Source organism: Parerythrobacter jejuensis, from assembly GCF_039536765.1.
Taxonomy (GTDB): Bacteria; Pseudomonadota; Alphaproteobacteria; order Sphingomonadales; family Sphingomonadaceae; genus Parerythrobacter; species Parerythrobacter jejuensis.
Window position 1 is genome coordinate 343883 of the sequence record NZ_BAAAZF010000001.1, and the last position, 55978, is coordinate 399860.

Consider the following 55978-nt stretch of genomic DNA (forward strand, 5'->3'; position numbering starts at 1 on the left):
ACCAGCTACGGCTATACTCCCGTTGCCGATGCAGATGGTTGTGATACCAATATCACCAACTTCCGCGTCAGCCCGTCGGGCGAACTGGAAGAGGGCACATCTTTCTCGTTGCGCGCACGCTTCATGATTGAGTGATGCTGCCGGGGTTGCGTTGCTAAATTGGTCGGGGAGAGAGGATTCGAACCTCCGGCCCCTGCCTCCCGAAGACAGTGCTCTACCAGGCTGAGCTACTCCCCGACCGTGTCGGTCCCGCGGGAAGAAAACTCCCTGCGGGTCGAGGCAAGGCGCGCGCTATAGGTGTGGATGGCCGGGGTGGCAAGCGGGCAATTGCGCCGCTAGGAAAATGCCATGGCCAGTGCCCTGAACCCGACCGATTCTGCGCCCGGCGCGCATCCAGAGCAGCAATATCTCGATCTGATGCGGCACATCTGGGACCATGGCAGCGAGCGGGTCGATCGCACCGGGATCGGCACACGTTCGGTCTTTGGCGCAACCCTGCGCTTCGATCTGGCGGATGGCGCCATGCCTCTGCTCACGACAAAGCGGGTCTACTGGAAAACGGCAACGCGCGAGATGCTTTGGTTTCTGACAGGTGAGACCAACATCCGGCCCTTGGTTCTTCAAGGTGTGAAGATCTGGAATGAGTGGCCTCACGCGCGCTACGTTGAGGAGACGGGCGACGAACTGGCGCTGGATGATTTCGTCCAGCGGATCGCAGATGATGAGGCCTTCGCGAAACAGTGGGGCGATCTTGGCCCGGTCTATGGCAAGCAATGGGTGGACTGGCCGACCTATCGCTATCGCAAGGACGGCCTGTTCGAACAGGGCGAGGGCATCAACCAGGTGGCGCAAGTGGTGGATTCCCTGCGCAACAATCCGGGCAGCCGCCGCCATATCATCGAAGGCTGGAATGTGGCTGAAGTGGACCGGATGGCATTGCCCCCATGCCACAAGACCTACCAATTTCATGTTGCTGATGGTCGGCTGAATTGTGCGTTGTACCAACGAAGCTGTGATGTCGCTTTGGGGCTTCCGTTTAACCTGTGGTCTGCGGCGTTGTTGCAGCGGATGCTGGCCCAGCAAACCGACCTGGAGCCGGGCGAACTGGTGTGGATGGGAGGCGACACGCACCTCTACCTCAATCACGAGCATTTGATCACGCAGCAGCTGTCGCGGGAACCACAAGGCAGCCCGACGCTTGAGATACTACGTCGCCCGGACAGTATTTTCGGGTACCGTATCGAAGATTTTGTGGTGCATAATTATACCCCGCAGGCTCCGATCAAGGCACCTGTTGCGGTTTAGCCGATTTGGCGTCCGCTTGCTTGACCGAAGCGGCTCTGCGCAATAAAAGTGCGCTACAGAGTAAGATTGCGTCTGACCAAATCAGCCGCCTGGGAGAGCATCTATGGCCGACCGGCCCGAAGGGCAGAACAAGCCTCGCCTTGCGCTGCATGTGCCCGAACCAAAATTCCGCCCTGGCGACAAGGCGGACTTCTCACATATCGATATTGGCGAACCCGGCAAAATGCCGCGGCCGGACGAAGCCTGTGAAGCCAAGGACACGTTGCCGCTCTGCTATGACCTGATCCGGGTCCTGGGTGATGACGACAAGGCGCACGGCCCTTGGAATCCGAAACTCGATCCCGACACCTTGCGCACCATGCTCCAGCACTTTTCCACTGTGCGCGCTTTCGATGAGCGCATGTTTCGCGGGCAACGGCAGGGCAAGACCAGCTTCTATATGAAGTGCACGGGGGAAGAGGCGACCAGCATCTCTGCCGCGATGGCTCTTGCCAGTGATGACATGGTCTTCCCCAGCTATCGCCAGCAAGGCGTGCTGATTGCCCGCGGCTATCCCCTTTTGGAAATGATCAACCAGATCTATTCGAACAAGGGTGACAAGCTGAAGGGCCGCCAGCTCCCGATTATGTATTCGAGCAGGGATCACAGCTTCTTCTCGATTTCGGGCAACCTCGCGACACAGACCCCGCAAGCGGTGGGCTGGGCGATGGCCAGCGCGATCAAGGGCGACAGCAGGATCGCGGCAACCTGGGTCGGCGAAGGCAGTACGGCAGAAGGCGATTTTCACTCTGCCTGCACCTTTGCAACAGTCTATAACGCGCCCGTAATCCTCAACGTGATCAACAACCAATGGGCGATATCGAGTTTCTCCGGCTTTGCCGGCGCCGAGCGGACTACCTTTGCGGCGCGCGCACTGGGCTATGGCCTTGCCGGGCTTCGCGTCGATGGCAACGATCCGCTGGCAGTTTATGCTGCCGAACAATGGGCCGCCAATCGCGCGCGCGCCAATGCCGGGCCGACACTGATCGAGCATTTCACCTATCGCGCAGAAGGGCATTCAACGTCGGACGATCCGTCAGGATATCGCAGCGCGCAGGAGCGTGAGGAGTGGCCTCTCGGTGACCCGGTGACCCGCCTCAAGGATCATTTGATCGCGCTGGGTGAATGGGACGAAGACCGGCAGGCCGCGATGGACAAGGAAGCTGCCGAACATGTGAAGGCAACCACCAAGGAGGCCGAGAAGAACGGCATTCTCGGCCATGGCCTGCACCATCCATTCCGCACCATGTTCCAGGACGTCTACGAAGATCTGCCGTGGCATCTCGAAGAGCAAGCGGCGCAGGCCAAACGGGAACGAGAGATCAAGTGGCCCGGAGAGGAGCCATGGTCGTGAGCACTCAAGTGAAAGAACAGCCGGCCACCGCGGGCCAGGATACAGAACGTCGCCTCAACATGATCGAAGCGATCAACGAGGCGCTCGACGTGATGATGGCGCGCGATCCCGATGTGATCGTGATGGGCGAAGATGTCGGCTATTTCGGGGGCGTGTTCCGCTGCACCGCAGGCCTGCAGGAAAAGCACGGCAAGACTCGGGTTTTCGACACTCCGATTTCGGAATGCGGAATTATTGGCGTGGCAGTGGGGATGGGGGCCTATGGCTTGCGACCGGTCCCCGAAATCCAATTCGCAGACTATATCTATCCCGGTCTTGACCAGCTGATTTCGGAAGCTGCCCGGCTGCGCTATCGTTCCGCCTGCGATTACATCGCCCCGATGACGGTGCGCTCCCCCTTCGGGGGCGGCATCTTCGGTGGCCAAACCCACAGCCAGAGCCCAGAAGCTATCTTTACCCATGTTGCGGGCTTGAAGACTGTTATCCCGGCGACGCCTTATGATGCAAAGGGCCTGCTGATCAGCGCGATCGAGGACAATGATCCCGTCATCTTCTTCGAGCCTAAACGTATCTATAATGGCCCGTTCTCGGGCTATTATGACAAGCCGGTCGAGCCTTGGAAGAAGCATCGCGATAGTGTCGTGCCCGAGGGCTATTACAAGATTCCGCTGGGCAAGGCGCGCACGGTAACAGAGGGCGAGCAGATCACAGTGCTCGCCTATGGCACGATGGTACATGTGGCAGAGGCGGTTTGTGCAGAAAAGGGAGTCGAGGCCGACATTCTCGATCTGCGCACCATGATGCCGCTGGATATCGAAGCGATCGAAGCCTCGGTAAAGAAGACCGGCAAATGCATGATCGTGCACGAAGCGACGCGCACCTCCGGCTTTGGGGCGGAATTGTCTGCACTGGTGCAGGAACGGTGCTTCTATCATCTGGAAGCGCCGATCGAACGGGTCACGGGCTTCGACACACCCTATCCCCACAGCCTTGAATGGGCTTATTTTCCAGGCCCCGTCCGCCTCGGCGAGGCGATTGACCGACTTTTGAGCGAGTAAGACCTATGGCGAAATTCACGTTCAACATGCCCGATGTGGGCGAAGGCGTTGCCGAGGCAGAGATTGTCGAATGGCACGTGAAGGTTGGCGACACGGTCTCCGAAGACCAGCACCTGGTCGACGTGATGACCGACAAGGCCACAATCGATATCGAGAGCCCGGTGGATGGCACGGTGGTCGAGCTGGCAGGCGAGATCGGTGACGTGACGGCGGTTGGTGCGATGCTGCTGGTTATCGAAGTGGAAGGCGACGCTTCGGATGAGGCCCCACCGGCTGAAGCGACACCTGCCGAAGCGACACCGGCTGAAGCAACTCCTGCACCTGAGCCTGCACCACCAAGCGCCCCTGAACCCGCTCCGGCTCCAACGCCAGCTCCTGAGCCTGCTCTGGAGCCGGTGGCTGTCGCTCTGGACTCAAAAGTGCTCGCCACCCCTGCGGTGCGCAAGCGTGCGAAGGATCTGGGGATTGATCTGGGTGAAGTGAAACCCGCAGAAGACGGTCGCATTCGTCACGGTGATCTAGATGCTTTCCTGTCCTATAGTGGCGGATTTTCAGCTGCTGCGCCGACGCGCGCGGATGAAGAGAAGAAAGTTATCGGAATGCGCCGTCGCATCGCCGAGAATATGGCAGCGTCCAAGCGCAACATCCCGCATTTCTCCTATGTTGAAGAGATGGATGTCACCGATCTGGAAGTTATGCGGGCACAGCTGAATGCCAATCGCGGCAGCAAGCCGAAGTTGACGATCCTGCCGCTGTTGATCACGGCGATTTGCAAGACCCTGCCCGAATTCCCGATGATCAATGCCCGCTATGACGACGAGGCGGGCGTGGTAACGCGCCATGGCGCAGTCCATCTGGGCATGGCCGCGCAGACCGATGCCGGTTTGATGGTCCCCGTTATCCAGAATGCGCAGTCCAAGAATCTCTGGCAGCTGGCCAATGAGATCGGCCGGTTGGCCGAGGCCGCGCGCACCGGCAAGGCAAAATCTGAAGAGCTTTCCGGCGGTACACTGACGGTTACATCACTCGGACCGCTAGGAGGGGTTGCAACAACCCCGGTTATCAACCGGCCGGAAGTGGCGATCATAGGGCCTAACCGGATTATCGAGCGACCGATGTACGTCTCGGATGGCCAGGGCGGCGAACGGATCGAGAAGCGCAAGCTGATGAATATCTCGATCAGCTGCGATCACCGCGTGGTCGATGGCTATGATGCGGCGAGCTTTGTCCAGGCGCTCAAAAAGCTGGTCGAAACGCCGGTTCTGCTTCTTTCCGACTGAACGGACCCACTCAGCGAACGATCGCGCTGTAGCTCATCACTCCGCGCCCGATGGCGGCATCGGCTTCGCTGACTTTCCAGCGTAGATGCGTCACGTCTTCCGGAGAGGCGCGGCGCGTGCCGACAACCATTGTGCCAAGCGCGCCCCAGTTGCGGCCGCCGTCGATGGATACTTGTGGCGAATGTCCACCGCTGCGTTGGAATGCGAGATCGCGCGGGACCCTGCTTGAAACGACAAAGCTTTCGTCACGGCCAGGGGCATCCCATTGCAGCATCAGGACGACAGTGTCGCCCTTGCGCAGGTTTGAAGCTGGCTCAAGTGCGCGAACGGTCTGCCCGTTCCGAACTTCTTCGCGCTGGAGATAGACCGAGCGTTCGATGGCAATGCCGGATTGAGCAGCAACTCCCCCCGCAGCAAGGCTTACAAGGCTTCCGAAAAACAGCAGGCTTCGCATCGCCGGTTCCCCAAATTGTCCAGCATGGATCAGGGTTGGGGAGGTGCCTGAAAGACCCGAAAATATGGTTAACGCGCAGTAATCTGGCGTAGCTGCACAATATTGCAATTTGCGTTGTTGACAGGAATCAGGACCTGTCTTAGTGGCGCTGCTCCCAAGCGGTGCAAACCCTATACGCGGGTGTAGCTCAGTTGGTTAGAGCGCCGGCCTGTCACGCCGGAGGTCGCGAGTTCAAGTCTCGTCACTCGCGCCACTTGGGACCTTCCTGAAATCGATGCCTGCTCTGATACAACGCCCGTTGTTCTGCTGCTCTGCGCCTGCAGAGCCACGCTATCATGCGCCTATGGCTTTTATTGATTGAGCTTTGCCGCCACTCGCGCAAAGGTCCGCCCAACACCATCTAGGGAGGACTCGATCTATGAAGACAGCGATCACCGAAATGTTCGGCATCAAGCACCCGATCATCCAGGGCGGCATGCACTTTGTCGGCTTCGCAGAAATGGCAGCTGCCGTTTCGAATGCGGGCGGGCTGGGCATCATCACTGGACTGACGCTTGGCACACCGGAAAAGCTTGCTGCTGAAATCGACCGCTGCAAGGATATGACGGACAAGCCTTTTGGTGTGAACCTGACTTTCCTGCCCAGCCTTAATCCGCCGGATTATCCTGGATTGGTCGAAGTGATTATCAAGGGCGGGGTCAAAGTCGTCGAGACCGCTGGACGCAATCCGGCGCAAGTATTGCCCGCGCTCAAAGACGCCGGGATCAAGGTCATCCATAAGTGCACCAGTGTCCGGCACAGCCTCAAGGCTCAGGATATCGGTTGCGATGCAGTGAGCGTGGACGGCTTCGAATGCGGCGGACACCCGGGCGAAGACGACATTCCGAACTTTATTCTGCTGCCACGTGCTGCCGACGAGTTGGATATTCCTTTTGTGTCGTCAGGCGGTATGGCTGATGGCCGTAGCCTTGTGGCCTCGCTTGCCATGGGCGCACAGGGCATGAACATGGGCACGCGCTTCATCGCGACACAGGAAGCGCCCGTCCATGAAAATGTGAAGAAGGCCATCGTAGCCGCAAGCGAGTTGGACACGCGTCTGGTTATGCGTCCGCTCCGCAATACAGAGCGCGTGATGACGAACGAAGCTGTCGAGCGTCTGCTCGAGAAAGAAAAGCGCCTTGGTGACGATCTCAAGTTCGAAGATATCATTGAGGAAGTCGCTGGCGTTTACCCCAAGATCATGTCGGATGGTGACATGGACTCCGGTGCATGGAGCTGCGGGATGGTGGCAGGCCTGATCAACGATATTCCGACCTGTCAGGAACTGGTCGACAGTATCATGGCCGAAGCGGATGCGATCATCAGTCGCATGGACGGCCTTCGCGGCTGACCGGCTTCAGGTTTGAAGAAAAGAGACGGCCGGGGCTGATGCTCCGGCCATTTTTCGTTCGGGTAATTCCAATCTAGCTTGGTGAGCCGGGCGCCTCTGCAAGCTTGCGCAAGTTCTCCGCATGCTCTTCCTTGGTGATCTTGTAGCGGCTGATAGCGAAGATCATGGCCATCCACAGTGCAAGCAGGGTGGGGGCGTAGAGCGCGCCGAGCATCCAAAGCGTTTCACTTGAAACCTGGGTCCGGTCGGCTCCTTGCGGGAATGCAACAACGGATAGAATGATGCCTCCGGCAAAGGACCCAAGGCCGACAGTGCATTTGCGGGTAAACGTCACAGCTGCGTAGAATACACCCTCTGATCGACGTCCGGTCCGCACTTCACTGCTTTCGACAAGATCTGCGATCATCGAATAGAGCACAGCTTGCAGTGCGATGATCAGCGACAGATCGAGCGTATTGATCGTCGCCACAAGCGGGAACAGGATCGGGTCACCGTTCTCTGGCATAAGTCCGAAGAGCCGGAGGATGACCGGCATAGGCGCAACCGTGAAGGCGGTAAGGCCCAGAACGACCACTGCGCGTTTCTTGCCGAGACGCTTTACCGCGAGCGGAGCGATCAAGAAGCCAAGCAGTGCTGAAAAGAAGACGAGTGCCGTCCAGATGAATTGCTGCTCGCTGGAGAAACCCCAGAAGTAGGTCAGCATGATAAAGGCAAGCGAGGCAGAAAAGCCTGTAGCGACCGACCCCAGCAACGTTGCCCAGAACAACGCCAGAAAGCTCTTTTCCCGTAGTGTATCGAGCATTTCACCAAACAGTTTCTTGGTAGAGAATACCTCTTTGGGCGGGGGCTGGCGTAGCGTTGGTATTTGGCTGTGGGTTCCGATCGAAGAAATCAGGATGGCAGCGAACATCAGGAGGGAGGCAATCACACCATAGGTGGCATATCCATCCCGATTCAGCGTACCGGTCGTGTATTCAGACGTCTCGACCAGCAACACGCCGAACATCAGAACAGACATCGCATTCCCACCGCTCCATCCGAAAAACAGGCGATAGGCCTGCAGCTTGGTACGCTCTTCGTAGTCGGGAGTCAGTTCTGGAAGCAGGGCCGAGCTGGGTGTTTCGTAGAATGTCAGGAAGGTTCGGATCAGAACCGATAGACTCAGGAGATATGCAAACAGTTGGCCCTGGCTCCAGTCAGGCGGGTTCCACAGCAGGTAGTAACTGGCAGCTACAGGAATAGCGGCCGCATACATGAAAGGATGTCGCCGGCCCCAGCGGGAGCGGAAATTGTCGGACCAATAACCGACTAGCGGATCACTGATTGCATCGAGCACCAGCGCAATAAGGATGGCGAGGCCGACCAATCCAGGCTCCAGCCCGACGACCGTGCCATAAAACAGCAAGAGGAAGTAATTGAAGCCCCCGTCTTTCACCCCGAAGGCGACGGAGCCGAACCCATAGGCCAACTTGGTGGGCAACGAAGGGCGAACTGAATCCGGCTCAGTTGGAGCATCGCCGGTTGACTGCGCTGCGCTCATCGAGCGCGCATCCGATAGATCAAGTCTGCTCTCCCACTTATGGGAGTAGGATAGGGCAAGAGGGCACTACGTCAATTGGCGGTTTGCCGGGAGTGGTCCCGGACCGACGCGTTGGCTAGTCCGAGCGGCCGGCTTCCATCCAGATCATAAATCTGCGGAGGGGGAGTAACCACACGACGCCAAAGAAGAGATACACCACCGTTTGCAACAGAGCGTGCCAATCGCCGATAACATCCGGGACGTAGCGCGCGATGACAATTGCATAGATCGTAAGCCCGATAATCATAGCCAACATGCCCACGGGTATGCGCCAGGTTGGTTCGTCTCTCATGCAAATGGTCCGTACAGTCTGGTCGGGGTGACGATAAAATCGAGTTGCTGATCATGGGCTTCGATAGGAAGGCCTTCGACCACCTGGACATCCCACGCAAGACCGACCTTGGTCTTGCCTGTATGCGCTGCGAACCATCGATCATAATGTCCGCCCCCTTGGCCGAGACGATCGCCCTTCGCTGTGCACCCGATCAAAGGGACAAACAAAACGTCCGGTTCGATCACCGGCAAGCTTGCATCAGGCTGCTCCAATCCAAACGGGCCGGGAACAAGGTCGCTTTTGTCGAATGGATCCTGGAACGCAGCGAATTCCATCTGCGCATTCTCATCGGCAAAGCGCGGCAAGGCAATCACATGGCCACGTTCGAGGAAGAATTTCGCATAGCTAGATGTCGGCGCCTCGCTACCTATTGCAGGGTAGAGGGCGATCGTTGCGTTCTCTGCCAGCAAGTCCAGCAATGGGGCGGGAGGCCGGTTGAACAGCAGCGCTTTGATGGCTGCAGGCTGGGCGGCGACATGATCCTTGCGCACACGCCGAAGCTCTTTCCTGAGGTCCGACTTGCTTTTCACATGCTGCCTTTCATGGGTGTGGCGGAACCACCATGGGTCGGTGCCGGGGAAATCCTCTGACGCCTAAACGTCAGGTGGGCGCCGTTTACTCCGGTCCCTAGGTTCCATTCCGAAGAACGCAGTGGCCCATTAACCAGAGCAGGGACAGCTCCCTAGGAATGCTTATAGCCTCAGGGATATTCGGTCGGCTCGTGCCGGGCAGTCCCGCCACCCATCTATCTAGGATGCGGGGCCCGTGCCCTCAAGCTTGTCGGCACAATTTTCCAGCAATTCGGCAAATCGTTCCAATGCCGGGGCCAGTTCGGGATCGTTGGTGGACATTCCCGGTTCGATGAAGCTGCCCTGGGTGGCAGGGCGGGCCGAGAGCTCTTCTCGCGCTGCGGCCAACTGTGCTGCCAGTTGATCTCGTTCCTGCGTGAGGGCGTTCAATTCCGCGCCGTTTGCATCCGCACTCTCTGACGCGGCCTTCATGGCGACAATGGCTTCCTCGGAAGAGGCCTTGATCCGCTCTACCTCGGCCCGCATCGTTTCAGCCGATTCATTGGCAGACGTCTTGATCGACTCGATCTCGGTTTGGAGCGCCTGCACCTCGTCCGCTTGCTGGGCATGGGTCGTCTTGAGTTGCTCCAGCTCCTGTTCCCTATCTGCTATCGTCTGGCGCAATTGGTCGCGCTGGCCGGTAGCAGTCTCTGCATCCCGCCGGACGTGCTCGATTTCCTTCGCCATAGCGAGCCGCTCTGCAACAGCAGTCTCGGCAGTCGACCTGGTAGAGTGAAGATCGTCCGTTAGCATCAGCGTCGCGAACAGGAGGTTTTGTTCATAGCGAGGCGCAAGTTCTTGAAACTTCTCATCGATCAAGGCGCCAAGGTTGCGCACATGATCTTCTTCGCCAGGCTCGCAAGCAATCTGGAATGTACGGCCGCCAATGGTGAGGTCGAGCTGGTTCATGATTCCAGTTTCCCGATCAGGTCATCGAGCCGCTTGAGCTCGCCCGTCACCGCTTCTCGCAATTCTTCGTGGCGCACCACCAGTTGTGAGACATTGGGCGGCACAGCGGCCTCGCCTGAATTGCTGCCACGCTCGGCATCGGCCTGCGCGGCAATTCTTGCCAATGCCTGCTCGATCCGCTGGACAGCGCTTTCGATCCGTTCCCCATCCATGCACTGCAATTTACCGCCTTTATCGTTGATAGGCAAAGCCTTGCTGTTGCCTGTTGATAAGTTGCGTGAGCGCAAACGTTGTTGAGAGCGGATCGTGGAGGGGAGGGGGACTGTTCTTGACCTGATGGTGCGCCTCCGCGATGGCTTGCCTCGCAGCGAATCGTGCCACTCTCCAAGCGCAGGAGCCACCCCGAATATGAGCCTCGATCCCGCCCGTCTTGCACCGATGGCCAATGCCATTCGTGCGCTCTCCATGGATGCGGTCCAGGCGGCCAATTCGGGTCATCCCGGAATGCCGATGGGAATGGCCGATGTCGCCACGGTTCTGTGGTCGAAATTTCTCAAATTTGACCCATCCGCCCCTGACTGGGCCGATCGGGATCGCTTTGTATTGAGCGCCGGTCACGGCTCTATGCTGATCTACAGCTTGCTTCATCTGTCCGGCTATGCGCAGCCGACCATGGACGACATCCGCAATTTCCGTCAGCTGGGCAGCCCGTGCGCCGGCCACCCGGAGAACTTCCTGCTGCCCGGCGTCGAATGCACGACGGGGCCATTGGGTCAGGGCCTGGCGATGGCCGTGGGTATGGCCATTGCCGAACGGCATCTGAATGCGAGCTTCGGAGATGACCTTGTCGACCACAAGACATGGGTGATTGCCGGTGACGGCTGCCTGATGGAAGGCATCAACCACGAGGCGATCGGGATTGCCGGGCATCTTAAGCTCGGCCGCATGAATGTGCTGTGGGATGATAACAACATTACCATCGATGGCGGCACCGACCTTTCAACCAGCGAAGATATCAAGGCGCGCTACGCAGCAACAGGTTGGCATGTCGTCGAATGCGACGGGCATGATTTCGCCGATATTGAGCGAGCCATGCACGAAGCGGTCGCCGATACCCGGCCATCGCTCGTTGCTTGCAAGACGGTGATCGGTAAGGGAGCGCCGAACAAGCAGGGCACCAGTGCAACGCATGGCGCGCCACTGGGCCCCGAGGAAATCTCGGCAGCGCGCGATGTCTTGGGTTGGGATGCGGCGCCGTTTGAGGTGCCCGAAGGCATTCTGGCAGCCTGGCGGTCGACTGGCGCTGCGGGCAGCGAAGCTCACGGCGCTTGGGCGTCGCGCCTCCAAAACAGCGTGCAGAAAACTGAATTCGAACGGCGCATGGCAGGCGATTTGCCAGAGAGTAACGCCACCCAGGCATACATCTCCGCACTGATTGCGGATCCCGTGAAAGTGGCGACCCGCAAGGCGAGCGAAATGGCACTGGCGGACATCAATCCGCGCTTGCCCGATACTATAGGTGGTAGCGCCGATTTGACCGGCTCGAACAACACCAAGGCCGGCGGAATTGAAGCGCTGACCGCCGACAATTACGGCGAGCGCTACATCTATTATGGCATCCGTGAATTCGGCATGGCAGCAGCGATGAACGGGATGGCGTTGCATGGAGGTGTGATCCCCTATGGTGGCACGTTCCTGGTTTTCACCGACTATGCCCGGGGCGCGGTCCGCCTTTCGGCCTTGCAGCAGGCACGCGTAATCTATGTGATGACGCATGATAGCATCGGGCTCGGCGAAGACGGGCCGACGCACCAACCGGTCGAGCATGTCGCTTCGCTGCGCGCGATGCCGAACTTGCTGGTGATGCGCCCCGCGGATGCGGTCGAGACAGCTGAATGCTGGGAAATCGCGCTGCAGAACAAGACGCGCCCGACAGTGCTGGCCCTGACACGCCAGGGATTGCCACAAATGCGGCTCGAAGAAGCTGACGAGATGTTGTCGGCGAAGGGCGGGTATCGGATCGCCAGCGCCAAGGCAAAGCGCAAGGTTGTGCTCGTCGCGACCGGCTCCGAACTGCATGTCGCCGCTGAATGCGCGGCGAAACTGGAAGAGCAGGGCATTGGCGCCGACGTCGTGTCGATGGTCTGTGCCGAACTGTTTGAAGAGCAAGACGACGCCTACAAGGCTGACACGCTTCCCGCCGGCGCGCTCAAGGTTTCAATCGAGGCAGGAACCACCTTCGGGTGGGAGCGCTACACTGGCACGGACGGCATCAATATCGGGCTGGATCGCTTTGGCGCCTCGGCACCAGCAGGGCAATTGTTCGAAAAATTCGGTTTCACTGCGGAGGCAATCGTCCCGCAGATACTCAATAAACTCAACGGTTAAGCAGGAGTTCTTTCATGGCGACCAAGGTTGCAATCAACGGTTTCGGGCGCATCGGTCGCCTGGTGGCACGCGCCATTTTGGAGCGCAGCGATCACGATCTGGAATTGGTCTCGATCAACGATCTTGCCGACACGAAATCCAACGCTTTGCTGTTCCAGTATGATTCCACACATGGCCGTTTCCCCGGCACCGTGGAAGTGGGCGACAGTACGATCATCGTGAATGGCAAGAGCATCGCCGTCACCAGCGAGCGTGATCCGGGCAACCTGCCGCATGCCGCACAAGGCATCGACATCGTCCTCGAATGCACCGGCTTTTTCCAGAGCCATGAAGCTGCCGAACCGCACCTGACCGCTGGTGCCAAGCGTGTTCTGATTTCGGCACCTGCGAAGAATGTTTCGGCCACGGTCGTTTACGGCGTGAACCACGATGTGCTGACCAGCGACGATGTGATCGTCTCCAACGCCAGTTGCACCACTAACTGCCTCTCGCCGGTCGCGAAGGTCCTGCACGATACCGTGGGTATCGAGCGCGGCTTCATGACCACGATCCACAGCTACACCAACGACCAGCGTATGCTGGACCAGATGCATGGCGATATGCGCCGTGCCCGTGGCGGCGCGCAGAACATGATCCCGACCACCACCGGCGCGGCCCGTGCGGTCGGCTTGGTGTTGCCGGAGCTGGCAGGCAAGCTGGATGGCTCGTCCGTCCGGGTGCCGACGCCCAATGTCAGCCTTGTCGATCTGGTCTTCACGCCCGGTCGCGACACCTCCGTCGAAGAATTGAACGGCGCGCTCAAAGCCGCTGCTGATGGCCCGATGAAGGGTGTGCTGGACTATACCGATCAACCGCTCGTCAGCAGTGACTTCAATCACTATCCTGCCAGCTCGACGATCGACAGCCTCGAAACCTCCGTCATGGAAGGCAAGCTGGCCCGCGTTGTCAGCTGGTATGACAATGAATGGGGCTTCTCCAATCGCATGATCGATACCGCCGGTGTGATGGCCGGGCTGCTCTAAGGATAGCATTGTGACAACTTTCAAAACCCTGGACGACCTTGGCGACATCACCGGCAAGGTCGCGCTGGTCCGCGTCGATCTGAACCTTCCCATGAAGGATGGTTCTGCGACTGACGTGACCAGGGTCGAGGCGGTAAAGCCAACGATCCTGGAGCTCGCGGACAAGGGTGCGAAAGTGCTGCTGATCGCTCATTTTGGGCGACCCAAGGGGCAGCGCAATTCGATGATGAGCACTAGCTTCGTCCAAGGCGATGTCGAAGGCGTGTTGGGCAAAGAGATCATGTTCATTCCCGAGGTCATGGGGCCGGTGGTGGAGCAATCGATCGGCATCCTGCGTAATGGTGATATTGGCATGCTCGACAATGTCCGGTTCTGGCCGGGTGAAGAAGCCAACGATCCCGACTTTGTTGCTGGCATGGCTGCGCATGGTGATTTCTACGTCAATGACGCGTTCTCCGCTTCTCATAGGGCGCATGCGAGCACCGAGGGCCTTGCCCATGCGCTCCCTGCTTATGCGGGCCGGGCGATGGAGAAGGAACTCAAGGCGCTTGATGCGGCGCTGGGCAATCCCGAAGCGCCTGTTGCGGCTGTTGTGGGTGGCGCCAAGGTTTCGACCAAGCTTGACGTTCTCGAGAACCTTGTCGGCCGCGTTCAGCACCTGATTATCGGTGGCGGAATGGCGAACACGTTCCTCGCTGCGCGCGGTGTGAATGTCGGCAAGAGCCTGTGCGAGCATGATCTGACCGATACCGTAAACCGGATCATGGATCAGGCCGATCATGCTGATTGCACCATCCATCTACCGTATGACGTTGTGGTGGCGAAGGAATTTGCCGACAACCCGGAAAGCCTGCGCACATGCAATGTGCATGAAGTCCGCCCGGACGAGATGATCCTGGATATCGGCCCACAAGCAGTCGAGGCTCTTGGCGATGTGTTGAAGACATGCCGCACCTTGGTCTGGAACGGACCGCTTGGCGCGTTCGAAACGGTGCCATTCGATGAGGCTACGGTGGCCCTTGCTAAAACCGCTGCTGCCCTGACGCAGGATGGTTCTCTCGTCTCGGTTTGCGGTGGCGGCGACACGGTTGCTGCTTTGGCGCATGCCGGTGTTACGGGCGATGTCACCTACATTTCAACCGCAGGCGGCGCGTTCCTCGAGTGGATGGAGGGCAAGGAGCTTCCCGGCGTGAAGGCTCTGGGATGATCCGCACCCTCGTTGCCCTGGCCAGCCTCTGGATCGCAGCTCCTCTTGCTGCACAGGAGGCGGACTACGCAGCGTTTGCGGATTTCCTCGATACCTATCGCAAACAGAACAACACGCCCTCGATGAGTGCGGTGATTCTGCGTGATGGCGCGATTGTGTGGGAAGGCTATTTCGGGACCTGGGATGACGAGCGTGATTTCCCGACCAATGCTGACACCACCTATTACATTGCGTCGGTAACCAAACCGATCGCAGCCACAGCCATACTTGCCGAGAGCTTGGCCGGCGACCTGGACCTTGGCGCCCCTATGTCTTCCGATGGAGATTGGGCGGAATTCTGTACCTATTTCCGGGGCACGGCGATCCCGTTCATGGGCGGGGGCACAGATATGTCAGGCCATCCGATCCCGCTGGTAGATTGCGCGAAACCGACCACGCTGGTCGAGATGCTCGATATGCGAGCGAATGCAGACAGTTTCGTCTATAATCCGATCGCCTTTGCGCGGATTGACCGTGTAATCTCTGGCAGTGGAGGGCGCGATTTGAGGGCAATCGTGAGGGACCGTATTCTGGAACCCGCCGCGATGCGGAATGTCGCGCTGGGGTGGCGCGACCCGGAACAGGGTGACGCGCTCCGTTTGATGACCATGCCCTACCATGTCGAAGACGGCGCGATCCGAAAGCAGGCCCTCTCCGACGATGATTTCCGGGCATCTGCCGGGATGATTGCAAATCCACGAGCGCTCGCGGCCTTCGATATCGCATATGATCGAGGTCAGCTTGTGCCACCGGCCATCCGAAAGCGCCTGATCGAGGGAGTAGAGCTGGGGCCGCTGGGCGATTACCGGCTTGGCTGGTTCCTGGAGGATCACGAGGGAAAGCGCCTGATGTGGCATTCGGGCAAAGATGATCAGCGCTATTCTGCGCTCTATCTGAAAGTACCCGAAGATCGCCTGACCCTGATTGTCCTCGCCAATACCGAAGCGATCTGGAAGGACGGCGCTTCGTTGGTCGAGGCCAAGATTTCGCAGAACCCGATCGGGGCGCAATTCCTGGAAGACTTCGTGGAGGCAGAGTGAGCGAGAACGAGGCAGTTGGTGCGAGCGGTGGTCTCGGGCTGGTCACAGAAGGCGAGTGGGCTGGTTGGTCCACCTGGCAGAGTGATGCGTTTGAACAGCGCGCGGGGCCGTTTTACGAGCGGTTGGAGGAAGATGGCACGCGCGTAGCCGCGTTCCGGGCCGAAGCGCGGCACATGAACGGGGCCGGCTTCATGCATGGCGGGTGCCTTCTTACCTTCGCCGATTCTGCAATTTTCACGATTGCGAACGACGAGATGGCCGGTTCCATGGGCGTGACGATGAACCTCTCCGGTGATTTCCTTGATGCGGCGAGGGAAGGGCAATTGATCGAGGCGCGAGGCGAAGTGACACGAGGCGGTGGCAAAACCATCTATGTGCGCGGATTGGCTACCGCCGATGGGCAGCCGGTCTTGAGCTTCACCGCAATCATTCGCAAAGTTGGCCCACGGAAGAGCAAATGAGCGAAACACAGCGCCTGTTTTCAACGCCTTTCGTGATCGATCAACTGAAAAGCGAGGCTGGCCTTGCGGCTTTGCGGCAGGGAATCGAGGCCGAGCATGCGCGTGATGCGAGTGGTGTTGCGATTTCCAACATTGGCGGGTGGCATTCCAACACGCAGATGATTGATTGGGGCGGCGAAGCGGCCCGCGCACTCGCTTACAAAGCCATGCAGATGGCGGACGCGCAAACCCTCGATGTCAAGAGCCCACGGGAGAGCCGGTTTGGCTGGGCGCCGGAAATGTGGGCCAATGTCAGCTCCAGAGGCAACGCCAACCAGTATCACTTCCATCCGGGGAGCTTCTGGTCTGTCGTGGCCTATGTCGATGACGGATATTGCGGTCGTGGCGATCCAGAACTTGGCGGTGAACTGCAATTGCTCGACCCCCGGATGCCAATGGTACGAATGACCGCGCCTGACCTCCGAATTGTCGACGCCGACGGACAAGCTCAACAGAACGAAATCTCTATCCGGCCCAAAACCGGCATGATTGTAATGTTCCCGAGCTGGTTGCAGCACGCCGTGCGCCCTTTTCATGGGGATGGCACGCGGATTTCGATCGCCATCAACCTGGTGGCGGTAGCCGCAAAGACTTAGCGTTCATCGGTATTCGGGATTCGGTGCATCGAAACGCCGCCCTTCATTCCACAACCCTTGCGAGTTGCCGTGTGCCGGAATGCCCCCTGCATCCTTCAGCATTCGGGCAAAGTGCATCATGTTCCATGTCATGAAGGTGGTGTTGCGGCGGGTGAAATCACTGTCGAACCCCGCGCGTGTACCATCGTCGCGCTCATCACCATATGAGGGACCCGGGCCCGCTTCGCCGATCCAGCCAGCGTCGGCCTGGGGCGGGATGGCGAAGCCGACATGCTGCATGGAATACAGAATGCCCATCGCGCAGTTCTTGATCCCGTCCTCATTCCCGGTGATCAAGGTGCCACCGACTTTGCCGTAGAAGACATATTGTCCTTTGTCGTTGTGCTGGCCGGAATGTGCATACAGCTTTTCAATGATGAGCTGGCAGACGGAGCTTTTTTCGCCAAGCCAGATGGGTGTGCCGAGGACGACGATGTGGGCGGCCTCGACCTTGGCCCAGAGATCGGGCCATTGATCGGTTTGCGCCCCGTGCTTGGTCATATCGGGGTAAACGCCATAGGCGATTTCATAGTCGGTCGCGCGGATGCGCTCTACGCCAACGCCGTTTGCGCGCATGATCTCTTCCGACATATCGATCAGTGCGTCGGTGTGCGAAGGTTCAGGCGCATATTTGAGGGTGCAATTGATAAACAGCGCCGTGAGATCACTGAAGTCCGTTTTATTGTCATCGCACAGTTGCTGTTGCTTGTCGTCGAGCATCGCCATTCCCCCCGAATTGTCACATTCCGGGGGATTAACGGGCCGGTCCGGAAAAGGTTGCGCAAGTTGGTTGCGAGCGCGGTGGGCCGCGGTTAAGGCGCTTTGCATTCCTATGCACGCCGCACGATCCAAGGACAGGTTCCCATGAATTTTGACGAAATGACAGCCAAGCTCGCCGACGGAAAAGGCTTCATCGCCGCTCTGGATCAGTCGGGCGGTTCCACTCCAAAAGCACTGGCCGGTTATGGTGTGGCCGAGAATGAGTGGAGCGGCGACGACGAGATGTTTGCCAAGATTCACGAAATGCGGTGTCGCATCGTTGAAAGTGATGCCTTCACCGGTGAAAAGGTTGTCGGGGCGATCCTGTTTGAAAAAACGATGGAAGGCTGCACCAATGATGGCACCTCGGTGCCTGCCAAGCTTGCTAGTAAGGGCATCGTCCCGTTCCTGAAAGTCGACAAAGGTATGCACGACACTGAAAATGGTGTGCAGCTGATGAAGCCGATGCCGGAACTCGATGCCAATTGTGCGCGGGCCCGCGAATTGGGGGTTTTCGGCACCAAGATGCGCTCCGTTATCCATGAGGCGAATAGTGCGGGCGTTGCCGCCAATGTGCGCCAGCAGATGGATTTCGGCCTGCAGATCCTGGGCAACGGCCTGGTCCCGATCCTCGAGCCCGAAGTGAGCTTGAAGAGCGAAACACAGGCACAGGCGGAATCGCAGTTGCTCAATGCCATGATGGACCAGTTGGGCAGAGTGCCTGAGGGCAAGCAGGTCATGCTGAAGCTGACCATCCCGAAAGAGGCCAATCTCTACGAGCCGCTGACCAATCACCCCAAGGTGCTGCGCGTCGTGGCGCTTTCGGGCGGATACTCACGCGACGAGGCCTGCACTGAGCTTGCGAAGAACTGCGGCATGATTGCCAGCTTCAGTCGCGCGTTGCTTGAAGAGCTGCGGGCCCAGATGGACGATCAGCAATTCGACAATGCGCTGGCCACGGCGATCGACGAAATCTACAGCGCCTCTGTCGCTGGATAAGCCTTATCGCGCTGGTCTGTAGACCATGTTCAGACGGTATTTCTTGAGCCGGATCGCCCCGTTCGGATTGGCGGGCGTTCCGGCCGAGAGCAAGGTCAGCGTGCCCGGGCCAATGGCCAGGGGCTTGCCGAGTTCCAGCACGACTTCGCTCTCTCGCCCGCGGTAGTTGACCACTGCAGCGACTCGCAGTTCGTTGTTGCGAAAGCAGAATTCCGGATCGACGCAGCGCGAGTCCTCGATAATCCCGAAAGCGAAGACAGAGACGTCTGGCGTGATTTGCTCGCGCTGGAAGATGGGCACGCCAGTGGCGATGTCCCAATCCTGGGGCGCTGAGGCGAGGCTGGCGGCAATCAGCAGGGCAAGCGACATTGTAGGTCTCCTTGATTGCTCCATGCCCGAGATTCCCGCGCGGCAGCGAGGCGAGTTGCGCCTGTCCCGTTCGGTGACAGATTCATCGCCATTGGCGGCGCTGTGGTGTCTCGCTATGGGCGAACCATGGAAACGCCACCGACACAACTTTATCTCATTTCCCCGCAAGACGTTGACGGGGATTTTCCCAATCGTCTCGAGCGGGCCGTCAAGGCTGGTCCGGTTGCTGCGTTTCAGTTTCGGGTAAAGGGGATTGACCAGCATGAAGCCGCACGGCTCGCTGCGCCGCTGCAAGAGATATGCGCGGCCAACGATGTTGCTTTCATCGTCAATGACAGTGTGGCGTTAGCCAGGCGATTGAAGGCCGACGGGGTCCATCTGGGCCAGAAGGATGGGGACCCACGCGAGGCCCGTGAAGAGCTTGGTCCGGATGCGCAGATCGGCGTCACCTGCCACGGCTCGAAGCATCTTGCGATGGAGGCTGGCGAGGCCGGAACCGACTATGTCGCGTTCGGAGCCTTCTTCCCGAGCACTACAAAGGATAGCGAACACCATCCGGAGCCTGAGATCATCGAGTGGTGGGCCAATTTGTTCGAGATTCCTTGTGTCGCGATTGGCGGCATTACCCCTGAAAACTGCCGTCCTCTGGTGGATGCCGGCGCTGATTTCTTGGCTGTGTCTGCAGGGGTCTGGAACCGCGACGAAGTTGAAGCTGTAGAGGCATTTGCGAGAGCGATCGGATGACCTGTGCTTGGCGAGCCCTAAAGTGCTATATGGAATCGTATGAAGTTCTTTGACCGCCTTCTGACCGTCGTGATCACTGCCACGGTAACGTCCATGTTCTGGATTGTCGCCGGGGGAAGCCTGATCGAAAGCGCCAGCTCCGATGGACAGATCGAAAACACGCGCCCATCGGAGGCTGCCCCGAGTCCCGAGCCAGAGGCAATTGCACCGGAGCGGGCGGAAGCCGTTGCCCGTCAATCCGGCACACCGGCGTCTCCGCTCGACAGGGACGTTGCATCACAGCCGAGCGAGCGGGATTCTGCCAATTTGCTGGTGCCGGTGCTGAATGTGCGTCCCAGCGATCTGAGCGACACATTCTCGACATCGGAAGGTGGCGGCGCAAGCTTGCACGAGGCTCTCGATATCATGGCGCCTCAGGGCACTACGGTGGTCGCAGCTGCCCCTGGCACGGTGGAGAAACTTTTCCGGTCCGGCGGTGGTGGTAACACAATCTATATCCGGTCAGCCGATGGCCGGACCATTCATTACTACGCCCACCTCTCAAAATATGCGGATGGCTTGCAGGAGGGGCAGCGCGTGCGGCGCGGGCAACGGATCGGGGAGGTCGGAAGTACCGGCAACGCCAATGCCGATGAGCCCCATTTGCACTTTGCGATCTTGCGGACCACCAAGGGTGCCGAGTGGTGGGAACCGGCAAACGCCGTCAATCCCTATCCCTTGCTGACAGGCGGGCGCTGAGATCTATTGAAGCGGGCCGGTTCGCACGCAGCGAAGCCGGCTGAGCGAGCCATCGACTCCGATCTTGCGAAGAATGCTCGTGCCCATGCGCTGGAAACGCTGATCCTTCAGCGGGCCGCGGGTAAAAACAAGCTCTTTACCGCGCATCAGATATGTACCGTCGCCCTGAGGGCTGAGATAGCGTGATGCGTTCTTGATCGAGAAACGCAGCTCTTCGATCGGCACCCATGCTGCACCGCCTGCGTCACCGGGCAAGGAACACTGGTAGCGCCCCACGGGCAACGTCGTCAGCGGCGCACCTGATTGCGACAAGGCTGGCGCCGGCGCGGCGAGACAAACGGCAGCAACAAGAATGGGCAGTTTTCTGAGCACGGGATGATTCCTATCAAGGCGATGCCCATATGGCCACTAACCTTGCTCCTGCATGAGCGCTAAGCTAGAGGGCGCGCCATAGGGCGTCCTTCAAACGGGCGCATTACCAGACATAAGGCTTGTGACCCCATGAAGATCAGCGGCGTGGACATTCGTCCCGGCAACATCATTGAATATGAAAAAGGCATCTGGAAAGTTGCCAAGATCCAGCACACGCAGCCGGGCAAGGGCGGCGCGTATATGCAGGTCGAGATGAAGAACCTGGAAGATGGCCGGAAAACAAACGTTCGCTTCCGCAGCGCGGACACGGTCGAAAAGGTCCGCCTCGATACCAAGGAATACCAGTTCCTTTACGAAGATGGCGACATGCTCGTTTTCATGGAGCAGGAAACCTACGAGCAGATCAATTTGCCAAGTGATCTGCTCGGTGACGCCCGCCCGTTCCTTCAGGACGGGATGCAGGTCTTGCTCGAGCTGTGGGAAGAAAAACCCATCAGCGTGCAATTGCCGCAACAGATCGAGGCTGAGATTGTCGAAGCTGATGCTGTGGTGAAGGGGCAAACCGCTTCTTCCAGCTACAAGCCTGCCGTGCTCGACAATGGTGTGCGGATCATGGTTCCGCCGCACATTGGCAGCGGCACCCGCATTGTGGTTGATGTGTATGAACAAACCTATGTCGGGAAGGCGGGCTAAGCATCCATGTCGATGTATTCCGGCCTGGTCCGTGTGATGGAAAAGGCTGCCCGCAAAGCGGGTGGCAAGCTGCGCCGTGACTTCGGCGAAGTCGAGCATCTCCAGGTAAGTCGCAAAGGCCCGGCCGATTTCGTTTCGAAAGCGGATCGCGTGGCCGAGCGCACGATCTATGACGAACTTCTCTATGCGCGCCCTGATTGGGGTTTTGTGCTGGAAGAGGCCGGCATTATCGAAGGCGATGCCAACAAACCGCGCTGGATTATCGATCCGCTCGACGGCACCAGCAACTTCCTGCACGGTATTCCGCATTTCGCGATTTCTATCGCTGTGCAGGAGCCGAAGTTAGATGGCTCGGGCTGGGGCGAGGTGACCGCAGCCGTGATCTACCAACCGATCACTGACGAAACCTATTGGGCGGAGAAGACGCGCGGTGCGTGGCTGCAGGATGCTCGATTGCGCGTTTCTTCGCGCCGGAACCTGCCAGACGCATTGGTCGCTACCGGGATTCCCTTTCAAGGCCATGGTGACTTTGCCGAGTGGAGCCGGATCTTCGGAGCGATTGGCCCCGAAGTAGCGGGCATTCGCCGTTTCGGCGCTGCGTCGCTCGACCTTGCGTGGCTTGCGCAGGGCCGCTTTGATGGCTTCTGGGAAAGCGGGCTGAGTGACTGGGATACTGCTGCAGGGTGTCTACTCGTGCGGGAAGCGGGAGGATTTGTGACCGATTTCCGAGGTCGGTCCGAGCATATCCATTCCAAGCAAATTCTGGCGGCCAATGGTGATCTTCATTCCAAATTGCACAAATTGCTAGCGAACTCCCTGAAGTAACTTGCCTGCGTGGCAGGGCATCGCTAATTAGCGCGCCTTGGCCGTCAGGCTGTGCCCCTGTGGTGGAATTGGTAGACGCGTTCGACTCAAAATCGAATTCCTAACGGAGTGCCCGTTCGAGTCGGGCCAGGGGCACCACCCTTTCAAACATCCAGTCTGACCTTGATTACACCGTCGTCGCGGCTGTCGAACAGACGATAGGCTTCGGCGCCCTCGTCCAGCCCGAACTCATGGCTGAACAGGCTTGTTGCCTTGATCCTGCCATCGCGGACCAATGGGATCAGGTGGGGCCAGGTGGCAGTGACATTGCAGATGCCGCCGCGCGCCGTGACATTCTTGAACATCAGCAGTGGCATGGACAGGGCATCGTCCGGCTGCGGTATGCCGACGAAGCTGACATTCCCGCCATGGGCAACCAGTGGCAAGACTGCAGCTATTGCTCCGCTGGCCCCTGAAGCTTCGAACACCGATTGCACATTTCGGCCGCCGGTCATTTCGCGGACCGTCGGGATGAGCTCTGCCCCTGGTTCGAGAGCGATGGCACCCAGCTTCTCGGCCATGACGCGCCGTTCGGCGACCGGATCGATAGCAAAGACTTGTGCGGCGCCGAGCAAAAGCGCGAGCTCGACACCGATCAGGCCGATTGGGCCCAAGCCGACAACGGCCACAGTTCCACCGGGCTTCGGTTCGGCACGGGTCAGGCCGAAATAGGCAGTCGCCATAGCATCGGTGAGAAGGAGGGACTGTTCAACCGTAAGCCCATCCATCGAATGCAACGTCAGGTCGGCATTGGGAATGTTGACCAGCTCGGCTTGCCCACCCTGAAGCCCTGGCCCGATCCCGAATGCTGTCGAATGGACGCATCCGATCGGGTTGCCGACGCGGCACGCACTGCATTGACCGCAACCGGTGCCTCCTGCCGAGAGAACTTTGTCGCCCACCTTGTGGGTGTGCACATCACGACCAACCTCGACGACCTCGCCCACGAATTCATGTCCGCAGCAGAATTTGGGTGCATCACCCCCGTAATCCGTGCTTCCGATGGCATCGCCATGATACATGTGCAGGTCCGAGCCGCAGATCGAGCAACTGGAGACCTGCAGGATTGCACTGTTGGGAGAGCGCAGTTCAGGGTCTGCGTATTCCTCGTAACGGATGTCGCGCGGGCCGTTGAAGACGAGTGCTTTCATTTGATGTAACCTTTGTTCGCATTCTGGCGAATGTACCGCTCAGGAGCTGCGCGTCTATGGGGGATGCGGGCCCATACCCGTTCAATTCTGGGGACTGCATCATGACCTACACTTCGCGCGGCGCCGTGACCGCCGTTTCGCTTGCTCTTTTGGCTACCGTGGCGACGCAACTGTTCTACGTCGGTGTAATCTCTGGAATGGAAGATGGTAACTTTCTTCGCCGCATCGTCTGGACCACCGAAATGGCCATGTTCACCTTGGTCGCCGTTGCTGCATTGCCTTTGGCTAATGGTCGCGGTCCCAACACACTGGCCTGGTCTGCCGTAGCAATTTCCGGGATCATGAACGTCATCCAGGTCGGCATGGGGCTTTCCGAATTTCCCCAAGCTATGGAATCGCCGGACGGGCAAGTCTTCCAGACAGTACTCAACGGCGCGTTCTTCCTTTACTTCCACGCCAAGGCGTTGGTCGGTCTGGCCGCTATCGGGCTCGGGCTCGCAGCATTGCAAGGCGGGACCACACTTGGCAAAGTGCTCGGCGGCCTTTCGATTCTGGCTGGACTGGCCGCAGCAGGCCTCAACTTGTTGGGCATGGCGAACGGCATGGAAATGACATTCCCGGCCGGTGCCGCAGGAACTGCTGCGACTGCGTTGCTGGCTCTGACGGCGCTGACAGTTCTGCGCAACAGGTACGACTAATTGTTGCATTAGAGGGCGGGGCTCGCACCCTAAGGGTGGGCTCCGCCAAACATTTGCTTGCGAATAGTAATTGCCTAATGGCCCGGGATGCCGTTATTCCCTGAGCCAGCATGATCGCCGCTCCTTCATTCCATGCGATAGCCGCGATGATAGTGACGATCGCGATGTTTATCGGCTTCGCTCGCGGCAGGCTCTCGACCGAAATTGTTTCCCTACTTACCATCGCGGTTATCGCGGTCGGGCTCTATTTCTTTCCGCTTGCCGGCACCAAGCCAACCGATGGCCTTGCGCTCGCATTTTCCGGGTTTGGTCACTACGCGCTGATTACCATCTGTGCGCTGATGATTATGGGCCGGGGTCTGGTCGTTACCGGCGCGCTGGAACCTGTGGCGCGGTTCCTCGAGAAGGTATTCAAATACAATATCCAGCTTGGCCTGTTGGTCAGCCTGTTGTTGGCGTTCTTCCTGTCCATGGGCGTGAACGACACGCCGGTGCTGGTCCTGCTCCTACCGATTTTCGTAACGCTAGCGGCACGAGGGGCCCTGCCGGCTTCCAAGACCCTGATCCCCCTCAATGCGGCCGTTCTGATCGGCGGCATGGCGACAACGATCGGCACATCGACCAATATTCTCGTTGTCTCGATCGCGATGGATCTGGGCATGCCCCAAATGGGCGTGTTCCATTATACGCCGATCGTCCTCGTCGCAGGGGCCATAGCGTTGCCATATCTCTGGTTGGTGATGCCGCGACTGCTGGGAGACAACCGGACCGAAGACAATCACCAGACCCGTCGCTTTTTCTCGCGGTTGCGAGTTGGCGAAGAATCCGAATTGGTCGGGCAGGACATTGCATCCTTACTCAAGATCCTCCCTGAAGGGATCACTTTCCACGATAAGACCGAGGGTGCGATTACCGCGCAACAACGCTTGTTGATCTCGGGTACGCATGATGCGTTGGAAGAAGCGATGCGAGTGATTGGTGGGGAGGTTGCTCCGATCTGGGTGATCGACAAGATCCGCCGCAAATCACGCGAAGTCGGTCAGGATATCGGCGTTGTCGAAATGACGGTGACGCCCGATTCCCGCCTCATCAACCGCACCATGCCGACCTCCGGCGTCGCCGATCTCTATGGTGTTGCGGTGTTGGGCATCCACCGTCCGGACCGGATCGTGGGTGATCGCGAGCATTATAGCGAAGGCGGTGACCTGCGCATTGCAGAGGGTGATGTATTCCTGGTGATGGGTTTGCCAGCCGACCTACAGGAATTCGCACGCTCGGACAGCCTCCTCCAGCTGGAGGGGATGCGCGAACTGCCGCGCCGGTCCAAGGCCTGGCTGTCCGCTGCCATTATGCTTGGCTCGGTTGGCACAGCATCTATCGGCCTGTTCCCGATTGCCATTTCGGCGTTGGCCGGTGCGATCCTGATGTTCGTGACCGGTTGCGTGAAGTTTGACCGAGTGGGCAGGGCGCTTTCGGCAAAGGTAATTGTGCTGGTCGCGGCCAGTATCGCGATCGGGCGGATTATCGACGATAGTGGCGCAGCGGAATGGCTGGGGCAGGTTATGGCTTATGGCCTGCAATTCCTCGCCCCTGCAGCCGTGCTCGCGGCGATCATGCTGTTCGTGACATTGCTGACGAATTTTGCATCAAATGCGACAGCTGCCACGGTCGGCACGCCCATTGCTTTCAGCATCGCGTCCCAGCTGGGCTTGCCGCCCGAACCTTTGATCCTCGCCGTGCTGTTCGGTTGCAACCTGTGTTATGCCACCCCGATTGCATACCAGACCAATATGCTGATCATGGCCGAGGGGTCCTATGAATTCAAAGACTACATCCGCACCGGCGTGCCGTTGGTGTTGCTGATGGTCACGACACTTTCGATCCTGTTGGTCATTACCTACGGCATGTAAGAAGCTGGATCATTGGCTTAAGAGAAAAAGCGCTGCTGGAGCAGTGCGGGGAGAGGCAAAAGATGAAGAACTGGATTGGACTTGGGGTTGTGTCGGCTCTCGCCATTGCCATGCCTGCACAGGCGAACGATCTGCGTGAGGCACTGTCCGAAGACATGCCAGGACTGATGGAGCTATATCGTGATCTGCATGCCAATCCGGAACTAAGCTTCGAAGAAGTCGAAACTGCCAAGAAGCTTGCCATCCGCGCGCGCGAATTGGGTTTCGATGTCACCGAGGGGGTCGGAAAGACGGGTGTCGTCGCAGTTATGCGGAACGGCGATGGCCCCACCGTTATGCTGCGCGCGGATATGGATGGCCTGCCGGTGGTCGAACAGACGGGGCTGCCCTATGCCTCCAAACGCATTGCGACGCCTGCGTCGGGTGTCGAAACCGGTGTCATGCATGCCTGCGGGCACGATACACATATGACCGCCTGGATCGGCGCGGCGCAATTGCTGGCCGAACGCAAGGATGAATGGTCAGGCACGCTTGTCATGATCCTGCAGCCGGCAGAAGAGCTAGGGCTTGGTGCGCTTGCTATGCTCGAAGACGGATTGTTCGAACGCTTTCCCAAGCCGGATTATGTCCTGGGCTTCCACGATGCGGCCCAGTTCCCGGCCGGAATGATCGGTTATTCGCCCGGCTATGCACTTGCCAATGTCGATAGTGTCGATGTGACTGTAAAAGGGATTGGCGGGCACGGGGCATACCCGCACACGACCAAGGATCCGATTGTCCTGGCGAGTGCAATCGTGATGAAGCTGCAAACCCTGGTGAGTCGGGAAAGCTCCCCGCTGGATCCTGCTGTTGTAACAGTGGGCAGTTTCCTTGCCGGTTCGAAGCACAACATCATTTCCGATGAGGCCAAGCTGCAACTGACGGTGCGGTCCTACAGCGACGAATCGCGCAAATTGCTGCTCGACGGAATTCGACGGATCGCGCGCGGGGAGGCAATTGCGGCGGGTTTGCCGGACGATAGGATGCCGGAAGTGACCGTAATCGAACCCTATACCCCCTCAACTTACAACACGCCTGAATTCACCGAGCAGGTCATGGCCGGGCTGCGCCAGCGTTTCGGCGATGACCGTGTGATGCAGGTGCCATCAGTGATGGGCGGAGAGGATTTCGGGCAGTTTTACCGCGCCGATCGCGAGAACATCGAATCGCTTATCTTTTGGGTTGGGGGCGTTCCGGAGGATGATTTCGCGGCCTCACAGCGGGGCGAGATGGAACTGCCTTCCTTGCACAGCCCGTTCTGGGCTCCGGATGCCGAGAAGGTGATTGTCACGGCAACCGAAGCGATGGCGGCTGCGACATTGGACTTGATGCCTGCAAAAGGCGGTTAAGCCGGGTTCTAGAACTCGTCCTGGTTGATTGAGCCCCGAGCGAACGGATCATTCTTTGCACCAGATCGCTGGCGCGATGCGGCACCCAGCTTTTCCAGAGCGGCTCTGCGCTGTGATGCTGTGCCTGAGAGGAAGATGTTCTTCCCGCCAGTCAGCTGGTGTCGCATTTCTGTCGAGAGCGCGAACCATTCTTCCTCGGTCAGGCCAACGAGTGTCCAGACTGCGGCCTCTTGCCCCGCCTTGGACGGGGCGCGCTTTGTGTTGGGAGTCAGCGTTCCCGATCCCCGGGTCGCAACCAATGGGCTGCCGAAACTGGTTTCAGGGCCGAAATTGGCCTGCGCAGGCGCCGCACCAGCACGTTGGGTGATCACCGACATACTCTCTTCGTTGGCCCGGGCCTGCGCGGCTCTTTGCTCTTCGACTTGTTGGGCAACTTCTTCGCGTACTGTCTGCTGCGCGTCCTCGTCTGCCATAAGCGCAACGCTGGCTGTCACTAGGACAGTGACAACGGCAAAATGGCGATACATCTTCGCCATGCTAATGGGCTTCTTTTTGCGGTTCCGGACCATTCCGGCGGCTTAGCAGCAGGTGGTTAATCAATCGCGAGGAGGTGCCGGACAAATAACGGCCGCCGGAAGGTTTCCCCTCCGACGGCCGTGTCTCCTCCCCAGGAGATGGTGTGCGTCGCCTTAGCTGTAATTGCCGAGGCGATGGTGCAGCGCATTGATCTTGGCCAATTCATCGCGATCCTCGATCGTCTTGGCATGGCTTTCCAATGCGCGGCGCAGCAATTTGAAATCTGCGGTGGAGAGCAGGGCGCGTGCGCGACCCGGCTCTTTGGGTGCAGTGGCGTTATCCGTCATTAGTTCTCTCCCTATGCAGCTTCGAACTGGCTCATGGTGTTGTCCTTGCCGCCGGCTTTCAGCGCGGCTTCACCGGCGAAGTATTCCTTGTGATCATCGCCAATGTCGGAACCGGCCATGTTCTGGTGCTTCACGCAAGCGATGCCCTGGCGGATCTCTTCGCGTTGTACGTTCTTTACGTAGCCCAGCATGCCTTCGTCTCCGAAGTAGCGCTTGGCCAGGTTGTCGGTGCTGAGCGCAGCCGTATGATACGTCGGTAGCGTAATCAGATGATGGAAGATGCCGGCCTGGGCTGCTGCATCACGCTGGAAGGTCCGGATGCGTTCATCGGCTTCTGCAGCCAACTCGGTATCGTCATAATCCATGCTCATCAGCTTGTCGCGATCGAACGCCGAGACATCCTTGCCGGCTTCCTGCCACGCATCGAACACCTGCTGGCGAAAGTTAAGCGTCCAGTTGAAGCTGGGCGAGTTGTTGTAGACGAGTTTGGCATTCGGGATCACTTCGCGGATCCGGTCAACCATCCCGCCGATCTGGCCGATATGAGGCTTCTCGGTTTCGATCCAGAGCAGATCAGCGCCATTTTCCAGGGCGGTGATGCAGTCCAGAACACACCGATCTTCACCGGTACCGGCACGGAACTGGTACAGGTTGGAGGGGAGACGCTTGGGCCGCAGCAGCTTGCCTTCGCGACCAAGGAAGACGTCGCCATTCTTGATGTTAGCGGGATCAATCTCTTCGCAATCGAGGAAGCTATTATACTGGTCGCCGAGATCACCTTCTTCCTTGGTCACAGCGATTTGCTTGGTCAGGCCGGCACCTAGCGAGTCTGTCCGTGCGACGATGATGCCATCCTCGACACCAAGCTCCAGGAAGGCATAGCGGATGGCACGGATCTTCTGCAGGAAGTCTTCATGCGGGACGGTCACCTTGCCATCCTGGTGGCCGCACTGCTTCTCGTCGGAAACCTGGTTCTCGATCTGAAGTGCGCAGGCGCCCGCTTCGATCATTTTCTTGGCCAGCAAGTAAGTGGCTTCCGCGTTGCCGAACCCGGCGTCGATATCGGCGATAATCGGAACAACATGCGTTTCATGGTTGTCGATCGCGGTTTCGATCCGCTTAGCTTCGACCGCGTCGCCATTGTCGCGTGCTGCATCCAGATCGCGGAACATGCCGCCCAGTTCGCGCGCATCAGCCTGCTTGAGGAATGTGTAGAGCTCCTCGATCAGGCCGGGAACCGTCGTCTTCTCGTGCATGGACTGATCGGGCAGGGGGCCGAAATCGCTGCGCAGAGCGGCGACCATCCAGCCCGAAAGGTAGAGGTAACGGCGCTTCGTATTGCCGAAATGCTTCTTGATCGAAATCATCTTCTGCTGGGCAATGAACCCGTGCCAGCAGCCGAGTGACTGCGTGTAGTTGGCTGGATCTGCATCATACGCATCCATGTCTTCGCGCATGATTTTTGCAGTGTAGCGGGCAATGTCGATGCCAGTCGGGAAGCGATTCTGGATTTGCATCCGAGCAGCCGATTCACCGTCAATGGCATTCCAGGGTGCGCCCTGGGTGCCGATGGTGTCGTTGAGCTCGTTGATCTTGGTCTGGTACGTCATGGCGAATCTCCTGAGGGGATATGGCATCGCTGCCTTCCCCACTCTGATCGCACTCGCGGCGGCAAATTGACACGAATAATTACAAACATTCTTGTCTTCTGGGAGGATTTGCGGCATCTATGCTTGTCATGTTGTCAAGAAAGTTACAATGACAGATCAATCCCTCTTTGCCGGTGCGGCACTGCGCCGGCTCCGCAAACGTGAAGGTATGACCCAGGCCGTGATGGCTGAGCGGATCGGTATATCACCTAGCTATCTCAACCTTATCGAGCGTAACCAAAGGCCGGTTTCGGCGCGGGTTATCATGCAACTGGTCGATGTGTTCGACTTCGATCCGCGGCGGCTGCGGGAAGACGAATCCATTGGCGGCATCGATGGTTTGTTCCGCCGCCTCAATGATGAGCAGTTTGCCGATTTGGGCATTGATCGTGACGAGGCCAACGAACTGCTGGCAAGTGCTCCGCAAGCAGCTGCTGCCTTCGCGCGGTTGTTCGATGCGAAGTCGAACACTGTCGAAGCGCGTTACGACCCGCTGGTCGCATCGCGGCGAGAAATTGAACGCTGGCGCAACCACTTTGCCGATCTCGACGCTGCCGCCGAGGAACTCGCTGACGAAATGCGGCTTTCCCGGGCAGATTTTGGTGCAGCGATGACCGAACGGTTGAGGGAGAAGCACCAACTTGCGATCCGTATTCTGCCGCGTGAGGTAATGCCGGATGCCAATCGCCGTCTCGATTTCCATGCGCGCCAGGTCCAATTGGCCGAGACTTTGCCGCCAGCCTCCCGCAACTTCCAGATGGCATTGCAAATTGCAGAGCTGGAACAGGGCGACGCGATTTCCGCTCTCGCTGCGGGATCGAGCTTTGAAGAAGAAACCGCTAGGCGCTTCTTCGAACGTCATTTGACAGGCTATTTCGCAGCAGCGATGATGATGCCGTATGGGCGTTTCCTGAGAGCCTGCGATGCAACCGGATACGATCTACGCGTGCTGGTCCGCAGGTTCGGCGCGAGTATTGAACAGGTGGCGCATCGGCTGACGACCCTTCAGCGGGTCGGGCAGAGAGGCTTACCTTTTTTCATGGCCCGGGTTGATCGGGCGGGGCAATTCTCGAAACGCTTTGCCGGGGCGAGTGGGACGACATTGCTGGAAAGCGAATATGGCTGCCCACTATGGAAAGCCCATCAGGCGTTTGACCAACCGGATCGCTGGCATGTCCAGGCCGTAGATTTGGAAGAGATGGCGGGCGGGCCGTCACATTGGCTGACCATGAGCCATGCGATTTCCTCGCTGGAGGGAAGCGAAGCAGGGCAGTTCTCGATCGTTCTTGGCCTTGAGGCACGCCTGGCGAAAGACCTGGCGCAAGCCCGATCGGTATCGCTGGAGGAGAATGCTGCGACGATGATCGGATTGGGCTGCGCCAGATGTCATCGCCTGGATTGCCTGCAGCGCTCGTTACCACCACGAGGGACGAGCCTACGTTTCGACCGTGTTTCCCGCGCCAAGACGCCCTTTTCCTTCGGCAATTGATCGCGGAGTCAGAATGCTCACAACGGAAACCCGGCCTTAACCATCCAGACTGCGAGACTTCGGGCGAAAATTGCTCGCTGTAAAATTTACCGACATTTCACAACTTGTCCCTAATCCGGCCCTTCATGGAAAAGGATTGCCGGACGGAACAATGATCCGCCTGTTCAAACACTATATTCCCCACGCGGTCCTGCTTCTGGGCCTGCTTGATGTTGCGTTGCTCATCCTTGCGGGCGAGATCGCATGGCAATTCCGTGCAACCCAGATCGGCATGGATCCAGGCTCGCTGGTGGAACGCTGGTGGCTGCTTGGCGGGTTTGCAGTCGTCGTGTGGACAGCCATGATCGCGGTTGGTGTCTACGGCGCCGAGGCGCTCCGCTCCATGCGCTTTGCCGGAGCACGCTTGCTGGTTGCCATCAGTCTGGGGATCATCGCGTTATCAGTGATCGAGTTTATCCTGCCAGGGGCGAACTTCTGGCGCTCCACCTTGCTCTACACCATGATCCTCACCATCGGTTTCCTGATGGCCATGCGTGTCTTGCTCAGCGGTTTGCTGGGTTCGTCTGCCTTCCGGCGCAGGGTCGTGGTACTGGGGGCCGGATCGCGGGCTGACCGCCTGCGTTCGCTGGCCCAGAGGCCAGAAAGCGGTTTCGTGATCGTGGCCTACATCGCCATGACGGAGAATCTGCGCGAAGTGCCGGAAGCGATTGTTCGCGATGCGATCCATGATTTGGGCCAATTCGTCGAAAACCTGGGCGCCAGCGAAGTTGTCCTGGCGCTTGAAGAACGGCGGAATTCGCTACCCTTGAAAGACTTGCTGCGCATCAAGACCATGGGCGTGCATGTTAATGAATTCAGCAGCTTTCTGGAACGGGAAACCGGGCGTGTTGACCTGGACACGGTCAATCCCAGCTGGCTGATTTTTTCCGATGGTTTCAGTTCGGCCCGGATGATTTCCAGCGGCGCGAAGCGCATTTTCGACATCGTCGCAAGCGGCTTGCTGCTGATCCTGACCCTGCCCATTATCGCGCTGTTCGCGGCGTTGGTGAAGATGGACAGCAAGGGTCCGGCTTTCTTCCGGCAGCCGCGTGTCGGCCTTTATGGTCAGACCTTCGACGTGATCAAACTTCGTTCCATGCGGACGGATGCCGAGAAAGACGGCGTGAAGTGGGCGACGGAGGATGATCCCCGCATCACGCGCCTCGGCAAATTTATCCGCAAGGTCCGGATCGACGAATTGCCCCAGACCTGGAGCGTGCTGAAAGGCGAGATGAGCTTTGTCGGCCCGCGTCCGGAAGTGCCACAATTCGTAACGGATCTGGAAGACAAGCTGCCCTATTATGCCGAGCGTCACATGGTGAAGCCGGGCATTACGGGTTGGGCCCAGATTAACTATCCGTATGGCGCGAGTATCGAGGATTCCCGCCACAAGCTGGAATATGATCTCTACTATGCGAAGAATTACACGCCGTTCCTTGATCTTCTGATCCTGCTGCAAACCCTGCGCGTGATCCTGTGGCCGGAAGGGGCACGGTAGTGGAGGGCGCGTCAATCTGGATGCAGGTCTCTGTGATCTTGCACATTCTGGGTGCGGTCGGTTGCGCAGCCGGAGCTATCTGGGTGGCGCAGCGGCCGGTTGCCAAACGCAGCGATCGCCTTCCCACCATCGTTGCCCTTGTACTGACCGGAGTCTGGTCAGGCATCGTCGCAGCGTTCGGCTCCTTCGCGGAAATTACTTCTCTTGCCGAGACCTGGCGCAATATGGCCTGGCTGCTGGTGATCTATCGGCTGTTTGCGAATGACGGGCGCGATCGGTCCATGGTGGCTGTGCGACCGGTAGTGCTGGCACTCGGGTTCGTGGAATGCCTCCAACCGGTATTGGTGTTCTTGAGCCGCGAGTATGCGGTCACGGCCGATCTCACGGCAATGTTCCTGCAAACTTCGGCGATGTTCCGGATCCTGCTGTCGATTGGCGCGCTGGTGTTGCTGCACAATCTCTATGTCGGTGCCAGCCGATCAACGCGCGATGTAATACGATGGAGTGCGGCAGGTATCGCCGGGTTCTGGGCCTTCGAACTGAATTTCTACGTCGTGGCCTATCTGGGCCAGCAGCCGTCGGCAGAATTCGCCGCAATGCGCGGCCTGATGGTGGCGATCATGGCAGTGCCGCTGGCAGCCGGCGCCAGCAATGGATTGGCTGGCCGCAAACTTCAGGCCAGCCGGACGGTCGCTTTCCAGACGCTCTCGCTCTTGGTCATTGGCGGGTATCTCATCGCCATGTTCGGGACGGCCCAGCTGTTCTCTCTTTGGGATGGCAATATTGGTCGTATCGCGCAGGTCGGCTTCATCGTTGCGGCTGCAACCGTGGCGTTGCTCTGGTTGCCTTCGCAACGTTTGCGGGCGCATCTTCGCGTCACTGCGCTCAAACATCTATTCCAGCACCGCTACGACTATCGCGAAGAATGGCTGCGGTTCACGCGCACGATTGGCCATGCGGAAGAAGACGTCGCGACGCTTCAGCAACGCGTAGGCAAGGCGATGGCGGACATCACCGATAGCCCGGCGGCCTTGCTGTTCCTGCCTGGTGAAGATGGTCGTTTCGAAGAAGGTGCAAATTGGAACTGGCTGCATGATGCAGCCGGTGTCGAGACTTTGCCCTCGGAACTGACTGCGAAGCTGGAGCGCGAGAATTTCGTGGTCGAGCTCGATCGGGTTCGCTCGGCCAATCGCGCTGACGAGATGTCCGAATTTGTGCCAGTTTGGCTGACCGGAGACGAGCGCTGCTGGGTTGTTGTGCCCTTGCTGCATTTCGATCGCCTGGTCGCAGTCCTGGTGCTGGCGCGGCCGCCTCTGGCGAGAAGCCTCGACTGGGAAGACTTCGACCTCCTGAAGATCGTTGCCCGCCAGCTCGCGAGCTACCTCGCCGAGCATGAGGGGCAGCAAGCTCTGATGGAGTCCGCGCAGTTCGATGATTTCAACCGGCGCATGGCTTTCGTCATGCACGACATCAAGAATCTCGCCAGCCAGCTGTCCTTGCTGGCCCGCAATGCCGAGACTCACGCCGAGAATCCCGAGTTCCGCAAGGATATGCTGGTTACGCTGCGCAGCAGTGCAGACAAGCTGAACGGCATGCTGGCGCGCTTGGGACGCTACGGCAGCCAGTCAACTGTCGATCTACAGCCGGTCGATATGGTCGAATTGGGGCAGCGATTGTCTCAGCGCTTCAGTGGGGAGCACCCTGTTTCCATGACACGCCTCGATCCCTGTACGGTTCTTGCCGACCAGGAAGGGCTGGAACAGGCACTGGTGCACTTGGTCCAGAATGCCATCGATACCAGCACGTCGGAAATGCCGGTCTATATCGACGTGTCGGCTGACGGTCTGAATGGTCGAATTGACGTGGTTGATACGGGTGACGGCATGGACGCTGAATTTGTGCGCAACCGCCTGTTCAAGCCGTTTGTGTCGTCCAAGACTGACGGGTTCGGCATCGGAGCATTCGAAGCGCGGGAAATGATCCGCGGCATGGGCGGCAGAGTCGATGTCCAGTCGCGTCCCGGACTTGGCACACGCTTTACTATCGAATTGCCGTTGGCCGAGGCTGCGCGGTTCATTGCAGCACAAGACAATCAAGAGGTCGCATAATGGCTGAAAGCAAACCCAAACTCCTGATTGTGGAAGATGATGAGGGGCTGCAGGCGCAGTTGAAATGGGCCTATGAGGATTTTGATGTCGTCATCGCGGGAAATCGCGATCAGGCATTGGCGTCGCTGCGGTCTGATGAACCTGCAGTGGTGACCCTCGATCTGGGACTGCCGCCTGATCCCGATGGCACCACCGAAGGCTTTGCAGTTCTTGACGCAATCATGGCGATCAAGCCGGATACCAAGGTGATCGTGGCATCGGGCCATGGCTCACGCGATAGTGCGTTGCAGGCGATCGCTCGTGGAGCCTATGATTTCTACCAGAAGCCGGTGAATATTGATGATCTGGGCCTGATCGTAAGGCGGGCATTCAATCTACACGCGATCGAGCAAGAGAACTTGCGCCTTGCCGACCAGGTTGGCGATGATCGCAAAGTGCTGGGCACACTCATCACCGGTGCACCTGAAATGGCGAAAGTGGCGCGCACGATCGAACGTGTGGCCAATACTGATGTGTCGGTCATGCTGTTGGGTGCCAGCGGGACCGGCAAGGAATTGCTGGCCAAGGGTTTGCATGATGCCAGCGACAGGCGTGAGGCGGCTTTCGTCGCGATTAACTGTGCAGCGATCCCGGAAAACCTGCTGGAAAGCGAGTTGTTCGGGCATGAGAAAGGCGCCTTTACAGGTGCTGTGAAGACCACCGAAGGCAAGATCGAGCAGGCTCATGGTGGCACGCTGTTCCTTGACGAGGTGGGCGACATTCCTCTGCCGCTACAGGTGAAATTGCTGCGCTTCCTTCAGGAACGCACCATCGAGCGCATTGGCGGCCGGAAACAAATCTCTGTCGACACCAGGATTGTTTGTGCAACGCACCAGGATCTGGAGGCAATGACGGGCGAGGGGACTTTCCGTGAGGACCTGTTTTATCGTCTGGCGGAGATCGTGGTGAAAATTCCCGCCCTGGCGGAGCGTCCGGGAGATGCCACGCTGCTGGCAAAGGCTTTCCTCAACCGCTTTGCAAAAGAGATGAATCCGCAAGTCAAAGGATTCGCACCCGATGCGCTTGCGGCGATCGATGGCTGGGCATGGCCGGGCAATGTCCGCGAATTGGAAAACCGGGTGAAACGCGCGGTCATCATGTCGGACGGGCGTTTGATTGGTGCTGACGATCTCGACCTCTCGCCCGAGGGGGATGAGGACGACCAGGTCCTGAACCTCAAGAGCGCACGTGAAATGGCGGATCGCCGTGTTATCCGACACGCCCTTGCGCGCAGCGAGGGGAACATCTCCAGCACCGCCAAGATGCTCGGTATTAGTCGGCCGACCTTGTATGATTTGCTCAAGCAGTATGATCTCCACGCCTGACCTTCCCCGCAGGTTCTGGCTGATTGCTGCCGCATGCGTGTCGCTTGCAGCCTGCAGTGAGGCAGAGCCGGACGTGCCTCCATTGGAGGGCGCGCTGGCGGCCCTGGAAGAAGGCGATGGTTTCGGGGCAGAGGTGTTACTGCGCGATATGCTCTCCTCGGGAACACCCAAACCGCAGGTTGCTGCCTATCTGGGTGAAGCCGAACTGCTGCAAGGCCAGCCGGTGGAAGCGCGAAGGTGGCTGGGCGAGGGGCAATTCAGCGACGAGACCGCCGGGCGTGGTTTCCATATGCTCGGTCGGCTTGAAATGCGCGAGGGCAATTTGCCCGCAGCCGGTACCGCATTTGACCGTTCCATTGCCTTCACCCCGGACGCGCCGCGGCTCTGGGTCGATATCGGAAGATTGCGCTATCGCGGCGGCGAACAATCGCAGGCGGTCGATGCTGCGGAGAGGGCAGTTGAGCTTGGGCCTGACGATCCGGAAGCGTTGCTCTTTCGTGGGCAACTGGCCCGGGATTCAGAGGGTATGGCGGCCGCATTGCCGTGGTTTGAACAGGCACTGCAGCACAAGCCCGACCAGCTCGACCTGCTCGCCGAATATGCTGCAACGCTGGGGGAGCTCGGGGAGGCACAGGACATGCTGAGCGTCGTTCGGCACATGGCCAACCTAAATCCGGGCTACTTGCGGGGCTACTATTTGCAAGCGGTTGTGGCGGCACGGGCCGGTCAGTTCGATCTCGCGCGCAAGCTCCTTTTCCGCAGCGGCGAGTTCGCAAACGACGCACCGGCGGGAATCATGCTGGCAGGTGTGATTGATCTTGAGACGGGCAATTATGCAAGCGCTGCCCAGGCCTTTGATAAGCTGTTCAGGCAGCAACCTGAGAACCGCCGCGTGCGGGAACTGCTAGCCCGTGCGTTGGCATTGGGGGGTAATCACCGCGAAATGCTACACCGCTTCGGCGAAGCAGCGAAGAAGTCCAGTGCATCCCCATATCTGCGCACCTTGGTCGCGCGATCGCATGAGGCGCTGGGTGACCGGCAAAGCGCCGGGGCCTTGCTTGATGTGGCGGCCAAGAAGCAGAGTGGCAATCTCGTGGCTCTGCGGCCGACGGGCGATTTCGAAAGTGCCGGCACCCGGGATGCCCGCAGCGGCGACGATGCGCTGTCATTGGTTCGGAACTTGATTGTCGAAGGCAATCGCAGCGAAGCGCTACGGGTTGCAGAGGGGTTTCGAGAGCGATTTGACGGGTCTGCCGATGCACTTGCTCTGGCAGGAGATGCAAACCTCGCCGCCCGCAGGGTCAGCAGGGCAATGTCGCTGTACCGGCAATCCGCTCGCATTCGGCAGCCATGGCCCTTGGCGCGGCGGCAATATGCAGCAATGAAGTCAAGCGGTGACACAAACGCAGCGATTGCATTGCTGCAACGTCATTTGCAGGGGCATCCATCAGCAGTCGAGCCGACGGTGATCCTGGCACGCGCACAGTATGATCGTGGCAACCTGCCACGTGCCGCTCTGCTGTTGGACCAGGCCCTGGCGTTTGGCGGTGACCGAGATCCAGAAGTACTGGCGCTCAGGGCGGTGACAGCTATGCGGATGGGTGACGATGCCCTGGCACAGCGGATTGCGCAGAGGGCGATGGCCTTGCAGCCGACAAATCCAGTCTCGCTGCAGGCTCTGGCCATGGTCAGTGGTGAGGCGGAATCTCAGGCCTTGATGGCCAAGCTGGGCAATCTTGGCGGAGCTGTGGCAGTCGCCAATCGCTAGCGACCTTTTGCTCGACTCGCGAAGCGTGTGAGGGCAGGGCGCGCGAATGCGATCTTTGGTATCCGCCATTTTTGACCCGATGATACGGGTGCTTCTTATTGCCACCGGCCTGGCCGTGATCCTGCCTGCAACCGGGGATGCGCGCGGCGTGGTTCAGACAATCTCGAACTTCGCGATCTTTGTGCTTTTTCTCGTCAACGGAATGCGGATTGCCCGCGCAGATATCTTCAAGGGCTTCACCAATTGGCACTTCTTCCTACCGCTCGGCATCTGGGTGTTCGGAGTGATGGCCATGGCAGGGCTTGGCTTTTCGATGTTGGCCCAGAACGGGCTGCCACCGCTTATCGCCCTTGGCTTCCTCTATCTGGGCACCTTGCCGTCGACGATCCAGTCGGCAACATCTTACACCACGATTGCAGGTGGGAATGTTGCTCTGTCTGTGATCGGTGCTGCCCTTATCAATATTGCGGGTGTGTTCATCACAGCACCGCTGTTCGGGTTCTTGGGCGGGGGAGCTGTCGCGGATACGGGCCCGGATGTGATCGTCCGGATCGCGTTGCTTCTCGTTTTGCCCTTTGTCATCGGACAGGCAGTGCAGGGTTGGACCTTCGATTGGATCAAGCAACGCCGGGACCGGATTGTCTGGCTCGATAGGATCGTTATCGCGATTGCTGTCTATGTGGCTTTTTCAGGGGCCGTAGAACAAGGCATAGGTCGAGACCTATCCCTTACCGGCATGGCGTGGTTGGTCGGCCTGACCATCGCGTTTCTGTTGGTTGCGAATGCGGGGGCATGGCTTGCCTCGGCGGCACTTGGCCTGAAACTGGGCGACAGGATCGCCTTCTTGTTTGCAGGGAGCCAGAAAAGTGTCGCCATCGGGGCTCCGCTGGCAGCGCTGCTGTTTCCGCCAGAGGCCGCAGGTTTCGTCATTGCGCCCTTGCTGCTTTATCACTTGCTGCAGCTGATGATCGCGGCGCCTGTGTCGAGCAGGTTGGCTAGTTTGGCTCGGAATTGACGGGCGTATCATCGCCGCGTGCTGCTACGCGATTGTGCCGGATTGACCACCACAAGGACAAGCCGATCAGAACGGCGCCTATCAGGCCGGTGATAGTTTCCGGAATGTGGATATTGGCCGAGAGCAACATGATAACACCGAGCACAATGATCGCCCAGAATGCCCCGTGCTCCAGATAGCGATACTGGGCGAGCGTACCTTGTTCGACCAAGTGGATTGTCATCGAGCGTACAAACATGGCACCCACCGACAGGCCCAGTGCAATGATGATCATGTTGTTAGACAGTGCAAACGCTCCGATCACACCGTCGAAGCTGAAAGACGCATCGAGAACTTCCAGATAGAGAAAGCCGCCCAGGCCGGAGCGGACAATCTCGCCCGCAGCCTTCTTGCGGGCTTCGCGCTGCTCGATAATCGCGCCTAGGGCGTTGACGCCGATATAGGTCACGAGGCCAAGAATGGCAGCCGTAAGGAAGACTAGCGAGTCAGCTTCTGTGAGCGTCGTCGAGATCCCGTAGACCAGTGCCAGCACAAAGCCGATTTCTATGGCCGGCACGCTGGAGAAGCGATTGATGACGCGCTCTATGGACGCGATCCAGTGCACGTCCTTGTCTGCGCTGAAGAAGAAGGAAAGGCCGACCATGGCCAGAAAAGCCCCGCCAAAGCCTGCAATGCCGAGATGGGCATCGGAGACGATACGTTCATACTCTTCAGGCTCGTTCAGCGAGAGCGTAACTGCTTCGACCGGCCCCAAATTTGCGGCAATGGCGACAATGGCGATCGGGAAGACAATCCGCATGCCGAATACGGCAATAAGGATGCCGATCGTCAAGAACCGCCGCTGCCAGACCGGGTCCATTTCTCGCAAGACGGTTGCGTTGACCACTGCATTGTCGAAGCTGAGCGACACTTCGAGGATAGAGAGCACGAATACGATCCACAGGATCGACAGCGTGCCGACGAGGGTTCCCGTGCTGGCCCAGCCGTACCAGCCCGCGAGAATGAAACAGATCGCGGTAAAAACCAGCGAGAAGGTGTAAAAGCGCAGCAGCGTTGCCATGAAAGACCCTGTTTTCGATTGTCGCGCCCGCTAGGCGATCCGCGTTGTGCCTGCAAGCAGCCTTGTGGCCCTATTTGGGTTGGTAGGTCTGGTCTTCGGTCGGGAAGCTCCGCTCCCTGACTTCTTGTGCATATTTCTGAGCGGTCTGTTCGATAGTCTCGGCGATATTGCCGTACTTCTTCACAAAGCGCGGCACCCGCTCGAACATGCCGAGCATATCCTCGGTCACCAGCACCTGTCCGTCACATTGGGCTGATGCGCCAATCCCTATCGTGGGCGCCGCCACTGCCTGCGTTGCCGCGATTGCTATGGGCTCAACGACCCCTTCGATAACGATGGAGAAGGCACCCGCTTCGTCAAGGGCCTTCGCATCGCCAACGATCTTGTCGGCCTCCGCATCGCTCCTGCCACGGGCAGCATAGCCGCCCAGGACATTCACCGCTTGCGGCGTAAGGCCAACATGACCCATGACAGGAATACCGCGCTGGCTCAGGAAGGCGACGGTTTCGGCCATCGCCTCACCCCCTTCGAGCTTTACTGCCGCTGCACCACTTTCCTTGAGTAGGAAGGACGCGCTCTCGAAGGCTTTTTGGGGCGATTCTTCATAGCTGCCGAACGGCATGTCGACGACAACGACGGCGTGATAGCTGCCTCTCACGACAGCTGCGGCGTGATCGGCCATCATGCGCAAGGTGACCGGAATCGTCGATGGCAATCCATAGATCACCTGCCCCAGCGAATCCCCGACCAGCAGCAAATCGCAATGGGAATCGAGCAATTGCGCCTGCCGCGCGGTGTAGGCTGTGAGCATGACCAGCGGCGTCTCGGTCTCGCCGTCTTTCTTCCGCGCCCGGATCCTGGGCACCGTCAGCCGCTTCATCGGGGCAGGCGTCGGATTTGCACGGCTTGTGCTCGTATCGAGCTGGAAGGTCGTAGACATGAGCCACCGATTAGCGGTGTGAGCGGGCAAAGGCAAAGCTTGCCCCTTGGCGGGGGCGGATTTTCCATGCAGAAGGGCCGCCTGTTTGGCGCGGGGGGCCGCGCGGTGAGAGGGCTTTTTCTGATATGGTTGCCACTACGGGTTCTGATGGCGTTACGCCGCGCGAAGGCTGGTCCTCGCGTTCGGCCTTCATTCTTGCTGCGGTCGGCTCTGCCGTTGGGCTCGGCAATATGTGGCGCTTCCCTGCAGAGGCAGGGGCCAATGGCGGCGGCGCGTTTGTGCTGTTCTACATTTTTTGTGTCGTCCTGATCGGCCTTCCGATCCTGCTTTCGGAGACTTTGATCGGTCGCCACGGGCAAGCATCCGCGCCTGAGAGCGTGCGCAAGATCGCGGCGGAATCGGGCAAGTCGTCACATTGGGACACTTTGGCCTCTTTCGGAGTGACCGGTGCATTCATTGTGCTGAGTTTCTACTGCGTCGTCGGTGGCTGGGTGCTGTATTATGTCGGCGTTTTTGCCAGCGATCTGGTGGCCACGGGGCTGACCGGAGGTGCGTTCGAAGGTCGTCCGGCCGAAGATGTGGAAGCATTGTTGCCGGGCTTGTTTGGCAATGCAGGCCTGATGGTGGGGCTGCACGCCCTGTTCATCGCCATCACGTTCTATTTCGTTTCGCGCGGCGTCTCGAGCGGGATCGAATGGGTGGCAACCTGGCTGATGCCAGCGTTTTTCTTCCTGTTCCTGGCAATCACGATTTATGGTGCCTTCACCGGGGCTTTCAGCGAAGCGGTGGCGTATTTGTTTACCTTCGATGCTTCAAAGCTGACCGGGCCTGTCATGCTGGCGGCGGTAGGGCAGGCGTTTTTCTCCCTGTCGCTCGGCGTTGCGGGCATGATGACTTACGGTGCCTATGTCGGCCGTGATGTGAACCTGGCGGGCACGTCAGGGATCATTGCCGGGGCGGATACCGCCGTTGCCCTGATTGCGGGTCTGGCGATTTTCCCGATTGTATTTGCCGCCGGGCTGGAGCCGAATGCAGGCCCTGGCCTGATGTTCCAGTCCTTGCCGATCGGCTTCCAGAATATGCCGTTTGGTTCGCTGGTCGGGCTGCTGTTCTTCGTGATGGTGTTCTTCGCGGCGCTGACCAGCTCGGTCTCACTGATGGAAGCGCCGACAGCGTGGTTGAAGGAGAAGGCCAATCTTGGACGTCCGGTCGCAACGCTTATCGTGACAGTGGCAGCAGCGCTGCTCGGGGTCCTGGCGGCGCTTTCGTTTAACACCATGTCAGACTTCCAGCCTCTGGGCTTCCTGCCTTTGTTTGAAGGGCAGGGCATGTTCGATGTGCTGGACACTGTGACCAGCAAAATCCTGATGCCAGTCGGCGCGATCCTTACGGCGGTGTTCGTGGGCTGGATAGCAGAGCGGCGTTTGATTGATTCCGAGAATGGCTTGAGTGGTCCGCTGGAGAGATTCTGGCTGTTTCTTGTCCGCTGGCTGTGTCCGGCTGCACTCACTGTGATCCTGATCGTGGGGATCTTCCCCTCGATCCTGGGCGAGTAGATCAGCCTATCCGATAGCAAAAGGGCCGCCCATGAAGGCGGCCCTTTCTATTTCGGCGCGTGTTTGGCTTGGTTTAGAGTGCGGTTTCGACGTGTTCTTCGCGGGCTTCGTCGCGTACATCTTTGCCCATCAGCATCTTTGCCGTAGCCATGATGCCCAGATCGCTGTTCCAGATTTCGGCATTGCCCAAATCCATTCGCAGCATGATCAGATTGGGATCATCTTTCCCGCCAGGGAACCAGGCTTCGACCACTTTGCTCCACTGCTTCTCCAGCCGCTCACGGCTGTTTTCGCGGGCCAGTGTACCTTCGATCCGGGCAAAAATGCTGTGATCCTTTCCGGCAAAGGTCGCAACGGCGGGGCCCATTTGGGCGAGGTCATGATCCTTGGTCGTGAAGAACCAGATTGCGCTGTCGGCGTCCTTGTCCAGCTGCGCCGTCATGACGACGGCATCGTCGCGTGCATCCGTGCGTTCGAGGAACACGAAGGGCGAATCGGCGAGTGCGTGCCAGAATTTGGCTTTAAGTTCGTCGGCGTTGCCTTGGTTGTAATTCATATTGGGGGTCTCCTTCTTCGCCTAACCAACGGGTCGAGAAGGAAATTTGTTCCGAGAGACAGGAGCATTGCGTCCCAATCGAATATGGAACATAAATAGAACATGCGATTCTACTGACTATGGCAAAGCAAAATCTCTCACCCGCGCTCCCGACTTTGGGAAGCGCCGATATCGCCGCGCTTTCGGCTGCGCGAAGCAGTCGCTGGCGCCCGGGCCTTGCACAGCAAGGGCACTTCGCACGCCATAGCGAGGTTTTTGCCAATGGACGCGAAGCAAGCGGGGCGGGGCTGGCGCTTGCGCTGGCGTTGGATGAACTACGGTCCCGGAGGGCTGGCGCAAGCGCCGAGGCGGAGGACCGTCGCGCAATCCTGTGGGTTCAGGATCGCGCTGCGGTCAGGCTCAACGGCAGACCTTATCGCCCGGGCTTGCCTGAAGAAATCCGCCATCGGGTGATCCATGTGATGGCCAACAAGCCTAAAGATGCCCTGTTCGCGTTGGAGGAGGGGTTGCGTTGCCGCGATCTTGCCTGCGTGATCGGGGAACTCGCGGGCAATCCCAAACCGCTCGATTTCACTGCTTCGCGGCGCCTTAGCCTTACCGCAGAAAAGCATGGCGTGCCCTTGTGGCTGGTGCGGCACGATGCCGGGCGTGACCTTTCCTCGGCACGGTTGCGGTGGGAAGCCCATAGCGCCGTGTCCGCGAAGCCGGACTGGAATGGGCAAGCCCCCGGTGTACCTGGCTGGCAGGCCGAACTGTTCCGGGCTCGCAGCCACGCTCCCGGCAAATGGACAATGCATGATGACGGCACAGGACTTGTCGCCAGACCTGCGGCCCACAGGGAAAGGCCAAACGCCGCCACGGCGAATCCTTTCCATCTGGTGCGCGCGTCTCGCGATCGATCGCTGGCGGCTTGCTGAAGGCGCGCTGCGCGGGGAAGGGGTGGATGCCGACCCGCTGGCGCTGATCACCGAGACTGCCCATGGCCCACGGATCGATGCGGCCAATGATGCAGGTGCCGCAGCCGGCGCTCGCAAAGGCATGATGCTGGCCGATGCGCGGACATTGTGCCCTGAACTTAAAGTCGCCCCCAGTGATGCGGCGGGAGATATCGATGCGCTGGAGAAGCTGGCAGAGTGGGCCCAGCGATGGGGGCCGTGGTCTGCGCTCGATCCGCCTGACGGGGTACTCGTCGATGTGACGGCGGTTGCGCATCTGTTTGGCGGCGAAGCCAGGTTGCTATCCGATGCCCAGGCCATGTTTGCCAAACGCGGTGTCACGGCGTGTTTTGCCATTGCGCCCACTGCCGGTGCCGCCTGGGCGCTGTCCCATTTCGGCCCGCCATGCAGCATCCTGTCGAGCGATGACGATATGGAGGCGCGCCTGTCCGAATTGCCGGTCGCTGCTCTGCGGCTTGACGAGGATGTGATCACCATCCTGCGACGGCTCGGCCTCAAGACACTCGGTGAACTGGGCAAGGTCGAGCATGAGGGAGGCGGCCGCGATGCAATCATGCGGCGTTTCCGCAACCGTCGGTCACCCGCAGCCAATCCACTTGTGCGGATGGACCAGTTGCTGGGCAAAATTCCCGAGCCGCTATTGCCCGTGGTCCCGCACGAAATGCCACTGGTGCAGCGCCGTCTGGCCGAACCCATCCGGCATCGGGACCTGCTGGACCAGGTGCTCCGCGATCTTGCCGCCGATCTGGCGCGGGAATTGGAGGGGAAGGGCGAAGGCGCGCGCAGGCTGGAGCTGGGATTGTGGCGGGTCGATGGCGAGGTGACAGTCCGGCGGCTTGAACTGTCTGCAGCGACACGCGCGGCGGAGCATATGTGCCGCCTGTTTGCCGAGAAGCTTGATGATGTCGATGCCGGCTTCGGGATCGAGACTGTGCGCCTGCGTGCCAGCTGGGCAGAGCCGCTTGCACTTGCGCAAGGTGATATCGAAGCCGCAGCTGAAGAACACGGAACATCCCTTGCAGCCTGTATTGACCGGCTGACCACCCGGCTTGGCCCGCGTGCCGTGCGTCGGCCAATTCCGTTTGGCAGCCACATTCCGGAGCGTGCACAACGCTGGCAACCTCCGTTGGAGCCTCCGCCTGCGGCACAGGAAGAGCTGCGTTTCCATGCCCGCCCGCTCAAACTGCTCGACCGGGCCGAACCGATCGCGGTCCTTTATGCGACGCCTGACGGATATCCCCGCCGTTTCCGGTGGCGGGGCGAAGTGCACGAAGTGGTGCGGGTAGAGGGGCCGGAGCGGATCGCGCCGGAATGGTGGCGTGAACGCTCCACCGTGCGGTTGCGCGATTATTATCGTATCGAAGATGATCGGGGCCGCCGTTACTGGATCTATCGCCACGGCCTGATCGGTGATGGTCGAGGTGGCTTGCCGGACTGGTACTTGCAGGGGCTATGCGCCTGAATATCCAGTTGTTGGAAACAGAAAAGGCGCGCCTCTGCGAGACGCGCCTCCTCAGTGCTAGATTTTTGGAGGCCTTACTCCGGCGCAACCAGCAAGCGGCCACCAAGCGGCTGCACCGTGCGGGCGCTGTCACCCAAGAGCTCGTACAAGGCTGCAATCTGCTCTGCACTGGCAGTCATCGTGGACTTGGACACATGCCAATTAACGCCTTCGCTGCAGGGCGGTGTCGTAAGCGAGCCCATGTAACGGAACACCGATACGTCATCAGGCAGCATGTCGTTCACGTCGAAGGAAACAGCGGTGCCATTGCCTGAACCGGCAGCGTCAATCACGCTTTGCAGTGCGCCATTGGCTTCGCCTTCTTCGAACATGATACCCAGCACGCCCAGTTCACCACCTTCGGTAGCATGGACGAAGTGGCCGACTAGCGGGTGACGTTCACCGTTGATCGCATGCTCGGCCGGGGTGTGGAAATGAACCTGGACCAGGCCGAATGCCTTATCGCCCGAGGTCATACCCATGCCGGGCTGGAAATCGACCTGCACCTTCTCATCGCCAAGGGCGATAGCACCGGTGGTCTGGCCGTAATTGGTGGAAACTTTGACATTGCCGATGGCATTGGCATTGCCAAGATCGATCGGCGACTGGGTCAGGCCTGCATCGCATAGTGCATAAGCGCTGTTGACGGTGGACCAACGCTCGGGCGTGGTGCCATCACCGAAATTCCAGTCTTTTTGTGCTAAGGCGGGGGTGGCAGCCAGCGAGGCGACGGCCAGAAAAGCAAGGGTTTTCATATCCAACTCCTGAACTTGCGTGGCGCGTTCAGCTATGCTGCGGCGCGCCTCGCGAAATATAGTGGCAACCCTGTTTGAAATTGCGGGCCACCTGTTGCGATACGTCCGACATCACGAATGCTTTTGCATTCGCCAGAGGGGCCCGGTCCGTGCAGCTATTACGGTCTGCCAGCGATCTGGTTCCTGCCAAGGCCGTAAACTGTACGAGATAGTTCACATGAGGCGGTACTGACTGGCGCAATGAGTTGCAGAGTTTGCACTAGATGAAAAGTGTGATGGAACATATACAGAACATATGCCTCATCAGACGATTCTGCAAAAGCTTGAGATCCTTGCCGACGCGGCGAAGTATGATGCTTCCTGCGCCTCCTCCGGCACGGCGAAGAAGAATTCGCTGGGCGGGAAAGGTATGGGCTCGACCGAGGGTATGGGAATCTGCCACGCCTATGCGCCTGATGGCCGGTGCATCAGCCTGCTGAAGGTGCTGCTGACCAATCACTGCATTTTCGATTGCCATTATTGCATCAACCGCAAGAGCAGCAATGTCCGCCGCGCGCGCTTTACGCCTCAGGAAGTCGCGGACCTGACTCTGAGCTTCTACAAACGCAATTACATCGAGGGACTGTTCCTCTCCTCCGGCATCATCAAGAGCTCCAACCATACGATGGAGCAGATGGTGGAAACAGCGCGGATCCTGCGCGAGGAGCATGATTTTCGCGGCTATATTCACCTGAAGACCATTCCCGAGGCTGATCCGGAATTAATCCGGCAGGCCGGCCTTTACGCCGACCGTCTGTCGATCAATGTGGAGCTGCCAACCGATGCGGGCCTCACACGGCTCGCGCCGGACAAGGATGCGCGCCAGATCGAAGGGGCCATGGGTGGCACCAAGATGGCGATTGTAGAGGCCAAGGATGCGAAGAAGCGCTTCAAACACGCGCCGCGTTTTGCCCCGGCAGGCCAGTCGACCCAGATGATTGTCGGCGCGGATGCTGCCAGCGATGCCGATATCGTTGGCAAGGCAAGCCGTCTGTATGACAATTTCCGCCTGCGACGGGTCTACTATTCGGCTTTCAGCCCGATTCCTGATGCCAGCGCGGTGCTGCCTTTGAAGCGTCCGCCGCTGATTCGTGAGCACCGGCTTTACCAGTCCGACTGGCTGATGCGGTTTTATGGCTATCAACCGGGTGAGATCATGCAGGCGACGGGAGCGGACGGGAACTTGCCGCTGGACATCGATCCCAAGCTGGCCTGGGCCCTGAAATTCCGGGAACAGTTCCCGGTTGATGTGCAGCGTGCGAGCAAGGAGCAATTGCTGCGCGTGCCGGGGCTGGGTGTGAAGGCGGTGAGCAGGATCCTGATTGCCCGACGGCACCGGACGTTGCGGCTTGATGATATCGCCAAGCTGACGGTGTCTCTCGGCAAAATCCGCCCTTTCATTGTGACGTGTGACTGGCGCCCGACGCTGCTGACGGACCGTGCGGACCTGCGCCGCCTGCTGGCTCCCAAGCAGGAGCAACTGGAGCTGTTTGCGGCATGACCACGATGCAGAATGTCCGCCTCGGCGCCTATTACGCAGTGCATATCCCGCGTCCGGACGATTTTGCTTTCTGGCGGGAGCGGGCGCGGATGCTGGTGCAATGCGATGTGCCGCCAGACCGGGTCGCGTGGACCGAGCCCGGCAGTTCTGGCGATCTGTTTGCAGGCGGCGATACCCGCTTGCCGGTGCCGGATAGGGATGCGCGGCCGATCCGGGCCAGCAAACGCTTCCTGAGTCTGGCAAGGAATGCTGTCCTGCATTCCGATTCGGAGCGGTTTGCGCTGCTCTATCGTCTCGTCTGGCGCCAGCAAACGCAGCCGCGGATCACGGAAGACAAGACCGATCCCGATGTGCGCAAGCTGGAGGAGCTGGACAAGAATGTGCGGCGTGACAGCCACAAGATGCATGCCTTTGTCCGCTTCCGGCAGGTGAAGGAGCAGGATGGCGAAGAGCATTATGTCGCATGGTTCGAGCCCGACCATCATATCCTGCGCGCCAATGCCGGCTTTTTCAAACGCCGTTTCGCCAATATGCGCTGGTCGATCCTGACCCCGCGCGGCACGCTGCATTGGGATGGCAGCACAATGCGCGAAGGTCCTCCGGCGCAAAAAGGCGATGCGCCGCAGGGCGATCCGGCGGAGGATCTGTGGAAGACTTACTACGCCTCCATCTTCAACCCGGCACGGCTGAAAGTGGGCGCAATGCTTTCCGAAATGCCCAAGAAGTATTGGAAGAACTTGCCCGAAGCCTCTCTTATTCCAGACCTTATTGCTGGGGCGCAGTCGCGTGAAGCGATGATGGTCGCGGCCGGGGAGCGCGCTGCTTCGGACCGGCCGGAAACGCTGGAGGCGATTGACCGTGCGATCCACCAGTGTCGCCAATGCCCGATTGGTGGGCTCGATAACCAGGCAGTGATGGGTGAGGGCCCTGCCGGGGCCGCCCTGATGATCGTGGGTGAGCAGCCGGGTGATCAGGAAGACCGGGCGGGTCGACCTTTTGTCGGGCCTGCCGGGCAGCTGCTTGATCGTTATATCGAGCAAGCAGGGATCGAGCGGCGCAGCGCCTATGTCACCAATGCCGTAAAGCACTTCAAATTTGTGCAGCGTGGCAAGCGGCGGCTGCACCAGTCCCCGACAGCGAAGGAAATCGACACTTGCCGGTGGTGGCTCGAGAGCGAGCGCGCTCTGGTGCAACCGAAGATCGTCCTGGCGCTGGGGGCAAGTGCGGCGCGCGGGATACTCGGCAAGACGGTGAGCATGGCCAAGGTTCGCGGTGCCCCGATCCCGCTGGAGGATGGCAGCGAATTATGGGTCACGGCGCATCCAGCTTACCTGCTCAGGCTGGATGGCGCGGCGCATGAGGAGCAAGCGGCTTTGTTCGCGCGCGATCTTGCTGCAGTGAAGAAGCGATTGGCGGGGTTGGAGGCGTGAGATGCCCGACGCACCGCTCACGCCAGACAAGCGCCGGATCGAGATCGATCCCGATGCGATAGAGCCCCCACCGCGCGCGCCCTTTGTCGAGCTCGGGCTGCTCAGTTGTTTCAGCTTCCTGCGCGGGGCGAGCGACGCGGTGGACTTGGTTCTGGCAGCGCATCTGGCAGGCTATGATGCAATCGGGATTGCCGATGCCAACACCATGGCCGGGGTGGTGCGCATTCATACCGAGGCGACAACGCTCAAGCTGCGTCCGGTGATCGGGACGCGGATAGAGACGGTGGAGGGGTTGGCCTTCCTCGCCTATCCTCGCGATCGTGCAGCTTATGGCCGTCTATGCCGCCTGATCAGCGCAGGCCGAATGGCGAAGCTGGACGGCCAATGGCAGGACAAGGGGCAGTGCGACATCTCGCTCTCCATGTTGGCCGGGCATAGCGAGGGCGTGCAATTGATCCTGCTCCCCCCGCGTGACCTGTCCGCCATGTTCACCATCGAACATACGGGCAATGTGGTGGGTCTGGACGGGGCGGCGCTGCAAGAGACAGTGACAGCTACGTTGCCGGACCTGCTTGCGTATCTGGTGCAGGCGCTTCCGACGCTGCGTCACCTCGCTGCCAGCTACCTCCATATGGGTGACGATATCGCCCGGATAGACCGGCTCGACTCTCTGGCCACAGACAATGGGCTGGGCCTGCTGGCGACGAATGACGTGCATTACCATGTGCCCGAGCGCCGCCCCTTGCAGGATGTGATGACCGCGATCCGTCACAAGACGACCGTCGCACGGGCAGGCCATCTGCTCCACGGCAATGGTGAGCGGTATCTGAAATCACCCGAAGTGATGGTGCATCTGTTTGCCCGCTGGCCCCATGCGATCACGGCAGCGCGCGAAGTCGCCGATGCGTGTCGCTTCAGCCTGGATGAGCTGCGCTACGAGTACCCGCAAGAGATATATCCTGACGGCATGACGCCACAGCAATATCTTGAAAAAGAGACGTTTTGTGGTGCGGAATGGCGCTATCCCACCGGCGTCCCTGTGATCGTGCGGGATACTCTGAAACGGGAATTGGCGTTGATCGCAAAGCTCGATCTGGCGCGCTATTTCCTCACCATCAAGGATATCGTCGACTTTGCCCGCAACGATGTCGATCCGCCGATCCTGTGCCAAGGGCGGGGCAGTGCGGCCAATTCGGCGGTATGTTTCTGCCTTGGCATCACCAGTGTCGATCCAGCCAAGCACCAGCTGCTGTTCGACCGCTTCATTTCGGAGGAGCGCAAGGAACCGCCCGATATCGATGTCGATTTCGAGCATGAGCGGCGCGAAGAGGTGATCCAGCACATTTACGCCAAATATGGGCGCCATCGGGCCGGGCTGACTGCAACAGTGATCCACTATCGCCCGCGTATGGCAATCCGCGAAGTCGGCAAGGCGATGGGTTTGAGCGAGGATGTGACATCCGCTCTGTCGCGTACGGTGTGGGGCGGTCACGGGCGCGAGATAGGGGAAACCCATGTGGCGGAAACCGGCATGGATTTGGCCGATCCACAGTTGAAACGCGTATTGAATCTCACCCAGCAAATGATTGGAATGCCAAGGCATTTGTCCCAGCACGTCGGGGGCTTCATCCTGACAGAGGGCGCGCTGACGGAAACGGTGCCGATCGGGAATGGCGCTATGCCGGATCGCAGTTTCATCGAATGGGACAAGGATGATATCGAAGCGCTCGGCATCCTGAAAGTCGATGTGCTGGCATTGGGGATGCTTACCTGCATCAAGAAATGCCTTGATCTGCTTGAAAATCATCATGAAAGGCAACTCGATCTTGCCACCGTCCCGCGCGAGGATCCGGAAACCTATGCGATGCTGCGCAAGGGGGATTCGCTGGGTGTTTTCCAGGTAGAAAGCCGAGCGCAGATGAACATGCTGCCGCGTTTGCGCCCGCGTGAATTCTACGACTTGGTGATCCAGGTGGCGATTGTTCGTCCTGGCCCGATCCAGGGCGACATGGTGCATCCCTACTTGAAGCGGCGCAGGGGAGCAGAGAAGGTCGTGATACCGGCCCCGAGCCCCGAATATGGGCCGCCTGACGAACTCTCCTCTATTCTCGAACGCACGCTGGGGGTCCCGATCTTCCAGGAACAGGCGATGAAGATCGCACTGGATGCGGCCAAATTCTCCTCATTGGAGGCAAATCGCCTGCGCAAGGCAATGGCGACGTTCCGCAGTCGCGGGATGGTGGATGAATTGCAGGATATGATGGTCGAGCGGATGGTGACGCGCGGCTACGAGCGCGATTTTGCCGAGCGGTGCTTCAACCAGATCCGCGGCTTTGGCGAATATGGCTTTCCGGAAAGCCATGCGGCCAGCTTTGCGCATCTGGTGTATGTGTCGAGCTGGCTCAAATGCCATTTCCCGGCGGCCTTCGCCTGTGGCCTGCTCAATTCACAACCGATGGGGTTCTATGCGCCCGCCCAGATCGTGCGCGATGCGGCCGAGCACGGGGTGCAGGTGCTGCCGGCGGACGTCAATGAGTCGCAGTGGGACTGCACGCTGGAGGAGGTCTCTGCGCCGACACGTCAGCAAGGCGAGGAGGGCCGGCTCGACACCCATATCGCCTTGCGGCTTGGCCTGCGGCAGGTTGACGGGTTTCCCGAGCATATCGCGGCGCAGATGGTTGCCGAACGCGAGGACAATGGAGCCTTCGCGGACGTCAGGGCGCTGCGTGATCGTGCCGGTATCAGTCCCGCCCATGCCGAACGGCTTGCCAGTGCCGATTGCTTCACCTCGATGGGGTTGCCGCGCAGGCAGGCGTTGTGGGATGCCCGCAGCCTGGTTGCAGGGCCGGACCTGCCGCTGTTCCGCGCCGCTGCAGAGCGTGATGAAGGGGCAGAGCGTAAACAGACGATGCTCCCCGCCATGCCACTCTCCGAAGAGGTTGTGGCCGATTACCAGACCACGCGGCTCAGCCTGAAAGCCCATCCGATGGCGTTTCTGCGCCCTGAACTGGCCCAGCGAGGCTTTGTGCGTGCCTGCGACCTGCGCGACCGCAAGATGCGGAGCATGGTGCAAGTCGCCGGTGTGGTTCTGATCCGGCAGCGACCCGGCAGCGCCAAGGGTGTCTGTTTCATCACGCTGGAGGATGAAACCGGCGTGGTAAACCTAGTCGTGTGGCCGGACCTGAAGGAAAAACAGCGCAAAGTCGTGATGGGATCACGCCTGATGGAAGTGCGCGGGCGAGTGGAGTATGATGACGAAGTGATCCATGTCATCGCCCATCATATGACCGATGCGACCCATCAACTGGCCAAGTTATCCGACGATATGATGCCGACCCCGATCGCCCGGGCCGATCACGTCAATAATCCCCTGCCGGACAAGCACAGCACGCCCGGCAGAAAGCAGGCCGTCGCAGATACCCCCTATCAGCCGATTGAGCCATGGCAGGAAGGGCCGGCAGATACCAAGATCCGCCCGCGCGAACTGATCGATGAATTGCCACCATCGAGGGGGCATCCGCGCAATGCCCGGATCATTCCCAAATCACGAGATTTTCATTGAGCAAGCGGCCGCCAAAGTTGAACTGGAGCATCCGTCGCAGCATCGGGAAACTGCGCTGGGATCGCTACGCCTTGCTAGCCCTATTGTGCTTCGCCGCTGCCATCGGGGGCTGGAACTGGCTACAGGACAACCCCGGCTCGAACCCCTGGGCCCCTCTCGACCTGCGCGATCCCCCGGGTTGGGCAACAGAACGCAAACTAGTCAGCCTGCGTGAGAATCCTGCCCAATGCCGCGCTGTTCTGGAACGCAGCGCTGTTGCCTTCTCCACACTCCCATCGGCAGGCGAAGGCCCATGTCGCCGCGCCGATCCGACGCGTCTCGAACAATTCCCGTTCACGCCTTCATCCCCGGCGACAAGTTGCGCAGTGGCTGCTGGATTGGAAATCTGGCTGGAACAGGGTGTTCAACCCGCGGCCAGAGAGATTTACGGCCAGAAAGTCGCGGGAATAGAGCATCTTGGAGCCTATAATTGCAGGCGTATCTACGGCGCGGATGAAGGGCCGTGGAGCGAACATGCCACTGCTAATGCCATCGATATCGCGGCGTTTGTGCTGGAGGATGGCAGCCGTATCAGCCTGCTCAATAACTGGGATGATCAGGACGACGACGCGAAGTTTCTAAGGCGCGGGCGCGACACAGCATGCGATGTGTTCGGAACGGTCTTGTCGCCCGACTATAACGCTGCCCACCGTGACCATTTCCACTTCGACCAGAAGGGATGGGGTTTTGGCGGGGCCTGCCGCTAGGTCGCTTCCAGCCCATACCCGGCAGAGCGCACGGTGCGGATCGGATCTTTCGCCCCTTCCATCTCGATCGCCTTACGCAGCCGGCGGATATGCACGTCCACGGTACGCAATTCGATATCGCTGCCTGTGCCCCACACACCATCGAGCAATTGTCCGCGACTGAACACTCGTCCCGGGCTTTCCATAAAGAACTTGAGCAGACGATACTCCGTAGGCCCCAATTGTAGGACCGTTCCGCGCCGGCTGACCTTGTGGGCAACCGGATCGAGCATGATGTCGCCGACTTGCACAGATTCCCCGGCCAGCGCGGGGCGAATGCGCCGCATGACTGCAGCGACCCGTGCCAGCAACTCGCGCGGGCTGAAGGGTTTGGTCACATAGTCATCAGCACCGGTATCGAGGCCCCTGATCCGGTCATCCTCTGCCTCGCGGGCGGTGAGCATGATGATCGGAACATGCGCTGTGTGCTTGTCGCGGCGCAGACGACGGCAAACCTCTATGCCGCTGGTCCCTTCGATCATCCAATCAAGCAGGATCAGGTCGGGCAACTCCTCACTCGCCAAGAGCAGGGCTTCATCACCATCCGCGGTAACCCGCACCTGATACCCTTCGTTGGTGAAACGATATTCAAGCAGCTCTGACAGAGCCGGATCATCCTCTACCAGAAGGAGCTTTGCTGAAGGCACGTCTACCACTCCGCAACGTTAGCGTCGGGACGAGTAGTATGGCAATGATGGGTCAGATTTGTTTCAAGCCTGACAATTTTTAGTCATCGTCAGGGGGATAATCGCCGGTCGCGGCGAAATGCACCATTTCTGCCACATTGGTCGCATGATCACCGATCCGTTCGATGTTCTTGGCCACGAACAGCAGTTGCGCGGCGCTCGAAATGGTGGCCGGATTCTCCACCATGTGGCTGACAAGGTTGCGGAAGATGCTGTTGTAAAAGGCATCGACCTTCTCGTCTGTCGCGATCACTTCGAGTGCCAGGACAGGGTCGCGCGCCGAGTACGCGGTCAGCACGTCATGAACCATTTCGGTTGCGATATCGGCCATGGCCGGCAGCAAGGTCAGCGGTTCAAAGCGGTCGCGACCTTCGACCTTGCCGACCCGCTTTGCGATGTTCTTCGAATAGTCGCCAATCCGCTCCACAACACCGGCAATCTTCAAAGCTGCGATCACTTCGCGCAGATCGTCTGCCATGGGCGCGCGCAGGGCGATGATGCGGACCGCCAGCTTGTCGACCTCTGATTCCAGGACGTCGATTTCCTTGTCACGACGGACCACTTCGCGGGCCATATCCTGATCGCCCGAAATCAGCGCCTCGAGTGAGTTCTGCAAGGCGACTTCGGATAGGCCGCCCATCTCTGCAATCAGCCCGCGCAGACGCGTGATGTCCTCGTCGAAGGCTTTGACTGTGTGTTCGTTGTTCATCCGTAGCGGCCAGTTATGTAATCCTTGGTGCGTTCTTCCAAGGGGTTGGTGAAGATTTCGCTGGTCGGGCCATATTCTACCATCGTGCCCAGATGGAAAAATGCGGTCCGCTGTGAAACGCGCGCAGCCTGCTGCATGGAGTGGGTGACAATAACGATAGCATATTTGCCGGTAAGTTCGGCAATCAGCTCTTCGATCTTTGCCGTGGCAATCGGATCCAGTGCGGAGCAGGGCTCGTCCATAAGGATCACTTCCGGATCGACAGCGATGGCGCGCGCGATGCACAGGCGCTGTTGCTGGCCGCCCGACAATGCTGTGCCCGATTCAGTCAGTCGATCCTTGACCTCGTTCCACAAGCCGGC

General features: G+C 59.2%; 53 protein-coding genes, 3 tRNA genes and 1 other RNA gene (2 of these 57 cut by a window edge). 35 read left to right on the plus strand and 22 right to left on the minus strand.

Features of this window, described 5'->3' with window-relative positions; all coding sequences use genetic code 11:
- Positions 1-135, plus strand: the final stretch of a protein-coding gene (locus tag ABD653_RS01610; RefSeq protein WP_160779546.1) for a DUF11 domain-containing protein. It extends 2172 nt beyond the left edge of the window; the window shows 135 of its 2307 coding nt (coding positions 2173-2307); its start codon lies beyond the left edge, outside the window; the stop codon is at positions 133-135.
- Between the two features lie 25 nt (positions 136-160).
- On the opposite strand, the gene ABD653_RS01615 is transcribed toward ABD653_RS01610, so the two are convergent.
- Positions 161-237, minus strand: a tRNA-Pro gene (locus tag ABD653_RS01615).
- A gap of 111 nt (positions 238-348) precedes the next feature.
- Here ABD653_RS01615 and thyA point away from each other — a divergent pair.
- The 4 genes from thyA (at position 349) to ABD653_RS01635 (ending at position 5036) form a co-directional block, all read left to right on the plus strand.
- Positions 349-1305, plus strand: coding sequence for a thymidylate synthase (gene thyA / locus ABD653_RS01620; protein WP_160779547.1), 957 nt, complete (start codon positions 349-351; stop codon positions 1303-1305).
- 103 nt (positions 1306-1408) lie between these two features.
- Entirely contained in the window at positions 1409-2698 is a 1290-nt protein-coding gene (locus tag ABD653_RS01625) for a thiamine pyrophosphate-dependent enzyme (protein WP_160779548.1), read from the plus strand.
- Positions 2689-3756: an alpha-ketoacid dehydrogenase subunit beta gene (locus ABD653_RS01630; RefSeq protein WP_199801127.1), complete on the plus strand. Its 1068-nt coding sequence runs from the start codon at positions 2689-2691 to the stop codon at positions 3754-3756. The genes ABD653_RS01625 and ABD653_RS01630 overlap by 10 nt, the downstream gene beginning before the upstream one ends.
- A gap of 5 nt (positions 3757-3761) precedes the next feature.
- Positions 3762-5036, plus strand: a complete 1275-nt coding sequence (locus tag ABD653_RS01635; protein WP_160779549.1) for a dihydrolipoamide acetyltransferase family protein — start codon at positions 3762-3764, stop codon at positions 5034-5036.
- A 10-nt stretch (positions 5037-5046) separates the two neighbouring features.
- On the opposite strand, the gene ABD653_RS01640 is transcribed toward ABD653_RS01635, so the two are convergent.
- Complete coding sequence (locus ABD653_RS01640; protein WP_160779550.1) at positions 5047-5490, minus strand: hypothetical protein; 444 nt, start codon at positions 5488-5490, stop codon at positions 5047-5049.
- Positions 5491-5666: 176 nt separating this feature from the next.
- Between ABD653_RS01640 and ABD653_RS01645 the strand changes: the two genes are divergently transcribed.
- Positions 5667-5743 (plus strand) — tRNA-Asp (locus ABD653_RS01645).
- 165 nt (positions 5744-5908) lie between these two features.
- Positions 5909-6880: an NAD(P)H-dependent flavin oxidoreductase gene (locus ABD653_RS01650; protein WP_160779551.1), complete on the plus strand. Its 972-nt coding sequence runs from the start codon at positions 5909-5911 to the stop codon at positions 6878-6880.
- A gap of 73 nt (positions 6881-6953) precedes the next feature.
- On the opposite strand, the gene ABD653_RS01655 is transcribed toward ABD653_RS01650, so the two are convergent.
- The 6 genes from ABD653_RS01655 to ABD653_RS01680 all read right to left on the minus strand — a co-directional run bounded on the left by ABD653_RS01655 (position 6954) and on the right by ABD653_RS01680 (position 10483).
- Positions 6954-8420: an MFS transporter gene (locus ABD653_RS01655; RefSeq protein WP_160779552.1), complete on the minus strand. Its 1467-nt coding sequence runs from the start codon at positions 8418-8420 to the stop codon at positions 6954-6956.
- Positions 8421-8535: 115 nt separating this feature from the next.
- Positions 8536-8751 (minus strand): DUF2842 domain-containing protein, encoded by a 216-nt coding sequence (locus ABD653_RS01660; protein ID WP_160779553.1) that lies wholly within the window; start codon positions 8749-8751, stop codon positions 8536-8538.
- Positions 8748-9323, minus strand: a complete 576-nt coding sequence (locus ABD653_RS01665) for a 5-formyltetrahydrofolate cyclo-ligase (protein ID WP_160779554.1) — start codon at positions 9321-9323, stop codon at positions 8748-8750. The genes ABD653_RS01660 and ABD653_RS01665 overlap by 4 nt, the downstream gene beginning before the upstream one ends.
- 20 nt (positions 9324-9343) lie before the next feature.
- Positions 9344-9531, minus strand: a non-coding RNA gene (gene ssrS / locus ABD653_RS01670) — 6S RNA.
- An 11-nt stretch (positions 9532-9542) separates the two neighbouring features.
- Positions 9543-10271 carry a cell division protein ZapA gene (locus ABD653_RS01675; protein WP_160779555.1) on the minus strand — a complete coding sequence of 243 codons (729 nt, stop codon included), beginning with the start codon at positions 10269-10271 and terminating at the stop codon, positions 9543-9545.
- Complete coding sequence (locus ABD653_RS01680; RefSeq protein ID WP_160779556.1) at positions 10268-10483, minus strand: hypothetical protein; 216 nt, start codon at positions 10481-10483, stop codon at positions 10268-10270. Before ABD653_RS01680 ends, ABD653_RS01675 begins: the two co-directional genes overlap by 4 nt.
- 196 nt (positions 10484-10679) lie before the next feature.
- On the opposite strand from ABD653_RS01680, the gene tkt reads away from it, so the two are divergent.
- From tkt to ABD653_RS01710, 6 genes are read left to right on the plus strand one after another with little or no spacing between them, the layout of a single operon-like run.
- Positions 10680-12659: a transketolase gene (tkt, locus tag ABD653_RS01685; protein WP_160779557.1), complete on the plus strand. Its 1980-nt coding sequence runs from the start codon at positions 10680-10682 to the stop codon at positions 12657-12659.
- 14 nt (positions 12660-12673) lie between these two features.
- Entirely contained in the window at positions 12674-13681 is a 1008-nt protein-coding gene (gap, locus tag ABD653_RS01690; protein ID WP_160779558.1) for a type I glyceraldehyde-3-phosphate dehydrogenase, read from the plus strand.
- Positions 13682-13691: 10 nt separating this feature from the next.
- Positions 13692-14888, plus strand: coding sequence for a phosphoglycerate kinase (locus ABD653_RS01695; protein ID WP_160779559.1), 1197 nt, complete (start codon positions 13692-13694; stop codon positions 14886-14888).
- On the plus strand, positions 14885-15967 hold the full coding sequence (locus ABD653_RS01700; RefSeq protein WP_160779560.1) for a serine hydrolase domain-containing protein: 1083 nt from the start codon (positions 14885-14887) through the stop codon (positions 15965-15967). The genes ABD653_RS01695 and ABD653_RS01700 overlap by 4 nt, the downstream gene beginning before the upstream one ends.
- The gene (locus ABD653_RS01705; protein WP_160779561.1) at positions 15964-16428 is read left to right on the plus strand and encodes a PaaI family thioesterase; all 465 of its coding nucleotides are present in this window, start codon (positions 15964-15966) and stop codon (positions 16426-16428) included. Before ABD653_RS01700 ends, ABD653_RS01705 begins: the two co-directional genes overlap by 4 nt.
- Positions 16425-17063: a 2OG-Fe(II) oxygenase family protein gene (locus ABD653_RS01710; protein ID WP_160779562.1), complete on the plus strand. Its 639-nt coding sequence runs from the start codon at positions 16425-16427 to the stop codon at positions 17061-17063. Before ABD653_RS01705 ends, ABD653_RS01710 begins: the two co-directional genes overlap by 4 nt.
- A 3-nt stretch (positions 17064-17066) precedes the next feature.
- On the opposite strand, the gene ABD653_RS01715 is transcribed toward ABD653_RS01710, so the two are convergent.
- Positions 17067-17822 (minus strand): NAD(P)H-dependent oxidoreductase, encoded by a 756-nt coding sequence (locus tag ABD653_RS01715; RefSeq protein ID WP_160780446.1) that lies wholly within the window; start codon positions 17820-17822, stop codon positions 17067-17069.
- Between the two features lie 144 nt (positions 17823-17966).
- Here ABD653_RS01715 and ABD653_RS01720 point away from each other — a divergent pair, with 144 nt between their 5' ends.
- Positions 17967-18860, plus strand: coding sequence for a fructose bisphosphate aldolase (locus tag ABD653_RS01720; protein ID WP_160779563.1), 894 nt, complete (start codon positions 17967-17969; stop codon positions 18858-18860).
- Between the two features lie 3 nt (positions 18861-18863).
- On the opposite strand, the gene ABD653_RS01725 is transcribed toward ABD653_RS01720, so the two are convergent.
- Positions 18864-19229: a hypothetical protein gene (locus ABD653_RS01725; protein ID WP_160779564.1), complete on the minus strand. Its 366-nt coding sequence runs from the start codon at positions 19227-19229 to the stop codon at positions 18864-18866.
- 126 nt (positions 19230-19355) lie between these two features.
- On the opposite strand from ABD653_RS01725, the gene thiE reads away from it, so the two are divergent.
- Together thiE and ABD653_RS01735 are read left to right on the plus strand one after the other, a co-directional pair.
- Positions 19356-19973, plus strand: a complete 618-nt coding sequence (gene thiE, locus ABD653_RS01730) for a thiamine phosphate synthase (protein ID WP_160779565.1) — start codon at positions 19356-19358, stop codon at positions 19971-19973.
- A gap of 39 nt (positions 19974-20012) precedes the next feature.
- Complete coding sequence (locus ABD653_RS01735; protein ID WP_160779566.1) at positions 20013-20711, plus strand: M23 family metallopeptidase; 699 nt, start codon at positions 20013-20015, stop codon at positions 20709-20711.
- 3 nt (positions 20712-20714) lie between these two features.
- On the opposite strand, the gene ABD653_RS01740 is transcribed toward ABD653_RS01735, so the two are convergent.
- Complete coding sequence (locus ABD653_RS01740) at positions 20715-21083, minus strand: elongation factor P (protein ID WP_325065400.1); 369 nt, start codon at positions 21081-21083, stop codon at positions 20715-20717.
- Positions 21084-21212: 129 nt separating this feature from the next.
- On the opposite strand from ABD653_RS01740, the gene efp reads away from it, so the two are divergent.
- From efp to ABD653_RS01755, 3 genes are all read left to right on the plus strand, one after another.
- Positions 21213-21776, plus strand: coding sequence for an elongation factor P (gene efp / locus ABD653_RS01745; protein WP_160779567.1), 564 nt, complete (start codon positions 21213-21215; stop codon positions 21774-21776).
- Positions 21777-21782: 6 nt separating this feature from the next.
- Entirely contained in the window at positions 21783-22601 is an 819-nt protein-coding gene (locus tag ABD653_RS01750; protein ID WP_160779568.1) for an inositol monophosphatase family protein, read from the plus strand.
- 53 nt (positions 22602-22654) lie between these two features.
- Positions 22655-22739: transfer RNA gene (locus tag ABD653_RS01755), tRNA-Leu, on the plus strand.
- 5 nt (positions 22740-22744) lie between these two features.
- Here the strand turns inward: ABD653_RS01755 and ABD653_RS01760 are convergent.
- Positions 22745-23791 carry a zinc-binding dehydrogenase gene (locus ABD653_RS01760; protein WP_160779569.1) on the minus strand — a complete coding sequence of 349 codons (1047 nt, stop codon included), beginning with the start codon at positions 23789-23791 and terminating at the stop codon, positions 22745-22747.
- Between the two features lie 101 nt (positions 23792-23892).
- Here ABD653_RS01760 and ABD653_RS01765 point away from each other — a divergent pair, with 101 nt between their 5' ends.
- From ABD653_RS01765 to ABD653_RS01775, 3 genes are all read left to right on the plus strand, one after another.
- Positions 23893-24489, plus strand: coding sequence for a hypothetical protein (locus ABD653_RS01765; protein WP_160779570.1), 597 nt, complete (start codon positions 23893-23895; stop codon positions 24487-24489).
- A 110-nt stretch (positions 24490-24599) separates the two neighbouring features.
- Entirely contained in the window at positions 24600-26399 is a 1800-nt protein-coding gene (locus ABD653_RS01770) for an SLC13 family permease (protein WP_199801128.1), read from the plus strand.
- Between the two features lie 62 nt (positions 26400-26461).
- Entirely contained in the window at positions 26462-27787 is a 1326-nt protein-coding gene (locus tag ABD653_RS01775) for an amidohydrolase (protein WP_160779571.1), read from the plus strand.
- Positions 27788-27795: 8 nt separating this feature from the next.
- Here the strand turns inward: ABD653_RS01775 and ABD653_RS01780 are convergent, their stop codons facing one another.
- The 3 genes from ABD653_RS01780 to ABD653_RS01790 form a co-directional block, all read right to left on the minus strand.
- A complete protein-coding gene (locus ABD653_RS01780) occupies positions 27796-28323 on the minus strand; it encodes a hypothetical protein (RefSeq protein WP_160779572.1) in 528 nt (175 codons plus the stop codon).
- Positions 28324-28476: 153 nt separating this feature from the next.
- Positions 28477-28650: a hypothetical protein gene (locus ABD653_RS01785; RefSeq protein ID WP_199801129.1), complete on the minus strand. Its 174-nt coding sequence runs from the start codon at positions 28648-28650 to the stop codon at positions 28477-28479.
- An 11-nt stretch (positions 28651-28661) separates the two neighbouring features.
- On the minus strand, positions 28662-30260 hold the full coding sequence (locus tag ABD653_RS01790) for an isocitrate lyase (protein ID WP_160779573.1): 1599 nt from the start codon (positions 30258-30260) through the stop codon (positions 28662-28664).
- 148 nt (positions 30261-30408) lie between these two features.
- Here ABD653_RS01790 and ABD653_RS01795 point away from each other — a divergent pair, with 148 nt between their 5' ends.
- From ABD653_RS01795 to ABD653_RS01820, 6 genes are all read left to right on the plus strand, one after another.
- Complete coding sequence (locus tag ABD653_RS01795; protein ID WP_160779574.1) at positions 30409-31788, plus strand: helix-turn-helix domain-containing protein; 1380 nt, start codon at positions 30409-30411, stop codon at positions 31786-31788.
- A 151-nt stretch (positions 31789-31939) separates the two neighbouring features.
- Positions 31940-33325 (plus strand): TIGR03013 family XrtA/PEP-CTERM system glycosyltransferase, encoded by a 1386-nt coding sequence (locus tag ABD653_RS01800; RefSeq protein ID WP_160780449.1) that lies wholly within the window; start codon positions 31940-31942, stop codon positions 33323-33325.
- The gene (gene prsK / locus ABD653_RS01805) at positions 33325-35433 is read left to right on the plus strand and encodes an XrtA/PEP-CTERM system histidine kinase PrsK (RefSeq protein WP_325065401.1); all 2109 of its coding nucleotides are present in this window, start codon (positions 33325-33327) and stop codon (positions 35431-35433) included. Before ABD653_RS01800 ends, prsK begins: the two co-directional genes overlap by 1 nt.
- Complete coding sequence (gene prsR / locus ABD653_RS01810) at positions 35433-36797, plus strand: PEP-CTERM-box response regulator transcription factor (protein ID WP_160779575.1); 1365 nt, start codon at positions 35433-35435, stop codon at positions 36795-36797. Before prsK ends, prsR begins: the two co-directional genes overlap by 1 nt.
- Before the next feature lie 37 nt (positions 36798-36834).
- The gene (locus ABD653_RS01815; RefSeq protein WP_344705255.1) at positions 36835-38565 is read left to right on the plus strand and encodes a tetratricopeptide repeat protein; all 1731 of its coding nucleotides are present in this window, start codon (positions 36835-36837) and stop codon (positions 38563-38565) included.
- Between the two features lie 46 nt (positions 38566-38611).
- Positions 38612-39580, plus strand: coding sequence for a bile acid:sodium symporter family protein (locus ABD653_RS01820; protein WP_160779577.1), 969 nt, complete (start codon positions 38612-38614; stop codon positions 39578-39580).
- Here ABD653_RS01820 and ABD653_RS01825 read toward each other — a convergent pair.
- Together ABD653_RS01825 and panB are read right to left on the minus strand one after the other, a co-directional pair.
- Positions 39561-40640: a DUF475 domain-containing protein gene (locus ABD653_RS01825; protein ID WP_160779578.1), complete on the minus strand. Its 1080-nt coding sequence runs from the start codon at positions 40638-40640 to the stop codon at positions 39561-39563. The genes ABD653_RS01820 and ABD653_RS01825 overlap by 20 nt on opposite strands.
- 70 nt (positions 40641-40710) lie before the next feature.
- Positions 40711-41580, minus strand: coding sequence for a 3-methyl-2-oxobutanoate hydroxymethyltransferase (gene panB, locus ABD653_RS01830; RefSeq protein WP_160779579.1), 870 nt, complete (start codon positions 41578-41580; stop codon positions 40711-40713).
- A 125-nt stretch (positions 41581-41705) separates the two neighbouring features.
- Here panB and ABD653_RS01835 point away from each other — a divergent pair, with 125 nt between their 5' ends.
- A complete protein-coding gene (locus ABD653_RS01835) occupies positions 41706-43136 on the plus strand; it encodes a sodium-dependent transporter (protein ID WP_160779580.1) in 1431 nt (476 codons plus the stop codon).
- Between the two features lie 73 nt (positions 43137-43209).
- Here ABD653_RS01835 and ABD653_RS01840 read toward each other — a convergent pair whose 3' ends face one another.
- A complete protein-coding gene (locus tag ABD653_RS01840) occupies positions 43210-43692 on the minus strand; it encodes a pyridoxamine 5'-phosphate oxidase family protein (RefSeq protein WP_160779581.1) in 483 nt (160 codons plus the stop codon).
- A 119-nt stretch (positions 43693-43811) separates the two neighbouring features.
- Here ABD653_RS01840 and ABD653_RS01845 point away from each other — a divergent pair, with 119 nt between their 5' ends.
- On the plus strand, positions 43812-44609 hold the full coding sequence (locus ABD653_RS01845) for an ImuA family protein (RefSeq protein ID WP_234032186.1): 798 nt from the start codon (positions 43812-43814) through the stop codon (positions 44607-44609).
- Positions 44491-46110 carry a DUF6504 family protein gene (locus tag ABD653_RS01850; RefSeq protein WP_160780451.1) on the plus strand — a complete coding sequence of 540 codons (1620 nt, stop codon included), beginning with the start codon at positions 44491-44493 and terminating at the stop codon, positions 46108-46110. The genes ABD653_RS01845 and ABD653_RS01850 overlap by 119 nt, the downstream gene beginning before the upstream one ends.
- A gap of 74 nt (positions 46111-46184) precedes the next feature.
- Here the strand turns inward: ABD653_RS01850 and ABD653_RS01855 are convergent, their stop codons facing one another.
- Entirely contained in the window at positions 46185-46904 is a 720-nt protein-coding gene (locus ABD653_RS01855) for a carbonic anhydrase (RefSeq protein ID WP_160779582.1), read from the minus strand.
- A 295-nt stretch (positions 46905-47199) separates the two neighbouring features.
- Between ABD653_RS01855 and ABD653_RS01860 the strand changes: the two genes are divergently transcribed.
- From ABD653_RS01860 to ABD653_RS01875, 4 genes are read left to right on the plus strand one after another with little or no spacing between them, the layout of a single operon-like run.
- Positions 47200-48444 (plus strand): putative DNA modification/repair radical SAM protein, encoded by a 1245-nt coding sequence (locus ABD653_RS01860; protein WP_160779583.1) that lies wholly within the window; start codon positions 47200-47202, stop codon positions 48442-48444.
- Entirely contained in the window at positions 48441-49874 is a 1434-nt protein-coding gene (locus tag ABD653_RS01865; protein WP_160779584.1) for a UdgX family uracil-DNA binding protein, read from the plus strand. The genes ABD653_RS01860 and ABD653_RS01865 overlap by 4 nt, the downstream gene beginning before the upstream one ends.
- A gap of 1 nt (position 49875) precedes the next feature.
- A complete protein-coding gene (locus tag ABD653_RS01870; RefSeq protein WP_160779585.1) occupies positions 49876-53436 on the plus strand; it encodes an error-prone DNA polymerase in 3561 nt (1186 codons plus the stop codon).
- A 17-nt stretch (positions 53437-53453) separates the two neighbouring features.
- Positions 53454-54182 carry an extensin-like domain-containing protein gene (locus tag ABD653_RS01875; RefSeq protein ID WP_160779586.1) on the plus strand — a complete coding sequence of 243 codons (729 nt, stop codon included), beginning with the start codon at positions 53454-53456 and terminating at the stop codon, positions 54180-54182.
- On the opposite strand, the gene phoB is transcribed toward ABD653_RS01875, so the two are convergent.
- The 3 genes from phoB to pstB form a co-directional block, all read right to left on the minus strand.
- Positions 54179-54868, minus strand: a complete 690-nt coding sequence (phoB, locus tag ABD653_RS01880) for a phosphate regulon transcriptional regulator PhoB (protein ID WP_160779587.1) — start codon at positions 54866-54868, stop codon at positions 54179-54181. The two genes, ABD653_RS01875 and phoB, sit on opposite strands and share 4 nt — an antisense overlap.
- Before the next feature lie 79 nt (positions 54869-54947).
- Positions 54948-55616, minus strand: a complete 669-nt coding sequence (phoU, locus tag ABD653_RS01885) for a phosphate signaling complex protein PhoU (protein ID WP_160779588.1) — start codon at positions 55614-55616, stop codon at positions 54948-54950.
- Positions 55613-55978, minus strand: the end of a protein-coding gene (gene pstB, locus ABD653_RS01890) for a phosphate ABC transporter ATP-binding protein PstB (RefSeq protein ID WP_160780453.1). The gene runs 405 nt beyond the window's last position; the window shows 366 of its 771 coding nt (coding positions 406-771); the start codon falls outside the window, past its right edge; it ends in the stop codon at positions 55613-55615. The genes phoU and pstB overlap by 4 nt, the downstream gene beginning before the upstream one ends.

What these genes read in the sequence shown, in the direction of transcription:
- thyA (WP_160779547.1), top strand. Translation starts at nt 349, where the DNA reads ATGGCCAGTGCCCTGAACCCGACCGATTCTGCGCCCGGCGCGCATCCA.
- ABD653_RS01625 (WP_160779548.1), top strand. Translation starts at nt 1,409, where the DNA reads ATGGCCGACCGGCCCGAAGGGCAGAACAAGCCTCGCCTTGCGCTGCAT.
- ABD653_RS01630 (WP_199801127.1), top strand. Translation starts at nt 2,689, where the DNA reads ATGGTCGTGAGCACTCAAGTGAAAGAACAGCCGGCCACCGCGGGCCAG.
- ABD653_RS01635 (WP_160779549.1), top strand. Translation starts at nt 3,762, where the DNA reads ATGGCGAAATTCACGTTCAACATGCCCGATGTGGGCGAAGGCGTTGCC.
- ABD653_RS01640 (WP_160779550.1), bottom strand. Translation starts at nt 5,490, where the DNA reads ATGCGAAGCCTGCTGTTTTTCGGAAGCCTTGTAAGCCTTGCTGCGGGG.
- ABD653_RS01650 (WP_160779551.1), top strand. Translation starts at nt 5,909, where the DNA reads ATGAAGACAGCGATCACCGAAATGTTCGGCATCAAGCACCCGATCATC.
- ABD653_RS01655 (WP_160779552.1), bottom strand. Translation starts at nt 8,420, where the DNA reads ATGAGCGCAGCGCAGTCAACCGGCGATGCTCCAACTGAGCCGGATTCA.
- ABD653_RS01660 (WP_160779553.1), bottom strand. Translation starts at nt 8,751, where the DNA reads ATGAGAGACGAACCAACCTGGCGCATACCCGTGGGCATGTTGGCTATG.
- ABD653_RS01675 (WP_160779555.1), bottom strand. Translation starts at nt 10,271, where the DNA reads ATGAACCAGCTCGACCTCACCATTGGCGGCCGTACATTCCAGATTGCT.
- ABD653_RS01680 (WP_160779556.1), bottom strand. Translation starts at nt 10,483, where the DNA reads ATGGATGGGGAACGGATCGAAAGCGCTGTCCAGCGGATCGAGCAGGCA.
- tkt (WP_160779557.1), top strand. Translation starts at nt 10,680, where the DNA reads ATGAGCCTCGATCCCGCCCGTCTTGCACCGATGGCCAATGCCATTCGT.
- gap (WP_160779558.1), top strand. Translation starts at nt 12,674, where the DNA reads ATGGCGACCAAGGTTGCAATCAACGGTTTCGGGCGCATCGGTCGCCTG.
- ABD653_RS01700 (WP_160779560.1), top strand. Translation starts at nt 14,885, where the DNA reads ATGATCCGCACCCTCGTTGCCCTGGCCAGCCTCTGGATCGCAGCTCCT.
- ABD653_RS01710 (WP_160779562.1), top strand. Translation starts at nt 16,425, where the DNA reads ATGAGCGAAACACAGCGCCTGTTTTCAACGCCTTTCGTGATCGATCAA.
- ABD653_RS01715 (WP_160780446.1), bottom strand. Translation starts at nt 17,822, where the DNA reads ATGCTCGACGACAAGCAACAGCAACTGTGCGATGACAATAAAACGGAC.
- ABD653_RS01720 (WP_160779563.1), top strand. Translation starts at nt 17,967, where the DNA reads ATGAATTTTGACGAAATGACAGCCAAGCTCGCCGACGGAAAAGGCTTC.
- ABD653_RS01725 (WP_160779564.1), bottom strand. Translation starts at nt 19,229, where the DNA reads ATGTCGCTTGCCCTGCTGATTGCCGCCAGCCTCGCCTCAGCGCCCCAG.
- thiE (WP_160779565.1), top strand. Translation starts at nt 19,356, where the DNA reads ATGGAAACGCCACCGACACAACTTTATCTCATTTCCCCGCAAGACGTT.
- ABD653_RS01735 (WP_160779566.1), top strand. Translation starts at nt 20,013, where the DNA reads ATGAAGTTCTTTGACCGCCTTCTGACCGTCGTGATCACTGCCACGGTA.
- efp (WP_160779567.1), top strand. Translation starts at nt 21,213, where the DNA reads ATGAAGATCAGCGGCGTGGACATTCGTCCCGGCAACATCATTGAATAT.
- ABD653_RS01750 (WP_160779568.1), top strand. Translation starts at nt 21,783, where the DNA reads ATGTCGATGTATTCCGGCCTGGTCCGTGTGATGGAAAAGGCTGCCCGC.
- ABD653_RS01760 (WP_160779569.1), bottom strand. Translation starts at nt 23,791, where the DNA reads ATGAAAGCACTCGTCTTCAACGGCCCGCGCGACATCCGTTACGAGGAA.
- ABD653_RS01765 (WP_160779570.1), top strand. Translation starts at nt 23,893, where the DNA reads ATGACCTACACTTCGCGCGGCGCCGTGACCGCCGTTTCGCTTGCTCTT.
- ABD653_RS01770 (WP_199801128.1), top strand. Translation starts at nt 24,600, where the DNA reads ATGATCGCCGCTCCTTCATTCCATGCGATAGCCGCGATGATAGTGACG.
- ABD653_RS01775 (WP_160779571.1), top strand. Translation starts at nt 26,462, where the DNA reads ATGAAGAACTGGATTGGACTTGGGGTTGTGTCGGCTCTCGCCATTGCC.
- ABD653_RS01780 (WP_160779572.1), bottom strand. Translation starts at nt 28,323, where the DNA reads ATGGCGAAGATGTATCGCCATTTTGCCGTTGTCACTGTCCTAGTGACA.
- ABD653_RS01785 (WP_199801129.1), bottom strand. Translation starts at nt 28,650, where the DNA reads ATGACGGATAACGCCACTGCACCCAAAGAGCCGGGTCGCGCACGCGCC.
- ABD653_RS01790 (WP_160779573.1), bottom strand. Translation starts at nt 30,260, where the DNA reads ATGACGTACCAGACCAAGATCAACGAGCTCAACGACACCATCGGCACC.
- ABD653_RS01795 (WP_160779574.1), top strand. Translation starts at nt 30,409, where the DNA reads ATGACAGATCAATCCCTCTTTGCCGGTGCGGCACTGCGCCGGCTCCGC.
- ABD653_RS01800 (WP_160780449.1), top strand. Translation starts at nt 31,940, where the DNA reads ATGATCCGCCTGTTCAAACACTATATTCCCCACGCGGTCCTGCTTCTG.
- prsR (WP_160779575.1), top strand. Translation starts at nt 35,433, where the DNA reads ATGGCTGAAAGCAAACCCAAACTCCTGATTGTGGAAGATGATGAGGGG.
- ABD653_RS01820 (WP_160779577.1), top strand. Translation starts at nt 38,612, where the DNA reads ATGCGATCTTTGGTATCCGCCATTTTTGACCCGATGATACGGGTGCTT.
- ABD653_RS01825 (WP_160779578.1), bottom strand. Translation starts at nt 40,640, where the DNA reads ATGGCAACGCTGCTGCGCTTTTACACCTTCTCGCTGGTTTTTACCGCG.
- panB (WP_160779579.1), bottom strand. Translation starts at nt 41,580, where the DNA reads ATGTCTACGACCTTCCAGCTCGATACGAGCACAAGCCGTGCAAATCCG.
- ABD653_RS01835 (WP_160779580.1), top strand. Translation starts at nt 41,706, where the DNA reads ATGGTTGCCACTACGGGTTCTGATGGCGTTACGCCGCGCGAAGGCTGG.
- ABD653_RS01840 (WP_160779581.1), bottom strand. Translation starts at nt 43,692, where the DNA reads ATGAATTACAACCAAGGCAACGCCGACGAACTTAAAGCCAAATTCTGG.
- ABD653_RS01845 (WP_234032186.1), top strand. Translation starts at nt 43,812, where the DNA reads ATGGCAAAGCAAAATCTCTCACCCGCGCTCCCGACTTTGGGAAGCGCC.
- ABD653_RS01850 (WP_160780451.1), top strand. Translation starts at nt 44,491, where the DNA reads ATGACGGCACAGGACTTGTCGCCAGACCTGCGGCCCACAGGGAAAGGC.
- ABD653_RS01855 (WP_160779582.1), bottom strand. Translation starts at nt 46,904, where the DNA reads ATGAAAACCCTTGCTTTTCTGGCCGTCGCCTCGCTGGCTGCCACCCCC.
- ABD653_RS01860 (WP_160779583.1), top strand. Translation starts at nt 47,200, where the DNA reads ATGCCTCATCAGACGATTCTGCAAAAGCTTGAGATCCTTGCCGACGCG.
- ABD653_RS01865 (WP_160779584.1), top strand. Translation starts at nt 48,441, where the DNA reads ATGACCACGATGCAGAATGTCCGCCTCGGCGCCTATTACGCAGTGCAT.
- ABD653_RS01870 (WP_160779585.1), top strand. Translation starts at nt 49,876, where the DNA reads ATGCCCGACGCACCGCTCACGCCAGACAAGCGCCGGATCGAGATCGAT.
- phoU (WP_160779588.1), bottom strand. Translation starts at nt 55,616, where the DNA reads ATGAACAACGAACACACAGTCAAAGCCTTCGACGAGGACATCACGCGT.